Origin of the sequence: Providencia sp. PROV109 (assembly GCF_033681625.1) — a bacterium.
Classification (GTDB): domain Bacteria; phylum Pseudomonadota; class Gammaproteobacteria; order Enterobacterales; family Enterobacteriaceae; genus Providencia; species Providencia hangzhouensis.
Genome location: NZ_CP096320.1, coordinates 2018503 through 2075354, shown reverse-complemented (window position 1 = coordinate 2075354; position 56852 = coordinate 2018503). Strand labels below are relative to the sequence as shown.

Below are 56852 nucleotides of genomic sequence, written 5' to 3'. Positions count from 1 at the left end.
ACTCATAACTTGGGTAGTGTGCCTGAGTTTTGCGACCACGTTATCTTAATCAATCGCACTGTTTTAGCGAGTGGACCTACAGAAACAACATTTACGCAACGAAACCTGCAGCAAGCTTTCGGCGGCGTATTGCGTCATATTAACCTGTCAGGTCAAGAGCTTCATGACGATGATGACCCTCGCTCTGTCACCGTCATTACCGATGATGAAAGAGCGGCTGTATTCTATGGTCATGACCATGATGCCCCCGTTCGAAAAAACCAAGCTAAGGGTTCCGAATGATTGAGATGTTATTACAGCCCTTTGAATATGATTTTATGATAAAAGCTATTTGGGTCAGCGCCATTGTTGGTGCTGTCTGTGCGTTTTTATCGGCGTATTTGATGTTGAAAGGCTGGTCATTAATGGGAGATGCGCTCTCCCACTCTGTTGTTCCTGGGGTGGCTGGTGCTTATGCTTTAGGTTTACCCTATGCGGCTGGCGCCTTTTTTACTGGGATCCTCGCGGCACTGGCCATGACATTAATAAAGCATCTAACTCGTTTACGTGAAGATGCTGTCATTGGCTTTATTTTCTCTACTTTTTTCGCAGCAGGTTTGTTGATTGTTTCATTGAACCCAACATCTGTGAATGTACAAAGTATTATTTTTGGTAATATTTTAGGTATTGCGGATTCTGACGTATTACAAGTAGAAATTATTATTGGCATTTCATTCATTGTACTGCTGTGCTTATGGAAAGATTTATTAGCCGTTTTTTTCGATGAAAGCCACGCTCGTTCAATTGGCTTGAACCCATTACGCCTAAAAATTATTTTCTTTACATTATTAAGTGCTTGTACTGTTGCAGCCCTACAAACAGTTGGTGCAATCCTTGTTATCGCAATGGTCGTCACTCCGGGGGCAACCGCCTATTTATTGACAGACCAGTTTAAACGTTTACTCATTATTTCAGTCACAATTGGTACCGTAACCAGTGCTGTTGGTGCTTATATCAGTTATTTCCTCAACGGTGCTACAGGTGGGTTAATTGTTACACTACAAACTATTATTTTCCTGTTGGCATTTTTCTTTGCACCTAAGCACGGTATTTTTGCCTCAAAACGTAATGCAAAAAAGGAAGTAGCTCGGCTGCATCAGTCACACCGACAAGGAGCATCTCATGAGTGATTTCATTGACTTACTGATGGCTCCGTTTGCTTTTCCTTTTATGCAAAAAGCATTGATTACCGCCATTGTTAGTGGGACCGTATGCGCTATCCTTTCTTGCTTTTTAGTATTGAAAGGTTGGTCATTGATGGGTGATGCAATTTCCCATGCCGTTCTGCCGGGGATCATTATTGCTTCTTTACTCGGTATCCCATTAGCGATAGGGGCTTTCGCATCTGGCTTATTCTGCGCTGTCGCAACAGGGTATTTAAAAGAAAATAGTCGGATAAAAGAAGATACCGTCATGGGAATTGTATTTTCTGGGATGTTTGCTATCGGTTTAGTGATGTTCGCTAAAATCGATACAGAGCAACACCTAACACATATTCTTTTCGGTGATATATTAGGGATAACCGATAGCGAATTTAAACAGATTTTACTGTTTGCTGGCATCACTATCGCAATTATTTTACTGAAACGTAAAGATTTTATGCTCTATTGTTTTGACCCAAACCAAGCCCGTGTGATTGGCCTCCCCGTCAAGCTGATACATTATGGTTTACTGTCTTTACTTGCATTAACCATTGTCGCTTCACTGCAAGCGGTTGGGATCATTTTAGTTATTGCCATGCTGATCTCCCCGGGAATTATTGCATTTGTCCTATGCCGGAGCTTCGGCAAAATGCTCGTCGTCGCTATCATCGCTTCTGTAACATCAAGTGTTATTGGAACCATCTTGAGTTTTCACATTAATGCGACGACTGGGCCAACCATTGTTGTTACGCAAGCGGTTTACTTTGTAATAGCCCTGCTCTATAGCAAGCTAGTACTGGCACGTAAAAGAAATCAGACTAACCCACAAAGTATGCATACCGCATAATAAATGGCAGATATAACAAAAAAGCTGAATTCACGCATAACGAATTCAGCTTTTTTATTTTCAATAACACCCTAGCTATGCAACAAGATCTTTTTTAGTAACTTAAGCATCTGCATTAATTAGCTATCTGCTGCGTGTTTTTAACTGGTTCACCGCAATATTACGACGTTGCTCTTCAGATTGAGTTTCATACACCTTCATTTCCCCTCTTCCCGCTGGTAACGCCTGCTCAACAACAAGCTCCGCATCTGTCTGAGCAATAATATCTTGTAATTGTTGATGTTGATTACACCAAATTGCATCAACATCCTGGTCTCGTGAATTATCCCGCCTTGCAGAAAAAGCCACTGTACGCGCTTGAAAACGAGCTTGTTTTCCACCTAATTCTAGTCCATACCCCGGCGTTGCAGGGTGTGTGACGACTACTTTGCCATCATCCAGCCATGCTTTAACATCAGTATCTTGAACTTGATAACCGAGTTTTCCTAACCCTTCTAATACCGTTTTCCTTTGTGCAGTGGCAACAACCTGTTGTTCTGCAGTACTTACGGCATTATTCAGCTTATCTATCCATGCAGTTAACACTTCTATCGAGCTTGATTGTATACTCGCTAGCGCATTCGAAATCATGGCTTCATTTTCATTACTCGCAAAAATAGCCAATTCATCACAAAGTTGTTCAATTTTATCGATAAGTTCAATTCGTTGCTGACTTAATTTCAATTGCCCAGCTAATGTCATGATCAATGAATCGGCACGTAAATGGCGCTGTGTGCCTTCTTTAAACTCTTCAAGCTCAAGCAGTTGTTGTTCCGCACGCTGAGCTTCATCAAGCGAAGTCATCAGTTTTAGCTTTTCAATCATCAATAGAATCTGCTCACATTGCTTGGCAAACGGCGTTTGAGGTAAGCCTGATTGCCAAAATTGCTTCACGCCTTCAGATTGTGCTTTTAGCTGGCTCAATAATGCCGCTGCCGATGGTGTTAGTGAAGTTGATTGTGAACTCAATAAAGCTAATACTTTAAAAATTAATTTATTAGATTGGTTTTCATCCAGTTCACTAGCCGAAATTAATTGCGTAAGAAGTTCGGTCTCATTTGGCAGTTTTTCATGTACCAGTGCGATTAATTCAGCCAAATTATGTTCTCTGTACTTTTTTGTTCGGGCTAATAACGCTTGTTTTTCAAGTTGTTGCTCACGAACTTCCTGTACTTCGTTATTCAGTGTCCCAGTAAACTCAACCAATTGGTTATTTAATAAACTTAAATTGCGTGCTGACAATGTGGCAACCTGTGCCTCATTTTCCATTAACTGCTGGTATGCTTGTTTGATTTGTGCAATACGCGGCTGATGATATTGGCTGCGGTTTGCCAATGCATTCCACTGTTTAAATCGACGTTTAACTACCGCAAGCTGACGCCGACACTGAATTTCATTCATTTCCCTAACAGTTATACGATGAACCGATGAACTCATAACGCACCTTCTTGCGGATTTTGACTCTCTATTTGAGAGAGGGATGAGGTTAATAAAGCCTGAGAAATGGCATCATGTAGTTGTTGCTGTGCCAAATCGCGATTTTGATACCATTCGATAATAGAAACCCGGTAACGCGCTGGTATCACTCGTGCCAGAACAGCACTGCGCCATAGCTCCCTAGAACGCGCTGTTTTTAATAGTGGGTGTGATGGTATGTCGCATTCAATACCGATGAGCAAACGGCCACTGGTTCGGTCCTCAACAATGCCATCAAAATGGAATACCCCATTTTGGCTTGCGGTGGTCACCTGCCAGCCACTTTGTCGAATAAAACTCATTACCGAATCGACAAACGCATTTTGCGGGAGCGTTTCGTTATCAACCGCTGACTGTGTATGACACATGCGACTAAGTAATTTTTTATTTTCTTTTTGCATTAATGGGTTACACGCATTTAACGCATAAGCCAGATAACCTTGTAAATAATCTCTTGGAATTTCCGGTTTGCGGTAAGTGGCTAGTAAATCAGAAATTTCATCTATTGGCATTGATGACATTATTACGACTTGCTGACGAGCACGAGTGATGGCGACATTTAAACGCCGTTCACCACCAGTTTGCCCTAATACCCCGAAGTTACGCCTGAATGTCCCCTGCGCATTGCGACCAAATGTGGTAGAAAATAAAATCACATCGCGTTCATCGCCTTGCACATTTTCCACATTTTTCACAAAAAATGACATATCTTCGTCATCGTGAGTGCGTTGGTTTTCCTGCGTATACGCCTGAAGAAAATCTTCATCCTGTGCTGCACGTAATTGAATTATTTGATTAATTAATGTTGCTTGTTTTTGGTTAAACGTGACTACCCCCACAGAGGGTCGTTGTTCGAAAGGCCGTTGCCACATTGAAGCTAAATGATCCACGATAGCGACTGCTTCAGCTTCATTGCTTTGGTTAACATACATGCCATTAACTTGAATAAGCTGTAATGGCTTAATTTTACTGACCATTTTAGAAGAAAACTGCGCTGGAATATTAAGCCTATTTTCATAGAAAGCAAAATTGGAGAAATTAATCAGCTCTCGATAAGCAGAACGGTAATGAATATCCAATGTATGAATAGGCAATACTGTACGTGCTAAATGTAATAAATCAGGGCAATCACTAATTTGCCGGTAATCCCATTGCTCTCCTGCCAATTCTTGTTGGTCATCGTCTTCTTCATCAATATCGTCTTCAATTTGCTTGCCTGTGAAAAATTTTGAAGGTGGCATTTGCTTTTCATCGCCACTAACAATGGCCTGTTTGGCTCTAAATAAAGTCGATAAGGCAAATTCAATCGGCATCTGTGAAGCTTCATCATAAATCACACTGTCAAACATGGCACCTTCAAGAGGGAGCACCTGGCTCGCTACATCGGGTGTCATCAACCAAACCGGCCGTAGTTGCATTAACCCAATATCTCGACCTTCTTGTATAAATTCCCTTAAACGTCGCGCTCTTGGCCCTGCTAAACGAGTAATTTCTTCCCATTCTCGGCGGTTCCCTAACGTTTTGATATCTATATTGGCCGTCAATGCCAATTTATTGAATTGTTGTAATTGTTTTTGAGCATTTTCTAGTTCAGCTAGGCCTGACATCAGCTGGCCGTGATTAGTACTTAATGCAGGCAATGTTGCCAGCAATTGAGCTTTAGTAAACAGACAGAAATAATAGTTAATTGTTTGAATTAATTGATCTCTCCATTGCGTTGTGCCCCCTTCAGTTGCGATAAGTTGTCCAATAGCCGGTTTTAATAGCGTTAAGATCCCCCAATGCTGCTCGGTAAAATGTTGTGTTTCTTCCCGAAACGATTGGTAACGCTGTAAATTTTCTTTCTGTTGCGCTATCAGCACCAGTTCAGTCGTATTTGACTCACCGTTTACGATGGCCATCTTAAACCGTTCAACGGTTTCTGATGAAAATACGCTATCTAGCCGACTTAATTGGTTTAAGCTTTCCGTTTTTGCACGTAACTTAGCTATTGCCGCCCTGACTTCATGACATTGATGGATAAACCCGGCTTTTTGTTGCTGAGTAATCGCGTCTATAAAATGCAAAGGTTCAGGGTACTGAGCGAGAAGCTCAGCCATATCTGCCACTCGTTTTAATTGCATGACCAACGGTTGCAATGTGCTACGCCACAGGTGGTTTGGCTGAAGCTCAAGACCAAGCTGTTGATATAATGGTTGTAATTCCCTTTCAAGTAAACGCCATTGTTGTTCAACGGCGATGGTATTAAGCACTGACGTCTGTTTTTCAGTCGTAGGCGCTAAGCCACTAGCCGCCATAAATGACTGCAATTGGTTTTGCCGACGGTAGTAATACGGGTTCAAGAAACGTAACCATGACCCTTGCATTGTTTCCATCAATGCTCGCGATAATTGGGAAAGATGGTCATTATCAATCCCCCTAAACACAGGGAATAATAACGGGTCGATATTTTCTTCATTAATCGATAATAAACGCTGATACAACAGCTCAAGTTGGTTAATAACTAAATTTCCCGTTTCACTGCTAAATAGCGTTAACCAACGGGAGAAATCCTGCCATTGTTCAGCCGTTAATTGGCTAAATTGTGCTTCATGCTGTGATAACCATTGCTCATGAGTCGATAATTGAGTCAACGTAATTTGCTGATATGGCGTTTTATAAGCTTCATCACGTTGCTTTTCAGTATCGATCAATCCCATAATAGATTGATTAAACAATAAATATTGAGGGTCATTCACCGTAAACTGCGATAAGGCTTTTAGTGCATTATTTTCATAATCCAATTGCCACCAAGTATACGCATGTGACTTCAAATCATCCGTTAGTTGCTCAATCGTATGGCTATCAAATTGCGCTAATAAAGGCTTAATGTGCTGTTCATCAATATCAAAATGAGGAAGCTTTTCAAGTTCAATCAATTGGCTTAATACTTGTTTATAAGAAACTTGAAACTTTTCGTCGATATTATTGAGTGAGTGAAAATACCGATCTATTTTTTGTTCAAATAGCTGAACGCGATTTACAAGATGAATTCTCTCTCCCTGCCAATCAAGCTCAACGGGCTGGCTTTTTTCTTGTCCCCAAAGTTGCTCAATTTGTTCTCTCACCGCCAAAATAATCTCACGGCCTTTTTGGCTTTGGCTGATATATAGTGCTCTATCCCCTAATCCATTAGCAATCAAACGCTTATAGACTACTTCTAGTGCAGCAGGTTTTTGACACACCACTAAAACGGTTTGCTGACGCCCTATCGCATCTGCAATCAAACTCACGATGGTTTGGCTTTTCCCTGTCCCTGGCGGCCCCTCAATCAGCAGCCCCGTGTTAGCTTGTGCAGCTTGAACAACTTGTTCTTGTGATGGGTCTGCCAATGACAATGCATACTGATTAAGTAAATTATCTGGCTGTGTTTCACTCGTGCTATTGAGCGGTGAGACTTTTAGCATTGTCGCTAAGGCTGTTTGGGAAATAGGTAGCCCAGCAATTTGCTGTAAATCGCTACTCATCGCCTGTCCAATAAACGAGGTATGGAAGAGTACCGCTGAACAACAGATTTGTGCACTATTCTCTGCAATTGGAGTAGTGATCGACGGAAGTGGCGCGAGTTCTGTACCTTGTATCGGTAATAAAGACGTAAGTGTCTCCATCATATCTTCAATGGTTAAACCTGCTTTAGATAATAAATTATCTAATATTGTTTGCCACTCACTCACCGGAGGTATACCCGCAAAGCTTGCCAGTGCTGGATTTAAGCGTATTGCCGCCCTCTCATGATCAAAACTAAGCTGTATAGGGCTGTTTTGAGCTAAAGAAGTCCGTAATGAAACGGGCCATAAAAATAAAGGTGCTATTCGCGGTTTAATTTGATTCGGCTGTGTGTGCAATAATAAGAATGGGAAACCAAGGTACATGCCATCAATACCTGTATCCCGTTGATATAACTGCGTATCTGATTGTAGGATCCGTAATCGGCCATTGACGCCTTTATGCTGTAATAGCAAATCACTATCAATGGTAACCGTGCTTTTTTTGCGGTTCAATAAATGTTCAAGTAATGCACTTGCAGGGCGAACGGGGCTATCGCATTCCATTAAATCGACTCGCCCAGTATTTTGCGTTAAACGCATACGCACTAAGTTTCCACGCTGTGTTACTGACGTGAGCTTTTGTGTAAAAAACCTTAGAACTTCAAGAACATATTTTTGTGATTCGGGTACTTGCCAGTGTTCGAATGGAATAGCCAGCAATACGAGAATTTTGACTAACGGCAAGCGACGCATTAATAAAAAGTCATCAACCCAACCATCTAATTCAGGGATCCCTATACGTTTGAAATCACTGACTCGGTGGTTAATGAGCTGGTATAGTTCCCCTCTTGGTAACAAAAGTTGGTTTTTGGCTATTTCGCTATCAAAATTGTGGATATCATTGTGTTTTGCTAATTCAAAAGATTGCTCGACTAATGCAGTCAGTGAAACAAATTGCCCAATATCGGCACTTAGCAATAAAATATAATCAATTTCTTGCAGATTTTGTCTATCTAATAAGGCTTGTAGGCTTTCATTATGTGAGTCAGGAAATTGGCTATGCAGTAATTCCCAACGCGCAGCGAGCTGGCTTATTGACGTGATTAACAAATACAGTTTCAAGCTTTCTTCATTGAGTAATATATTCAACTGTTCAGCGCGTTGGCGTACTAAACATTGGCGGTGGTAGAGCTGCACTAACCAATGTTGTGGGTCGATATTCTGAATATGTTGAGTTAATGGCTCACTAATTAGTGCGTAAGCAAGAATAGGCTGTTCTAATAACCAAGCTGGTGTGATGATTTCACCACGGTAAATAAATGGCATATTCGGGTTTAGGATTTTTAAAGCTAAAGTGAGTTTAATATCTTGATTAATTTCACTTTGTAAGGCTCCATCTAGCGTTTTTGGACTATCTAAAAAAGCCTGAAGTTGTTTGAGTTGTTCCTGACTATTATCAAACTTTGCTAACCACGACGTTAATTCCCCGCGTAACAAAAATTGAACTGCACCATCCCAATGAGCTTGTTCACCAGCAACCATGGCAAAAGTATCTGGCTGAGAAAATTGCTGACCTGCAAACTGGACTTGATGGTATTGAGTTGGCGAGCCTGCTATCGCACCTTTCGGTGCTTGGACCGCTTTCCCCTCTAGCCATGCTAACACCTGCGGCCATTGCCAACGTAAAAAACGATCCCGGCACAATAACCCGCGCAATAATAGTTGTAAGTTGGGGTCTAAATCATCAGGAAAATCAACGCCATTAGTCATGACTTGGATTAAGAACGCATTATCATGAACTTGAGCAAAACACTGCCCTTGGGTCAGTTGTTCTAATAAAATAACCCCAAGACTCCACCAGTCTGATGCGGCGCTCACACCGCCTGCTAAGGTTTCTGGTGCGCTATAACGGGAAATATCTAAGGGTGTTACAATATCAAGGTCAAATTCAGACAAACTCGCAGAGCCATATTCAATTACCACAATATCTAAAGGCTCACGGCTGCGGATCAACAAATTAGCGGGACATAGATTACGATGACGTAAGCCATGCTCAGTAAATGCCGCTATCGCTTGCCCCATTTCTTCAACCAATTTGGGAATTTCATGTAACTGCCAAAATTCCCCTTGCTGAATAAATTGGCTCAATGAGCCACCTTCCAATAATTCAGTCACATGCCAAGCGCGGTTTTCCCAGCGTCCCGTTTCATAAAACTCAGGCACATGGTCTGTTGGGATCAATTGAAGTACTTGATAAATCGTAGGATCAGGTTCTTCACCTTTTTGATATAAGGTAAGCACACCATTTTTGTCGTTTTCAATATGTGTAACTAAATAACGTTCCCGTGGGCTATCGTTTTGGTTAATACGTCGTTCAAGTCGCCAATTACCAATCAGTCGTTGAGATTGCTCCTCAATATTGCTTAGTTCAAGAGCTGCATCCGCCCCACACTCAAGGCAGATAAAATCCCCCTCATCCATGGAATGCCCATTCACACAAACTCTTTGTTCAATAATTTGGTTATTTTGATTATTCTCATCAATACTGAGTTTTGGGCTCTCAATCGAGGTATTGTGCTCATCAATGGGGCACCAACCCGTTTCATGAATAGCTTCAAGGGTTAAATCCCAACCACAAAACTGATTATCTCCTTGTGGTGTTTTAATTTGCCCAGCACAAAAAATTTCAGTTAACGGTCGCTCTGTTTGGCAATGTGGGCAAAAACGTATCATGGTCATCCATTCATCCAATTAATTATTTTTTTAGTTGTCGCAAGGATTGATCTTGCTGTTCAATCAAGGTCCGCAAACGCAACATATCGTTACGTTCAGGAACCCCCGCCAAAAATAGCCGCCCTGTTTCATCAAACGCTAAATCCAGTACTTTATCTTCTGGTGTTATCGAGCGCTGATATGCCATAAATCGCGCTTTTCCTAATGGCGTTAACATATGCAATTGCTGATTATCACTGCCTTTGAGCATCTGGGTTTGCGGAAGATCCACAATAAATGGCTCACTAATTAAGGCATCAATATTGGGAGCCATTTGTAAAACACGCTCTTCAATGTGTTCCCATTGATAACCGCTATAGACTAAAATATCCGCATCTTTTAGCTGTTTAATCCCTTTCATTAATGCGGATAAGGCTTCAGGCTGTTCAAACGGTTCTCCCCCTGAAATCGTGATGCCATCTGCGAATGGTAACCACTCCGTTATCTGGTCCAGTAATTGTTTCACCGTGATGCTATTGTCTTTCACTTGCCATGTATCAGGAGAAAGACAGCCTTTACAACGTAATGAGCATCCCTGAAACCAGATACCAATACGTTTTCCGGGGCCTAGAGCCGTAATTGGAAAATGAATTCGTGAAATATTAACATTCAGCACATCAATTACTCATCGCTGCTAACGTGATTTGCGTTGTTTCACCTGTGGCAATTTCGACAATTTGATAAGCCGAATTAGGCTGTAAATCTTGGTCGAAAACAGCGCGAGATAATGGGTTAATTAAATAGCTTTCTAATTGGTTACGTATACCTCGACCGCCATTAGATAAATCAGCTAAGCAATGTTGTTTTAACGTTTCTTTGGCTTGTGGTGAAATTGAAATAGTCAGTGATTGCTTTTCCAAACCAGAAAGAATATTTCCCACCATTTGTTCGAATATTTGTTGTGCCACATCAGGGCGAATAAAATCAAAAACAATAATGTTTTCCCCAATTCGGTTGAGCAGCTCTGGTCTATTTAACACTAATTTAAAGTGACGTTCGATTTCACTTTTCACATTACGCGTCACCGTTTCGAAAGGCTCACTCGGCTGGACATTCGCTACCCGCTCACCATTTGCATCCAAACGATAAATGCCAAGATTTGACGTAAAAATAATCAACGACTCTGAAAAATAAACGCGATCACCACGTCCTGAGGTCAATACACCATCATCAATAATTTGTAGAAATTTATCCATTAAATGAGGGTGTGCTTTTTCTATCTCATCAAACAACACCACACTAAACGGCTTTTCACGAATGGCATTCGTCAATTCACCACCAGAATCATAACCGACATAGCCAGGAGGAGCGCCAATTAAACGTTGGTCTGCATGTTCTGCACTAAATTCAGACATATCAAAGCGGATATACGCACTTTCATCACCAAATAGCAATTGAGTGACCGTTTTCGCCAGTTCCGTTTTCCCGACACCCGTTGGCCCCGCTAGAAACAAAACGCCTCGAGGTCGCCCACCTTTATGCCCCCCCACTCCTGTCATTGCACGTTTAATAATGTCCAATAAATGAGTGACGGCATGTTGTTGTCCTTTAACTCGGCGAGAAATAATCTCTGGTGCGTTATGTATTTTCTGCTTATCAATTTTTTTCCAGGGGTCTTCCGTTATGCCTACTTTATAACGTCGTACCGCATCACTAATACGTGTCACAGGGACATTTTCAATCCGTGCGAGCTGCACTATCGCCGTTAAGTCCAGTAACAAGAGCCCTTCTGTTTCATCAATAAAGTCATTAAATAAGCTGTCTTTATCCGCTTGTTCTATGCTATTAACATCAGATAATGAAGCTAACAACATTGGCGTAAGAACCCGACGAACTTGGCTGTCAGGCTTCGCAACAGGAATGGCTCTCACTCGTGGGTTATTAACTAAAAACCAATCAGGTAAATCGGTTTCTTTCTCCACAATCCAAAAAATAGAATTGTAGAACGGCTGGTTATTTTCCCCTGCTGGTCGCGTTTTTGCTTGGTGAGAAACCACCAGAGCCCGAGTAAATAAGCTGTGCTCAGCGGGAGTCAGGTTATCGCGATGGGAAATCAAGCAAGAGGCGAAATCAATACATAATGCAATTGGCTGCTGCTTATAGTTAATAAATTTTTCCAGCAAATGATTCAACATATCAATACCACCAGCGGCTTTATCATCAGCCATATGCAAACCTAAGTTTTGCATCAATGTAGCACTCGCTTGCGAGTTTTCTGTGGGGCTCGCCACGCATTGAAAACCAATCAGTGGTGTATAGGTAATAACATAGGCATACCCTGCCTGAAACAAGTTATTAAAGAGTGCTTGATTAAATGGCAGCGGTGTCACTACCCTAGGCGCAATTTCGCTGGCTTGTAGGTCTCGAACATTGCCAAATAGAACAAACTGACTTTTCAGTGGAATAAATCGCAGTAAGTCTCTTAACCAGCGCGGTTTTTGAAAATCCATGTTCATAGCACCCCTTGAGTATGAAAGTATTCTTTGCAGTTTACCTGAAATCACTAGCAAATGGCGTCAAGATCTTGAACTCATACCGTATTATCTGAACATTCTCATTTAGATAGAAATAGGCTAAATTTAAAGCAAAACAGATTTGTGTTTATTGTCTGATAATTGTTCAATAATTTCGTGATAGCTTCTTCTTTTTAAACAATTATCACTGTTAATTCCTAAACTGTCGCTATAGTATTGTATTAATGAAGACCAAAGCAGAGCGAGGTGAGTCATGTGGCAAGCAATGTGTCGTTTATTAAGTGAACACTTAGGTGAGGCGGAGCTACGTAACAAAGTCATTCTGTCTGGTGGTGATATTCACCATACGTTAAGAATTGACTATGGCGAACACACCGTGTTCATTAAACAAAATCGGCGTGAGTTTTTGCCTTTATTTAAACAAGAGGCAGAGCAACTTGAAATGCTCGCTAAAAGTCAAACGATAACCGTTCCTAAGGTTTACGGTGTTGGTAGTAATAAGCACCACAGTTTCCTTCTGCTCGAATACTTCCCTCTTAAGCCTTTCGACAACACCAATGCATGGCATTTTGGCCAACAATTAGCACGTTTACATCAATGGGAAGAGCAGCCTAGCTACGGGTTTGATTTTGATACTATGCTAAGCACAATTGTGCAACCTAATGGCTGGGAAAAGCGTTGGAATTCATTTTTTGCAGAAAAGCGTATTGGCTTGCAATTACAACTCGCTTCCGAAAAAGGAATGGTATTTGCTGATATTCAGCAAATTGTCGATATTGTTAAGGAGAAACTTGCTGGGCATCAGCCACAACCCTCTTTATTACATGGTGACTTATGGCCAGCTAACTGTGCTATCACTCAAAATCTTGAAGGTGTGTTATATGACCCCGCATGTTATTGGGGAGATAGGGAGTGTGATATAGCAATGTTGCCATTATATCAAGATCTTCCGATCCAAATTATTGATGGCTACCAAAGTGTTTGGCCGCTCCCCAATGGCTTTTTAGATAGACAACCAATATACCAACTTTACTATTTACTTAATCAAGCCCATATCTTTGGTAACGAACAAAGCTACCAGCAAGCACGCACGATTATTGATAATCTACTCAACGAAAAATAAGCTCCTGTTTTTTAGCATTTAGCACGACAAATAATTAATTTTCTAAATAATTCGAACTGTGGCAAGGCGGCGATTGAGGATAGTTTGGGGAGCATACACAAGTATGTGACCCAAATAGCCGAAAGAAGACAACACAGCTACAGTTCGAAGTATGACGAAAATTTGGGGAGCATACACAAGTATGTGACCCGAGTAGCTAAACGCAGCCAACACTCTCATAGCATGGAGTACGACGAATAATTAATTTTCTAAATAATTCGAGCTGTAGCAAGGCGGCGATTGAGGATAGTTTGGGGAGCATACACAAGTATGTGACCCAAATAGCCGAAAGAAGCCAACACCGCTACAGCTCGAAGTATGACGAAAATTCGAAAATTACCAATTAAGGAAACGCAGAAGAAAATACAACGCTAGCCCCAATACAATTGGCCAAAAATAAAGAAGAAAAAATTGAGTGAATATCGTATGACGAGGAATAGTCACCTTAGCTTCAAGCTCTTCTTTTGAGATGTCTATCCCTTTTGCTTTTTCTATGATTACGTGATCTTCTAGACTTTCACGAATAAACTTAATTTGCCGGTACATGCGCAAACCTGATGCACTTAACGCGAGCCCAACAAAAATAAAAATAAAGATGATGATAAAGCTGATATTACTGCCGGAAAACCCATTAGCGACTTGAGGTACTGGTGAGTTATTCCAAAAGAAATTTAGGAATGGTGTACTTTGACGGGTCATTTCCGCCATTAATTTAATAAAATCATTAGCGACTGCATTAATCCCTTCTCCTGCGAGCCCCTTCATGCCTGCCAGTTTAATTAAAGACGCCAATGTCGAAATTAATGCTAACAGAAAAACAACCCAACCCAGAATACGTTTGCCGATTGCGACATAATTGGCATTATGGTAATTCATTACTGCTTTTCCTCAGCGTTATGATTTTTGATAAATTTTTACAATGATTATTCAACGCTAATCATAGCTGAAAATATTCATTGCCTCCAAATTTCAATTCACGATTAATAATAATATATAGACTTTCAGACTAATCAAAATAGTGAGGCTATTCATTACCATTATACTTTTACTTCATACTGTCCGAATATTCCTCAATATTAGACTAATACTGATTTCAAGTAATACGCTTAAAGTCAGTTTACTGATATCATGACTTCTTCGTTAATAAATACGACATGAATGGAGTTTTGACATGTACCATAATCTTCCCATCCAATCGGTCATTTTTGATATGGATGGTTTACTGATCGACTCGGAACCTTTTTGGGCACAGGCTGAACTTGAGATTTTTTCACAATTGGGTGTTGACGTTTCAATTGCGGATACCCTGCCTGATACCTTGGGTTTACGTATTGACCATGTGGTGGAGCTTTGGTACCACGCCTCTCCTTGGCAAGGATGCAGCCAAGAAGAAGCCACACAACGCATTATTGACCGTGTTGTTGGCTTAGTTGAAGAAACTCGCCCTATTCTACCGGGTGTGCAACATGCGATGTAACTTTGCCGTTCAATGGATTTAAAAATTGCGCTGGCTTCAGCCTCTCCTTTGTACATGTTGGAAAAAGTATTAAACCTTCTCGATATTCGTGATTATTTCTCCGCGGTTATTTCCGCATCTGATTTACCCTTGAGTAAACCTCATCCTGAAGTTTATCTTAAAGCAGCAGCTGAGTTATCGACTAAACCCGTCAATTGCGTTTCATTAGAAGATTCATTTAACGGTATGATTTCTGCAAAAGCCGCCAGAATGCGTTCAATTGTGGTGCCTGACAGCAAGCATTTTAATGACCCGCGCTTTGGTTTAGCGGATATCAAATTAGCCTCACTGAATGACTTAAAGGCTGAACATTTACGTTAAGAATACCTTGAGTGTCTAATAAGCGTTCTCCCCTATCTAATTTAGGTAGGGGTATTGTGTTAAATTATAAAATACTTCCCTTATTTGCTAATAAATAAGAGTTTTTTTATCTTTCTACCACTATCATATTCTTTTCAAACACTTTATACTGCCAATCAACTGTATAGATAAACAGATGGTATTTTATCCACCATGACAGCTGAAGGGCATCTGCTTTTTTCCGTCGCCTCTTTAATAATGGCTCATAAACTTCAAATCACCCCAGAGATTGCTCATGGTGATTGGCTGCACATGGTTCCAGGGGCCTTATTAGGCGCATTATTGCCCGATATTGACCACCCCTCTTCAATTCCTGGTCGACTACTACGGATTTTTTCATTACCCATTTCCAAATTGTGTGGGCACCGGGGGTTTACTCATAGCTTAGTTGCATGGTTACTTTTGATGATTTCTTGTTATCAATGGATACCAACCGAATGGGCAATTCCAAATGATATTATCCAAGCTTTTTTATTAGGTTATATCAGTCATCTAGTCGCTGACATGCTCACCCCTTCAGGAGTACCATTCCTATGGCCACTCCCTCAACGTTTTTGTTTTCCCATGATCCGCGGTAAAAATAGCCAACGTGGAGAACGCTTTGTTGCCATTGTTTTGACTGTTTGTGCCTGCTTGTTACCTGCAGGTTATCAATTTGATTTTTATAGCCATGTTGATGTGATCTTAAAATACATTCATAATCAAATAGATACATATCTCCCCACATAAATTATAGTTTTGTAATATAATGTAAGTATGAATAATACTATATTATTACTTTTTGATATAAGAAATGTGTTTTATCAACTGATAACATATAACCAGTTGTTTGAAGCAACTAAATCCTTATAACCAATAAGGACTAAAGGGCAAGTAACATACCTTATAAAAATATGATTTGGAGTTCGGAATGAATATTCCTCTAATTATTAATGTGCTCGGCTTTGTAGCACTACTAATACTGTTGGCAAAACTAGGGGCTAAAGGCTGGAGCCTATCTAAAAAAGTGTTAGTCGGTCTGGTTTTCGGTGTTGCCTATGGGGTAGTACTGCACCTCGTGTATGGTAGTGGCCACCAAACGGTAAAAGACTCCATTCTGTGGTTTAATATTGTCGGAAATGGTTATGTGCAGCTATTACAAATGGTGATTATGCCATTGGTATTTGCTTCAATACTAAGTGCAGTGGCAAGGCTACATAAAGCTTCTTCGCTAGGTAAAATTAGCTTTTTAACAATTGGCACCTTGTTATTTACCACAGCTATTGCGGCGTTAGTTGGTATTTTAATTGCCAATTTATTCGGCCTGACTGCCGAAGGTTTAGTGCAAGGTCAATCCGAAACAGCACGTTTATCAGCAATAGAAAGCAACTATATTGGGAAAGTTTCTGACTTAACCGTGCCTCAGCTAATCTTATCGTTTATTCCAAAAAATCCATTTGCAGATTTAACGGGTGCAAACCCAACGTCAATTATTAGTGTCGTTATTTTTGCTGCTTTCTTAGGTGTTGCCGCACTGCAACTGTTTAAAGATGATAAAGAGCGTGGTGAAAAAGCCTTAGCAGCGATTGATGTTATGCAAGCTTGGGCAATGAAATTAGTTCGCTTGGTCATGCGTTTAACGCCATATGGTGTGATGGCGCTGATGATTAAAGTCGTAGCAAGTTCAAACTTGCATGACATCATCAACCTAGGCACTTTTGTTATTGCGTCCTATGTTGCGTTAGGCATTATGTTTGTTGTACATGGTATTTTAGTGGCGACGACTGGCTTAAACCCTATTAAATTCTTTAAGAAAGCGGGCCCAGTTCTGACATTTGCATTCACTAGCCGTTCAAGTGCTGCAAGTATTCCACTAAATATTGAAACACAAACACGTCGTTTCGGTATTCCCGAATCGATTGCTAGCTTCTCTGCATCGTTCGGAGCAACAATTGGGCAAAATGGTTGTGCGGGTATTTACCCTGCAATGTTAGCCGTGATGGTCGCACCGACAATGGGTATTAATCCATTCGACCCGCTGTGGATTGCGACATTAGTCGGTATCGTGACTATCAGTTCCGCAGGTGTCGCGGGTGTTGGTGGCGGTGCAACTTTCGCCGCGTTAATTGTACTACCAGCGATGGGCTTACCAGTTACATTAGTTGCTCTGTTAATTTCAGTTGAGCCATTAATTGATATGGGTCGTACTGCATTGAATGTCAGTGGTTCAATGACAGCAGGCACAGTGACTAGCCAGTTGATGGGTGAAACAGATAAAGCGATATTCAATCAAAATGATGACGCAGATTTAAAACACGTTTAACTTATCATTATGATTCAAACGAAACCTGCCTTCTGGCAGGTTTTTTTATGATTATGATAAGTATGTGAAATTTATTTACCTTGGGGAATATCAAAAAAATCAGTTTTTTGTGCTGAATAATATTGCAATAAACTGGAATAACGTAAGATAATAAAGCCTGAGCAACGTTTTCTTGAGCTTCCTGCTTGTGTTGCGTCAACCCATTTTCTATGGGTATTTTATCAACATCATTTATGGTTTTTTAATATGACTAATAATGTCCATATCCTAAAAACTGATCCTTCAGATAACCCTTGTGTAAGCTGCGGTGCATGTTGTGCCTATTTTCGTGTCTCTTTTTATTGGGCTGAGGCTGAAAGTGGGGGTGGTGTTGTACCACAACATTTAACTGAGCAAATAACCCCATTTATGAGTTGTATGCAGGGAACAAACCAAAAACATAATACGCGTTGTAGCGCTTTAGAGGGCACCATTGGAGAATGCGTGTCTTGTTCGATATACGCACAGAGGCCTACACCTTGCCGCGAGTTTGAACAATCTTGGCAAGATGGTATTTACAATGAGGCGTGCGATAGAGCACGTGCTGCTCATGGTTTACCCCCTTTAGAGCCTCATCAACCACAAATAGCGTGCTAGCCGTCAATGACCCAGATTTTTCTGGGTTATCTCTTTTTTGAGCCAAGTCTGAAAAATGCGTCCTTGCACACGTGTTAATCATCCAGCTATTTAAATTACATAATTTCGTTCATTACCTGCATCGCCAACTCAAAAGAGTATAAACGAGCTTGATGATCAAAAATTTGGCCATTTACCATAATTTCATCCGCTTGAGTTTGCCGTAATATCGTATCCAACCCATGACGTACCTTGGTTTTATCCCCTACCAATGACATGCCTAATGCTTGTTGGACACCAAATTTTTCAGCGGGTGACCAAATATTTTCCATACTCTCAACAGGTGCAGGCAATTGAGAAGGTTGACCACGACGTAACATAACAAAGGCTTGCTGCATCGACGTAAATAAAAACTCTGCTTCACGTTGAGTATCCGCGGCAATGATATTGATACAAACCATCGCATACGGCTTAGAGAGTCTCTGAGATGGCTGGAAATTAGCACGATAAACTTCCAACGCCTGTAATAATAAATCAGGGGCAAAATGAGAAGCAAAAGCAAAAGGAAGCCCCATTTGCGCGGCTAACCTTGCACTGTATAAACTCGATCCTAACAACCAAACCGGAATTTTTTCACCAAAGCCTGGCACTGGACGCACTGCTGGATCTGGGTTTATAGCATCAAACCAATTAATGATTTGCGCAACATCTTGCGGGAAATTATCGATATCCGTATTCATATGGCGGCGTAAAGCTTGCATCGTTCGCTGATCACTTCCAGGAGCACGCCCTATGCCTAAATCAATGCGTTCAGGGTAAAGTGTGTTTAGTGTGCCAAATTGCTCTGCGATCACCAACGGTGAATGATTCGGCAACATGACGCCACCAGAACCTAAACGTAAATTGTGAGTATTTGCGGCAAGATAGCCTATTAACACCGAGGTCGCCGCGCTGGCAATCCCAGTCATATTATGGTGTTCCGCAAGCCAATAGCGGTGGTAACCGAGTTTTTCTGCTAACTGAGCAATATCAAGGGAATGAGCAAAGGCCTCTTTCGCCGTCGAACCCTGAATGATTGGCGCAAGGTCGAGTAAAGAAAGGGGTATTTTTTTATCTGACATACACACTCACTTTGTTAGAATTTTGTTTAACCTAGCTTACCATCCTAGACTATCCCCTTTGATGTCTCCAGCACTGAAATTTGCATTAGCACAAGTGGTCTAAAAATGTAAATTACCGTCTAATAAGCCACTGTTTTATATAAATTATGGTTCAAGCTTGAATAAAAAGTGCAGTAATTATGGAGCTTCCGTCAGGGGAGGTAAAAGCGATTGCGAGACAATATGAATTGGTGAATGATTTGCCCATCACCAATACAGAGGATACTGAAATGAAAAAATTAAATACCAGTTTATTAGCTTTAGCATTATTAACCGTCGGCTTTACCGCAGCAGCAAATGGCGTTAACCACAAAATGCCTCGTCAGCACATGGGTAACCATCACAATATGGTGTATAGCGTTGCGGAACAAACGATGACACCAAATGAAACTGCAAAAAAGCTGGCCAATAATGCGCCCAAAATTGAAGATGGCAAACGCTATATTGTCAAAGTTACAGTGATGGAAGTCCCTGAATTTAAACCAATGAATGCCATGCCAACACCAGAGCCAATTCGTGTCCCAGCTACACAGTAATAATGGTATCAATAAAAATTAATTAAGTTATCGGCAAAACCTTTTATATTGATAAGTACAACCAGATAGCACCTATCAATAAAAGCCGATATCTTATCCAGACAATAAAGAGTTCTACACTCTAAATAACTCATGGTGCAGTTAGGCGACGAATGAATTCCGTCAACAACGCTGTAACTTGAATTATGACGAGTATATATATCCTACGATTGCCTCTGTATACCAGAGGCTTTTTTTTAAAAAAAGTTTCTCTGAATTGGACCTTCCTCTCTAGTAATAACACCTAATAGCGACTACTCTTAATTCAAGCAGATTGTTAATAACTGTAATTTATTAACACTTTGTTTGACATCCCTTAAATAGAAAATCAGGAGCTTATCATGGGGTATTTTGAATTATAACATAACATAAAATGTTAAAATTCATAATATTCATATAGATAAAGCCATTAGTATGATTAAAATTAATTATTATGCACACACGTATGTACACATTTATTATGACAACACATGATTATTTCTGACTGTACTCCTTGCCAAAAATAAAAACACTGGCTATAAATACACTGTACATAAATCCAGTCAATTAGCCTGCGAAGGAGTGTTTTATGGTTACTATCAAGATCCGCTTTAACCGAAATAAAAAAGGTCAGTTACCTACAGGTACTTTTGAAGCATTAAGAAATGAAATCACCAAAAGACTAAGCCCCAAATACCCCGACCTAAATGTCGATATAAACTGGAGTACTCAAGATAATGTGTCTATTGACGGTCTTGGGAAGAATGATAAGAAAACTTATATTGAAGAAACACTGGAAGAGATATTTATCGATGGTGATTGGCTTCCTGAAGCCCAAGAAGCCGAAGTGGAATATTTTGATAAGTGATCTAAGTGCGCCAACTACTCGAGCTGGCGCATTAGTTTTTATTGTTGCTCTGTTTATAAAATACTTGCATAGCCTTGTTTCGTTTGAAGCCTGTATTATTTTTTGTAAAATACCCTCTCACCCTAACTAACTTACTTTGCAACTGGACTGATTGAGAGGGATATGGGAAATAAAGCAATCGGCAGCCTTATAAAAAATAAGCGGTTAGCTAAAAATATTTCAACCAAAGAAATAGCAAAAGGCTTAACAGCCTCTGAAAAAAAATATATACAATATGAAAGTGGTGAGTTATCAATATACATCGATGACTTATTCGCGATAGCTAACATTCTTGATGTTAGTATTCAAGAACTACTGAATGCGTATAGTAAGTGAAGCCGCAATAATGCGGCTTTTTTGCACCTAATTACAGCAATACGCTATTATCATCAAGGCCATACTGTTTACGTTCCACAGCTTCCTGCTCTGCCCTTTCCGCTTCCTCTACTGCACGTTTAGCTTCTTCTTGCGCTAATCGCTCTGCTTCTATCTTAGCGAGTCTCTCAGCTTCAGCTTGCTTTTGATTGTAGATAGAACTTGATGGCATGTTTACGCGCACGTCAATCCAGTGGCCATTAGGAATATCACAAGGCTCTCCTGGTGTTAATTCAACTTTTCCATCAAAGCCCGGTATTGATTCCTCGCCCTCTGTAGCATCACGCAAAAACTCAGGGTAAAGCTTGAAGCGTTCATACTGTATGTTCTGTGGTAAATCATGCTGACGATAAGATGTGTATAGAACAATATCCCCATCCTCATCAGGCTCAACAGTACGGCCGTCAAATGGGTGTGGCTTGCCTTTCTCCAGTACATCATAAAGCGCGTACACAAGTGGAAGTTGGTTAATACCACAGGGGATTGTGATACCTCCGTTAATACCGCCCCAGCTAGCATCAGAGTGTAGACCAAGAACACCATGTAATTGATAAATTCCCGTGTGTAACTTTTTGAGTGTTACACCTTCGGCCTCTTCATTCGGGTCGACATCGTTAGCAAAAACCCTAACAATCGGTGATGCGGCTTTTAAGTTGCCGTTGGAGTCTTTTGTTGTGTTTTTTGTTGTGTAAAAAAGGTACTCTTGAGAACTAGTATTTGCCTCTTTTGAGATAAAAAATACATTCCCATTTCTAGAATAAAAATTAAAGCCGTAGTTTGAATTAGAGTGATTACATGAAATACCGAAGACAACGCTATTATCTGATTCTTTCCTCCCCATGTAAAAACCATTTTTATTCCAGTCTTTTGTCGGACCTCCGTCAGTAGATGATGCGATGCCAACGCCGTAATCACCTACCAGCATTAGATCCCCAGAGTCCGCGCGATGAGGTATTCTTATACGACCACTCCAAGAAGGTCCGTCATTATACTGAAAGTATGCTTCATTTGAGTCGGGCTGTGGTGGAAACAAATTAACTCTTTTTGTTTGTCCATCTGTAATAAGATGAAATGATTTTACTGTTACCGCTCCATCAATAGCCCCTCCTTTTTTATCAAACTTCCCCTCTAGCTGCTTATCCATTTCAGCAAATGTTTTTGTTTTTAATGTCGTCCCATCGGGTAATACAACTGTGATAATTCCCGTTTCTGTAAACATTCGATTCAAGACTTCACTAAATGATGCATTTGCATTGTTCATTGCAACTAACTTGTTTGCAGCATCAGAAATAGAGTTCACCATTGTTGTTAATATTCGGTAACTCCCATTTTTTACGGCCGCTGGAGCCGCAAAAGATAATGTTAACTCAGTGTCACTTTGAATTGATGCGATACTGTTAATGTAAACTGTCGTTCCGTTTTGAATTAAAATAACTTGCTCTGCTGATACAAGTGAGTTGTTGTCTTTCCACTTTGTGTTTGTGCCGGTTACTTTAGTGCTGTTTGCTGTTGTTGTGACTGTACCTGTGTTGTACATATTATTCTCCGAAATTTAGATACAAAAAAACCGCAATTAAGCGGCTTGTTTGGCAATCTGATTGAATTAAGTATCTAGCATAGAGATATCAATGATAATCCCTTGAAGAAACCGACCTGTCCCTTCTCTCGTCGGTGGTGGGTCAATATAACTATCAATATGGGCAACAAATTCATAGTAATATTTAATCGTTAAACCATCCTTGTCGTTAACGTATGAATACCCTTCGGAATACACATCCGCTTCATAGTAATATTCATAATCAAAGTGATCTAAATATTGCCTGATATTTTTGTAGTGAAGATATCTATCCCCACTTTGTTGTATCCAGCCGTATCGATGGCCCGCAATACCGTTGAACCTAAACTCCCCAGTCCCCGTATTTTCCCACGTTACATTGTACTCCCCCGCAAAAGAAATAAACTTCGCTAATGATGAGAATTTGATTTTTCCATCAGCGCCAAATATCTCAAGGCCTATACCAGACTTTGGGTAATCGACTTGGGAGACAGGAGCAACATGATAAGAGCCATTTAGTGTGTCAACAATGGGAAATAGTATCCGTTCTTCTAACCCCCATTCAGAGCCTTCAATTTTTTTATGCAGACACATTGTTTCAAGGTCATCCCTTAGCTGCAGGTCGCCTTTGCCGTTAAATATCTCAAGTCCAATCATATCGCCCACACCGTCACATGATGCGTAAAGCTGTCATAAAACCGTGTGCCTCCTGTGCCTGCTCCATCATTCTCCCATTTGTATATGGGGTAATCGACGTTGTAATTAATAGTCGAGCCATTCAACGTATATTTCTGGTAATTTGGCATACTGACACCAAAAGTATCATTCGGAATAAAGCGCCATCGGATTGAAAAATGGCACAATACCTTCCCACCAAGGGTAATCGTAGGAACATTTAAGCTGCCATTTTTCCCCAGTGATAATTTAAAGTTCCCCAAATAGCGGGGAATAATGGTATTTTCGCTGATAATTAATCGACCTTTTGAGTCGTATATTTCGAGCCCTATTCCCATTACCACATCCCCATTCGTATTCTTAACTTGCCATCACGACTGAACAGTTGTTTGAGTACATTGGTTTCTATCCAATAACCTTGTGTGCCGTTTCCGTATTTCTTTTCCTCCCCTGTGCGCATATTCAGTTGATACCCTATTTTGTTCGCATCACTGAAATTAGTAGATTGGAGCACATCCGCAATTTTTGCACTTGTGATAGTGGCATTCCCGATGAATGCTGATTTGATAAATACCTGTCCGTTCTCAACAGCAAACGCAGTCTCTAATTTACCGCTAACGGGGTTAAAAATGGCAAACGTATCCGCACTGAAACCAATTTGCGTGGTCACCTTTCCATTTTTGACGCCAGCACCTATTATCATTTCAGCATCATAATACTCACCGTTGTACATAACCGCAGCTTTAAATGAAATGATAGAAGACGCATTCCCTTGGTGGTCGACTTCTACTTTTGACATTTTCTCAATCGCTGCATGGGTTTCATCAAATTGAGCATCGAGACGTTCAATTGATTGTGCAAATGCATGATTGTTATCAGCAACAACTTTATCAATGCGCGTAATTGAAGCTTTAGCACGTAAAATCTCAGTGCCTTGCACGTTTTGCTGGGCTGTTAATTGCCCTATAGCTTCCACTTGCGCCAGTTCTTCATTACTCATCGTCTGTTCGATATGATTAATTGATGCTTCATTATCTTCAAAGCGTGCTTTTGACTGTTCTTTTGCCTCCGTTAATGCTTTATCAGTATTTGCCGTTGTTTCAGTTAACTTACCAATGCTCGCTTGGGTCTCTTCGTGCTGACTCTGTTGCGTCTGTTCAACCCGAGTTGTCGTTTCCTCAAGTGTCGCAATAGACTCGGTGTGCTGAGTCACTACCGCATTGATGTTAGATAACTCTTCTTTGTTAGCATTGATATCTTTGCCGAGTTCTGCACGAAGTTGTTCTGTGCGCTCAGATTGGGCTTTATCTTTCTCCGCGATTGATTTACGCACATCAACAAATTCAGCTTCAGATTGTTCATGCTGCGCTTTTACATTCTCAGCTAATTCAGATGTGGCCTTTTCATTGGTTGCTGTTGCCGTTGCTAATCGAGTCACTTCTGCTTTTGTTTTCAATAGCTCTGAATTAGTTTCATTCACTTGTGCATTGGTTTGCATTAGTGCTTCAGAGAAAGAAAATTCAAGGTTAGTGATAGTTTGATTGATGTTGGTGATATAGCCGGTCATTTCACCGAACTGGGCGGTTGTTGATTGCTCAAACTTAGCCTGGGCCTTTTCCAAATCAGTGGTAGCGGTAGCGATATCCGTTACACGGCCTTTAATAGTGCCGACTTCCTCGTTGGTCTCACCTAAATCAGCACGAACTTGCCTAATATCCTCTGCAAAAGCTTCATTTGATTTTGCTAGCGCATTTTGAACATTCAGAACATCAGCCGCCGTATGCTCAAATTGAGCCGCAACCTCTTGCTGGTACTTTGCTTGAGAGGCAGTGAAGTCAGCTTGAACTTGTTGTAACTGCTTAATTGACGCCTTACCTTTAGCGGATTCTTCCTTGAGTTCATAGTAATTTTCAGTCGAAAAGTGAACAACTTCCATGACCGCTTCATTAACCGCCTCTAATTCGCGATCAATACTGATAACCTTCTGCCTAAAATCGTCACTATCGATTTTTAAATCAGTGAGGTTATCTTTATTGAAGTCGATTTGCTCCTGCATTTGTTGGCCAGCTTCGGCGCTAAGGAACTTGTCGCCGATAACTTCCAATATTTCATCAGCCCGATCCTCTGGCTTGCCGTTGGCCTCAACAAACTGCGATTTGCCTACGGGGTTCACGGTTCTGACATAAACATAATATGTCTGTCCAGCTTTAAGCTTTCTTCCTTGGATAACCCACATCGTGCCGTTGCCAAGATATTCAGCTAATAGCTCAACTTCATTGATATTGGCGATCTGCTTTTCAGAAAACCAGAATTCATACTGCAGGCGTAGGGCATTTTGCCCACCCACATGAGGGATAATCCCTAAACTGAAAAAGCCCGGCTCAACATCGATATAAGACGGCGGCGGCGGTGGGTTAATATCAAATGAGACCGAGGCTTGTTCGCCCTTTTGCCCATCTTTATTTTGTGGTGCGACAGAGAGTAGGTAATTACCTTGCGGCAAATTACCAATGCGATAACGGTTTTCTTGGGTTTTAGCGGTACCAACAATACGCCCTGCTTGGGTTAATTTGAGGATAAAATCAACACCACGGATCGCGGTTGTTGTTGTCCAGTTGGTTTCTACTTGCCAATTATCACTATCCGCACTGACTTCAACGGAAAGGTTTTCAACTGGAGGGATATAACCGCCCAATGGCGTATCGGGTAACGGCTCAAATTTTACGCCCTGATCAACAATGGCCTCTTTTTCGGGAACATGCTGAACTGCAATAATACTGTAGGTACCATCACCTTTATCAGAAATGGTGATGGCTCTAAATAAACGACGAGCCAAATCAGACGGATTAATTCCCCAAATGGTTTTTGCTTTTAGCCCTTTAGGTACAGCCTCAACTTTGATTTGGTTATTGGATAAGTATCCCGTAATTTTCACACGTTCATATTTGCCAGTACCATTCATCAAGGTAATAAATATTGAGCCTGATTTGGGCGGGGTGATCTCCCTGTCTAAAGTTAAAACTTTTTGAGTGGCATTAATGTCAATGAGACGGCCACTAATGGGATCCTCACCACCGACCCAGTCATTATCCATGATTTCAATAATGTCACCGGGAGTATGGCGCAAACCCTCTGGCCCCACATCAAATTCTACTGTTTGTGTTTCTAACTTTTCAGTCATTAACACCCACAAACCATAGCGCCTTGCTTGACCTCGGCTCGTACACCCAAAAGCATCAAGGCGTAAGACGTTAGGACCGAATTGAGCTACCAGTGCATCATCCGTTACCTGTTCGATGCTGGTTTTCCAACCATTTTCAGGATCAATGAAACGCACTTCAATGATATTATGGCGGGCTTTTGCCGGGCTAAAGCTGTAATTAAATCGACCTGCAACCACATTGGCGTTTGTGTAAGGCCAAACAACATCACTCGGGCGATCTTGAATGAAAGTGAGCATTTGCCCATTCCATGCAAACATCACTCGCATTTGTGAGCAGAGATCTTGAAAAAAGTCATAAGCTTTACGAATATCAGTAATGTAAGCATTGCAGGTAACGCGGGGCTCTGTCCCCCCAAAACCATCAGGCACCCTCTGATCGCAATACTGGCCAATAACATAAAGTGCAAATTTATCAATTTCTGACAGCTTTAACCGCTTACCTAGCCCGGCACGGGGATTTGTCAATAAGTCATACAAAACCCATGCAGGATTATTTGTGTAAGCAGGTTTAAATGTTCTACTCCAGATACCACTATATTCTCGTGTTTCGGGGTTATAGTTATCAGGCACCTGAACAATACGCCCCCTAATGAGGTAACTGCGAGAGGGGTATTGATTACCAAACTGCTCACTTTCAAACGTCAACCCCGCAACCGCTGAACCCGGATAGGTTTGATTAATATCGGTGATCTCGGTATAGCTTGACCATATCGTATTATTTTGTAGTTTATCGCTATTACTATCCGGTGTAATGCGAACCATACGAATGCTAAATGGTGGAGATGGTAAATTATCAATAATAACTGCAGTTAAATAAGGTGAATTACTACGCTTTCCTCGAATTGTAAGATTTTTCTCTGTCACCCATGCGCCATTACGCTGCACTTGGATTTGTAATTCTACTGCAGTGGGGACTCTATCTCCGTTATCCTTAACCTCGACCAATGTTTGGGTTCCAAACGTTAAGCGGAGGCGATCAATGTTCCTCGAGGTAATTGTTCGTGTAACTGGGGTGCTTTTTTTTATTTCAATCCCCACAGGAGTTTCACTTGAGGATGAAGAAAACCCCTCTAATGCTGGCTGCTCCAATGTTCCAGAGACCCACTGAGCCGTCATGCCATTAACGTTACTATTACCAGACGAGTCAATCACAGGGGTATTATTAAGATACACGCCCTTTAAATCACCCACAGGTCCCTCAATGGGTCCTTCGCTTACAAGGTCAACGATAGACAGCTTTTGCCTTGATGTTAAATCGTTAGGTGCTTCGTACGGTGTACGTTGCTTGCCTCCACCTTTACCCATGATTAAGTCTCCCCACTACCACCGTGTTTGCCTACGTCAATATCTTTGCCTTCACTGTCATCCATAATTTCGACAGACTGAGAAATTACCCGCGATCCACACATGATTTCACCGTACGCGATAGGTACCGCCATCCCTTGAGCCACTGAGTTGTCTAGATTGCTGAAATAGGTGTTCCCTTTTTCTTCTTCAGAACGAGATAAGCTGGCTCGCTTAGGAAGTGGAGTCAGCATCTGAGCAACGCCGCCCAGCATCATTGCGGCACCTGCTGACATCATCATGGTTGCAGCTGTCGCTGATATCCAAGCTGGCCCCCACCAACCCAGCCCCAAAATAGCGGCACCTGCCACAAACTGAAAAACACCACCAGATTTAGCGCCTTCAATACGTGGCACAATATGGATAACCGCATTGGATGTTAGCGGCTCATAAATACGTTGATGAAGCTCATTAGGCTTAACATCAGAGCCACTTATACGGATCTGATACCAACCTTCGCGGAATTGTTGTTTAAGATTGGGTATCTGAAGGAATAAGGCATGAAGCCCTTCCGCTGCGGTTTTTATATTTAAATCGAATCGACGGCCAAATCGTTGTAAATCCCCATAAAGTCGGATGGTTGCCAACTGCGGTAACGCCAAATCGAGTGAGTCATTTTTTGCCATCTTTCGTTATAAACCTCACGTTTGCTTAATTGATTAGGGACGTGGTGCAGGATTGTCTGATCACCGAGGTAGATTGCGGCATGATTTGCGCGAGAACTGGCGTAACAACACAAAATAATGTCACCGGGTTGGATATCTCTTTTGACTTGCTTAAAGCCATTTTCAGTCAAATTATCTAAATAGAGCTCTTTACCTTGCCGCCACCAATTGTCTTCGCGATCAAAATCCGGCAATGAATGACCGGATAGGTGATAAGCATCACGAAACAAGCCATAGCAGTCCGTAGAACCATGAGCAAACTCACGACCTAATAACTTAGGCACACATTCAAATTTGATAATTTTTTCATCACACGCTAACCACCAAGGGAGATGTGTTTTGAGCTGATGAGCTCTATCTGCTGAACTTAAGTAAGGCTTTCCATTTGGATGACTGTGAACAATAGCAGCCACATCACCTAAGCGTTCGGCTTGGATGTAGCTTTCAACTGCAATCGAGAAATGGTTTTCAGGATCGGCATGCTGATTTTCACAGGGAATATAAACCTCGGTACCCTCTTGAATAATCACAAGGCCGCACGACTCCTGTGGCGCCATGCTTTTAGCATGTTCCAGAATAGTTTGTTCTAACATAGGGGTCCTTATTGACTAAGGCGAGATGAGGAGAGGAAGCAGCCTATTCGATGTGTATTGTTTCTTAATTTACAATCAGATAACCGCTTTCCGCACTTGTCTTTTGTTGGATCTTGGGTTGGGTTACCAAGTTCATCAGCTACTGGCTCACCTTTATAGCCACACTCCTCACCTCGATAAGCAAAATTACACACATCAGAAAGAATGACTCGAGCTGGCAATGTCGCCCCATCGGTTTCAGTTGGAGCGGCTAACTCGAAAGTCGCTGTTTCTGCGTTTATCGAGGTCAGTTGCTCAATTACCCATCGACTCACCTGCTCTTGAGTTGGATCGGCATTTTCATTACCACCAGCAAAATTATCCGCATCGAGAAACTTAGCGTCCGTTTTCCTACGGATCACTGTACCCCCGATGCCTGAATTTAACCGACTAGCAATGCCATAAACCAAACCAAATAAATTTGATAATGAAATAGTTGGACGGGTTGATGGCCCTTTACCGTTAAACTCGAACCCCTCACCAACAATAGGATAAGGCTCATATTGTTGTCCTTGCCAAATAATCGGTTTTAATAATTCATTCGCGCCGTCGTGAAACCGATAACGAATACCACCGATATTGGTTAGATCTATTTCATATAATATGATTTCGGAGTCACCTTCAATTTCAGTAACTGCAATAAGTAACTCAGGTGGGATGTTTTGCATTTTATTTACCTACAAAAAAACCACCCGAAGGTGGCCTTTAATTAATACGTAATTTATTTCTTTCGGCAATTATCTTTCCAGAAATTATCAAATAGCTCAGGTGATGATGGACTAGTTGGATCTTCAATTAGTGGTGGCGACATAGTTGCACTACGACCGTTATTACTAACACTTATATTCATGTGAAACCTATTGAATCCAGTGTAAGCCCCAAAACTATTTTTGGCGTTAACAAAGCCACACACAAAACCATAAATTTCCTCTTTCTGATTCTGCGTGCTAGGAAAAAACTCTACTGACTTAAACTCCGTTGAAGATGGATCCTTCATTAGCTCACTTACTCTTTTTTTTGCGAAAGATATGGCATCACCACCCGTTGGGTTCTGTAAGTTTGCTGCTACCATAATAAGTATAAATATAGCTACCACCGCGCCAATTACATATCCAAATATTTTCATAATGACCTCTAATTAAAATAATTATCATTATATTAGCGTACTGAAACAAAAGAGGAAGCAATCAAACCTTAGAAAATAACCTGCTCAAATTCAGCACTGATAGTTTTGCGAATATTACCGTCATCTGAAGACCATTTTCTGCAAACAACTACAACTGCTGGCTGACTTTTTATAGGTTGAAACAAAAACGATTTTACACCGCCGTGACGAGCCAAAAACTCTAGTGCCTGATCTGCTTTTTCTAAAGGTAGCGATAAATTGACATTAAATTTTTTAAGCTGTGAATTCAGCCCATCTGATTTACGCTGTTCGTATCCATCACCAAAACGTACAGATCTTACTCGGGGTGAAAAATCCGTTTTCATCCCCGGTTTAATTGGCCAATTGAATTTTTCCATTAAACCTCCATTATCTAGCCTTCACTCTGGAGGCTTTAAATTTACTTTATTAAGAGAATGAACCACCATCACGACGCTGCTTTCTCATGTAATCTTCAGCTCCTTTTTTACCCACTTCATAAACCGCCTTAAGTGCTTGAGGTCCAATCTCACCATTTGAACCATCATTTTGAATAGTGACATGGTTGGTTTGATAGAAATCACCAGAATTTTGCTTCGTATTCGCAGCAATAACACCTAGTTTTCCATCAATACCACGGCGCAAAGGTAGTATCGCCTCTGGCCCCGCCTCACCCATAAGTCCGGCACCGCGAGCAAAAGGGAATAAAGTTGGTTTAGAAACAATCTGACCACTATAAGCACTTAGACCAGGAGTGTTGTACACGCCACCATTAGCATTCGGTGTCACGCTACCAAAACCAAAGGCTTCAAACCCTTTAACAATGGTCATTTTAATCGCAATTTCAGCTAGCATTTTTAGGATAGAGCGAGTGAAATCTTTAAAGTTAGCCTCACCCCCTGTGAGCGTTTCTGCCAGCTGAGAACTAAAACCATTGAGCGTAGCTGAGGTTACATTTTGGATTTGTGCATTAGCATCCAACGCTGCATCACGATAATTCCCCCAAGCCGTACTAGCACCTGATGCCCAATCCGTTTTTGCAGCATCCTCCTTATCAAAAGTAGCTTGCTTAGCTGATTTAACTTTGTTCCATTGTGGTGTATCACCATAAACAGTGCGAAGCTGTTCCATTTCCAAGGCACGCTGAAGTTCTATGGTGGACTTACCCAGTGAATCAGCAATTGCTTTTTGCCTCGCCTCCTGTTGTTTGACATACTTATCAGCCTGATCCTGCAATTTATTTAAGTGCTCTTGCTTGGCAATTTTGTCACCCAAATCCGCTAACTGCTTTTTATTCGCAAGAATACTTTCTTTATTTTTCAATAAGGATTGTTCATCAAGAGATAAGTTACGAGTCTTTCGAGCTTCTTCTAAAACTTCAAATTTAGCCAACTCCAATTGCAGGTTTTTACGTTGCTGACTAAGGAAATCAGTTGCTGAAGAATGTTGCTCAAGAAGTCTTAATTGTGCCTGAAGAGATGTAACCTCTGCTTGTGTGGACTCGTCATGCCGAGTGCCCATATCAGGTTTATAGGCTTTCCCTTTTGGTGTTTTACGGTCTATCTCCTTTTGGTACCGCTCCTTTTCTCGCTTGATAGCTTCATCTTTTGCGGCTTGAGAGGCATATTCATCATTCCTGATTCGCCTCAATTCACTCTGATGTTTTTCTTCTGCGGTTTCATATTTCTTTTTTAATGCTAAGTCTGCTTCAAGCTGCTTCTTCATTCTCTCATTAAACGCAGTAATAGCATTTGTTCCCGCTTTAAATGATTTCTCATTGGCTACTTGATTTTGCAGGATTTTAATCTCTGACGTGAGATTTTTAACTAAAGTTTTGTTTGCCTCTAAATTTCTTGTGGCATTTTGATTTAAAAAAGACTCAGAATTTCTTCCAACCCCATAACCTGTTGTATCTGGCGCCCCCCCTTTTTCTGCTAGCTCGAGTTCTTTTTTAATCGCAGCCAATTGCTTAACTTTTGCGTCTAACTTTTCTTGTACAGAAACTGAACGACCTACATTAAGCATCTGGTTCCATGCGTTTTGAGCTGCTTCCCCAACCCATTTCCATGCAGTTTCAAGCGTCCCTAAATTTTCACTTATTTGCTTGGTCCGTTCATTCATTGAGGTAGAAAAAAGCTCCCATGCTAATTTAGTTGCTTCAGTCTTCCTCCCCTGCTCCTCTAGCGTAGTTATTTGCTCAAGTTGTGTCGCTGTCAAAAAATGAAGGGATTTGTCCAGTTCCATGACTGCTTGAACAGGCTGATCTTTAAGGCGCTGAAACTGTTTAATGGTTTCATCAATAGATTGCCCTGTTGCCTTTTCCATTTTTGCCGCAACGCCAGCAACCATATCAACTTGCGAGCCAGTGAATGAGCCAGAACCCACCACTTGAGCTAACGTATCCGCCATTTTGTACTGTGTGATGCCATCACCCGAAAGGGATTTGGCTAAGGCGTTAAGTTCGCCTTGAGTTTTAGCGGCATAGTTTCCTGTTAAGATAAGCTGTTTATTGTACTCGGTGAGCTCCTTAGATCCTTGGTATGCAGCAACACCAAAAGCCGTTAGTGCACCAGCGCCGGCAAACATAGCCACTTTCCATGGTGTAATTAAGGAGGTGATCGCTTTTAGTGAATTACCAAAACCACCAAAAGAATCTTTAATTTGCCCGCCTTGCTGAACAGCCACTAACCATGGTGGCATGCCAGAAGCCAAAGAAGTAACAATATCGGTCATTTGCATAGGTAATTGACGCATAGCTTGACGATACTGGCCAGAGGTTAAAGTTACCCCTTTCATAACACTATTTTGCTTTTCCAGCTTACGAATATAAATATCCGCTGAACTCGACACCCCAAGCTGTGCGGCTTGCAATCGCAGCATTTCAGTACGTGACAAGTTTTGCTGTGTGACCTGTTCTTTTAACTTATTAATAAAACGCTGCTTGGCTTGTGCTGCGCTATTTTCTGACTGTGTAATGGATTTTGATGTACCAATTGCTTGCGAGGTAAGCGCTTGATAATCTTTGACATGCAATAATCCCTGCTGCATGTCCTTGTTCATTTTGCGCTTAATGGCGCTCAGATCTTCTAATCCCTTACCATTCGCTTTAATTGCATCCAATTGGGCATAATATTGCTCAGCCAGTACTTCTTGGCTTCTGGCGTTTTGTGCTCGCCGCGCTTCAGCTTGAATGAGCCCCTGTATATTTTTGTGTGCTGCATCCAATTCAGCATTAGCCCGCTTCCGTTCGCTGGCTAATTTTTGCTCCGCTGAAATAGACTCATTTTCAAACTGCTTGAGTTGTGACCGTGAGCGTGCAAGTGCCGCTTCCGCCCTCGCCGCTTGCTTGGCTAAAGCGTCTTGACGCATTTTTTCAAATCGCTGCTCATCGCGCTCTTGCTTTTCTAGTTCGCGCTGAACTCGACCGGCTTTTTCAAGAAATTCGGTTGTATTCGCGCCAATCTTAATCTCAAGATCCGCTATTTGGTTGCTCATACCGCACCCCTCCTGATATCCCCTCACTGGCTAACTGAATGGCTTCGTCTGACATTTCTCCCTCATCTACCTCAACATCAGTTAGCAACATAAAATCGGTCAACTCGGTTTTTGTGCCACTCATTGCCATATAAAGAGAGGTGTGCAAGGCAGCAAATTCAATATCAACAAGTTGAGGCATAAAAGGCGTCTTGCTGAAGTGTGTCACCCAATCACTAAACTCGGAGGCGCTCATTTCACTTAGCATTCGACGCCAATCTGGACGCCCAAATTCACGCGCAAGTCGCAAAGCAAAAATACGCTCACGGCTGGCTACTTTTCCAACGTGATAAGCTCACCGTCTTCCGCTTCATCGTCATCACTCTCAGAACTCGACATGCCGCTGATTTCCGAGATAGCGCGAACCGCTTCGCTTAATGCATTCATGCTCCATGTTTGCGCAATTTCGTCGTAGAGATCATCAATGTCACGATCGCGGTCTTCATGCCAACGTGAGCGAGAAACCAGCCATGCTTGGCTTTCTACCATTGAGCGCATTGATTTAGCATCTTTTTCAGCACCTTCAAGCCCTTCAGTTTCTTTCTCTTTTTTAGCTAGAAAATCAAAGTAATCTGCGCGCTGCAGGGCGGATAGCTCATAGAGAACAACATTTTCATCGCTAATAGTGATTTCTTTTTTCTTTAAAAACATATCGATACCTTTTCATTAAAAATAAAAAAGGCCGCTGAGCGACCTATTCAGGCGATGCAACTTTTAGTGCATCGGTCATCTATTGATTTACAAGCAAAGCAATTTTTATGCGGCCAATCTGTGCATTTCTTCTAGCAGCGGTTGTTTATGGTTTTTGTTAAATAACTTGGTTAATTCATCTTTTCGTTGCTGAAAGCTCCACCCCATTGAGATAAATACAGTATTTGCTCTTTGCAGCTCAGTTACACAATGTATTTGCTCTGGGGTTAAATAATCACGAATAGGCTCTTCCTTCCCTATATCGTTATGGACACGAAACTTAGCAGAAGTCATACCAAGTACAATACGATTAATTAAGTCGGCTTCATTGCTGAAATGATGAGGTGAAATAACCTTCCCTTGCTCCTCTCTCGACTTTTTAACAGCATCAGTCATTGGCTTATATTCCAATCTTGATGTGTTTCTATCTAATTTCTTAGCAGCTAAAGCCGAGCGCATTTTGAAAAATTCAGAAACAAGCCTTTTCTTGAACGCCCTAACAACATCATTGTTACGCATGTATGTAATTAACAATGTTGCCTGCTGCTCATTAAGTAATGCTACTTGTTGCTTTTGTCGTCCACCTTCTGTATCAAAGGATCGCATTTCAAATGCCACCCTTCCAAATTCATTGAGGTCATCGACATAGTGACGAACAAGCTGAATTACTGTTTTGTGTTTCTTTTTAACGCCATCAGCAATTGCAGAAGAGCTAGCTAATAAATCAAACTTTTTAATTTCTACTAAAGACATAGTTAGTTCCTTTTAGAGATAAACCTTGCGCTCAGGAGTAACCAGCCCAAAGAGGGTTAACCAAACCACTACTGGTTATCCTCAAGGCTTATCCTGAAAGGTTCTTTGGTGTGTATGTGCCGAGCGTGGCACAGGGTGAAATGCATATAAAAAAAGCCACATTTCTGTGGCTATTTCATTGATTAGACGAACTTAATTACTCTTTAGGCTGATTAGCCGTTTTACCCGTTGGCTTTGGTGTAATTTCTTCTGCCATCGTTGGGCGACCGGTATTTTTAATTTTTACCGTACGCGTCATGGTTTCTTTGATCGGAATGGATTTACCTAGGGCGCTAATCCAGCCTTTAAATAAATCCAACGTGCCGTTCGGGTACGAAATTTTGTAAAAGCGCGGCAAGCCTTCATCAAACCACTCAATCAGGTCTTTTTGCCCTTCCTCGCCCGGTAACCAAGCAAGAGTAATACTGGTTTCACCTGAGGATTTCTCACCTTGAGTGGTGTTTTCCCAGTCCCCATCAGGATCATCAAGATAGCTATCATCTTCACTTGCCGCCGTGATTTCTCCCGGCTCCAGTGACTTAATTTTAGCTAACCGAATAAAGCCCGTTTCGCTAAAGGGATCTTGGGTTGGGTCACCCGTGCCGGTATAGACCCAAAGTGTGGTACCTGCCCCCTTGGTGGGAGCTAATGGATTTGGTACTTTTGCCATCGTAAAATTCCTTACATGTCATATTCAATTTGGTAGGTGATATCAACCGAAGCCCATAACGCCATTTCATCATCGCGATCATAATCAAACCCTTTCGGGGTCATATCGGTTAATACATCACCTAAACTGCTCATGCTTTCGATAGCTGGATATAGCTTTTCTTCCACCCATTTATCTAAATCAGAGTCAGTTTTGGCGGCTTTTAAAAAAAGCTCGATATGAAGGATGGCGGTCCATTGGTTGCTATCAAGGTAGCGTGGATCAGGGTGGGGCTCTGTTAAATAAACAGCGACAACAGGCAGCTCACTTTCATCAAAGTTAACAGGTCGCCCGTCATAAGTTTGTAGTGGTTTAATAAATTTGGCCACCTGAACAGAGGTGATATGCTCACCTCAGAACAACACAGGTGCCTTAATGAAAAAACGAAATTTCAGTGCAGAATTCAGACGTGAATCAGCCCAGCTGGTTGTGGATCAGAACTATACAGTTGCAGATGCCGCGAAAGCCATGAATATCGGGCTTTCCACCTTGACGCGGTGGGTAAAGCAATTACGGGACGAACGGGCAGGCAAAACACCGAAAGCATCCCCTATCACGCCGGAACAAATTGAGATACGTGAGCTGAAGAAAAAAATTCAACGTATTGAAATGGAAAACGAAATATTAAAAAAGGCTACCGCGCTCTTGATGTCAGACTCCCTGAACAGGTCTCGGTGATCGGGAAACTCAGAGCGCATTATCCTGTGGCCACTCTTTGCTGCGTGTTCGGAGTTCACCGCAGCAGCTATAGATACCGGGAAAACCGGCCTGACAATCCGGACGGCAGGAGAGCCGTATTACGTAGTCAGGTTCAGGAGCTGCACGGCCTCAGTCATGGCTCAGCAGGTGCAAGAAGTATCGCTGTAATGGCAACACACAGGGGCTTCCGGATGGGACGATGGCTTGCCGGACGGCTAATGAAGGAGATGGGGCTGGTGAGCTGTCAGCAGCCTGTTCACCGGTATAAACGTGGCGGTCATGAACACATTGCTATCCCGAACCACCTTGAGCGACAGTTCGCAGTGACAGAGCCCAATCAGGTATGGTGCGGCGACGTAACGTATATCTGGACCGGTAAACGCTGGGCATACCTGGCCGTTGTACTCGACCTGTTCGCAAGGAAACCCGTGGGCTGGGCAATGTCATTTTCTCCGGACAGCAAACTGACAACCAAAGCGCTGAAAATGGCATGGGAAATACGAAATAAGCCATCCGGGCTCATGTTCCACAGTGATCAGGGTAGCCACTATACAAGCAGGCAGTTCCGACAGTTACTGTGGCGATACCGGATAAAACAAAGTATGAGTAGGCGTGGTAACTGCTGGGATAACAGCCCGATGGAGCGCTTCTTCAGAAGTCTGAAAAATGAGTGGGTGCCGGTGACCGGCTACATCAGCTTCAGTGAAGCAGCCCATGCAATAACGGATTATATCGTCGGGTATTACAGCGAAGTCAGGCCGCATGAATATAACGGTGGATTACCACCAAACGAATCAGAAAACCAATACCGGAAAAACTCTAAAACCGTGGCCAATTTTAGTTGACCACTACACTGTATTGAAGAATATTTGCAGGCTTTAAGTCTCTATGAACGTATTCATGGTCATGTATGGTCTTAATGCCCAGAATTATTTGTATCACTGACTTAATTTTATCTTCAGCTGACATGCCAGCCTTAATAGCCTCGACCAAGTTACAATCAGCTTTCTCCATAACAAAATAAGGTTTGTCTCCAGCTGTACTGAACAGCACTATTGGCGCTATGGAATCATAATTAATTCGATTAAGAGTACACTGTGTTTTGATCTCAACTAAAAACCTTTCCCTCAAATCAGCAATTTCTTTTAACTTTGTATTGTTATTTTCTGGTGATGGGGAGAAATACTTTCTTGCGTATCTTTTTGAGTGTGTTTTTTGCAAGTTGTATACATTAACCTCATAAACCTCCCCAAAGCCTCCGCGCCCTAACCTTTGCAAATCCTCTAAAAAATAATTGCCACATTGATCCACATTAAGTCCTCAAATAAGAAGCTACGGGATTATGAGAGTCAATCTCGTCCTGAGCTAGTACAAATCACCATAATTTAACTTTATGATACTAGGCTTGGAGGGTATAGAGAATAGTTAATTTATTTAATATTGACTCGGTTCTAATTATATTTTGAATAGGAATTGAGGCTAGATTACTCCTCCCTACTCCGTTCAATCCCTCGAATAGCTTTTAATTGCTCATTGGCCTTATCTAACGCTGATAATAAAGGGTCAATCCATAGCACCGCTTGGCAATAAGTTAAGGTGCTGGTGGTAGTGGTACTAGTACTGGCTCGGTTAACGTTTTGGGGATCGGCGTACATTGACCGTAATTCGTAGGTGTACTTGAGCAACCCATCAGCAATAGGCTGAGGCACAAGCAAATCACAAGTAAGCTCTTTTTTGAGTATTTCTCGATATTCAATGACTTTCTCCTGTGATTTGGCTTCACTCTGAATGCCATGGCGATAAGCTGTAGTAGCTATTTGATTAAACCGATTGAATTGAAGCGACTGGGTAGCAATAATTTTACTTTTGTTACTGTTATCTATCTTCAGCAACGAATTGCTTTCATATTCACTTACAGCCCACCAGCCTAGACCGATAACCATAAGAAATAACCACGTAGAACTATCTATTTTCATAAGTTCACCTGCTTACCTCTGTAGTGATCTAGGGCTTTTTGGCAACGCATTTCTAAGCTTACCTTGTCAACACCACAGGTATCGTCTCTGAGTACATATACGCCAGTTGCCAAGTAGACGGGGAATCCGATAAAGAATAAGAGTAAGCCGAGTCGAACTTTCCAAGGCATACTGCATTTTCTATCTCTCTGCGTGTTATCAGGCCTTTCCACTCTTTACCCCCTGCATAAGTCCAGCGTTTTAATTCATTGCAAGCACCAGCGATATCACCTGCATTCAGTTTCTTCAGCATCGTAGAACGTGCAAAAGCACCCGTGCCCACGTTGTAAGCAAAGGAATAAATAGCGGCTCGGGTGTTATCGTCGATATCAACTTTGATTAGAGGGTCCACACCCTTTCTGACTTTGCTGAGGTCTTTTTCAAGCAAAGCTAAACATTCAGATTCTGTATAGGTTTTGGTGGGGATAATATCGGCTCCCGTATGCCCAAAACAAACCGTGGTGACATTCACGACATCTTTATACGGTTTAGTTTCCATGCCTTCAAAATAAGCAATCATGCTTACAGTCAAAGCAATTAAGCCACCAGCGGCAGCCTTTTTGATTTTATTTGGTATCTTTGGCATGAGCCGCCTCTTTGCGTTTATCTTCTTTTCGTTTGAAATATAAATTTGTCAGAAATGTCGCTACACCTAAAAGCAGGCTTCCTAATACCCCAATTGCTGCCCACTGCTCAGATGAGAAACCATCTAACAATTGTTTTAGCCAATAGAATGTTGAACCCGTAGAGGCAGCATAGGAGGCGCCAGTTGTTAATTTGTCCATACGCATATACCACCCCCTACGGAGTGCCCGAAATTAGTTAATAGAAAGCCACCAGCAATAGCAGCTAGATTTAGATTAATGAATTTAATCAGTATTTGAGATAAGTTAGAGATTCAGCCCTATGTGACTTACCGAAGGGATGGCTGATTAACTTCGGTGTGAAGAAATTTATGCAATATAGTAATAATTTAGATACTAGCGCGAGATTGTATGCTATTGAATCTGCCCTTGCTTATACAATTACGGCTATATCCCACAAGACCCCATCAGTTAAAAACAATATAATTAATGCGTTGAGATTTGATTCAGATAATAATAATTCAGCTACTAAAGAAGCTCTTTTAGCCCTTGCCGCACTCATTGAGTCATTTGAAGTTACACAGAGTTAGCTTCAATAGTACCCCTGACGTTCATGTCACAGCTCGCTTTCGCTTGCATGTCAGTGAGCTGTTTTTCTAATGCTATTACTCGATCCTGTAGTGTATTTTGGTTCGGATCACTTAATACAGCATCTTCTGCAATATCAATGATGACTGCTTTTGCTCTCTTGATTGCTTCAGCACGGTAATAATCAATATCTTCACCGTCTTTCTTTTTAACCCGTACTGTTAGTGTAAAAATCGGCAGTAAATTAAAATTACTTGGTGCAACACATACCTGAACATTGATAGCCGAATCAGTGTGGGTGAAGTCATTTGCACTGTATTCATACCTCTTACTCATAACTACCTCTCTTAAATAGAAAAGGCCACGCAATACGCAGCCCTTGGAATAATTTTTGGAATATTTTGTTGTTCGAAATGGTGTTGGCTGATTTAGTTCAACCAGACTGTTCCGCGCTATCAGAACTTTATAGCAGATTATAAGTATTGTGGAGGCATACGCTGAGAGTGTATGCGTTCAGGTTCCCCATGGCGTGTGTGCTTCTATCCTGATAAGTACAGATAACCCATGCGAGTTAGCCAATCAGCCTTGGCATTCTCCACAATGAAAACCCTACTCGCTTTAATGCCGCTATGTGCAAGATAGAAGCTGACAAATAGAGTTTTCATTGCCTAGAAAGCAAAAAACCCGCCATTGCTGACGGGTTTGGCTAGGGTTGATGTTCTTACAACTGATGTAGTTCGCAAATTAAATATAGTTCACAGTTTAAATTGTGCAAGTTCAATTATGTCACTACTAATTACTTTACCCAATGTGGAATAGCGACAAATAGAAGAACTAATACCAGTGCAGCTACCGCTACCTGTAATACATGAAAGATCCCCATAAATACAATCCCTTTATAATCAGCAATTAATCAATCACTTGTTATATAAAAGTAGCTATATTTTGTGGATTGTAAAGAAACTATGCGCTAAAAAGCAAAAACCCCGCACAAATGGCGAGGTTTCATTCTATAAGTTAGGTGACAACGTATTCACTCTTATCACAATATATTGAGTTTTGTAATTACGCAAGCCCATATATACACTCTTTTCTAACTTCTCTGTCCATTTCCAGTGTTATTTCGGCAATTGCTAGGCACCCTTCCACAAAACCCTCTGCATACTGTAGCCTCTTTGCAACTTCGTTATGGGATATCCCTAATTTTTTTTCTAGCGTTCTTAATGTGCAGTTTTTTACGTAATAAAGAATAATCAATTGAAATAAATACGAATTATTCTTTTTCAATCTATTAACAGCGGCATCAACCGCAATACCGTCATCATCACAGCAGCTTTCTCTCGTTTTTTTTGTACTTGGAAGTAAACCTTTAAAGCCAGCAGCTATAGAAGAATAATCAACATCACTATTCCCCTCATGAGCCCATGTGCCCCATTTCTGTAAAACCAACTGAATATCTCTCATGCAAAAAGTCTCCTGCGTTCCGCACAACGCATTAACCGAAAACACCCAGTGCCGCTGAACGGTCTAGGAATCGAAATAGAAAATATAATTGGCTTCCGTGTTCCCTTTCCCATTCCCTCGGATCTTTATGCAACTCGCTGTGGTGAATACGACACAATGGAATAGTGAACAAATCATGGGCTTTTGTACCCATTCCACCTTGACCATGGCCGATTAGGTGGTGTGTATCGTCTGATGTGGCGCCACAAACACAACACGGCTGTGATTTAACCCACTGCAGGTATTTATCATTTGTCCAGCGCTGAGGTTTTGGCTTTAGCATAAAACTAGCTGGTGGCTCGGGATCGATGGTTAAATTTAATACAGGTTTTGATGCCCGTTCATCACAAACTACGTCGCTGAGGTATTGGTCAGAAAGAGAGATAAGGCCTGATGGTTTATGCTTTAGCTCCTCAGGTAAGGTCATGAGCAACATTCTTCCACTGAATGTATTTAAATGTGCTCCTGGTCTAAATATCACCGCACTAAGCTCAGGTATTAATATTGGGGTTAATATCCATTGATAACTCATGACATTTTCTCCACTACTGCATTGAGGGGTCTTATCTCAATTTCAAATCGACCACCTTTGACCACTTCACACCAAGTGATATCAACATGCTTAACTTGCTCATCGTCTTTCCAAATATTGGCATGGGTGATGGCGTCAAATGGTGCTTTTAGATAGTTATCAATATCCCTTCTGTGATAAGTGGGTGGGTACATCTTCACAATGACGGATACATTTTCAGTAATTACCCTAGGCCTTGGTCTTAATTGGGTATAAATAGCAGCTATTGCACTAGCCCGGAATGCACGCCCTTTTGCACTGATTAACGTTTTACCGTTGATATTCCTCCAGCAAGCATTAACACTTGGAGGAAAAGGTAAAATTAGAGATATTGAATTACTCATTAATTATCCCCTTATTCCATACAGTCACTGCCGTAGGCTTATCATTGACATCAGGGCCTTTCGCGCCGCATCTGTGACAGCGAACATAAAACCATGTTCTGTAACTGTGACTTTCGACTGTCGTGTCGGAGCTATTGCAATAACGACAAGTCTGGATTTCTGGCATTTTGTTTTTCACTATCTCACCCCCGCCAGCAACCGATCTAACTGTTTAAGTGATTGATTTCCCATATCGCCTATGTAAGCTTTTTCAACAACTTTAATCCCACACTCGAATTGAGACTCAGGCTCACACGTCTTGATTTCGTCCACTTTTTTAGGCTCGGATGGTGGCTGTGCTTTAAGCTTTTCTGCCCTCTTTGGTTTTTCCTTCTCCTCTAACTTTGTCACCCACACCGCCTTTAGCTTTGTGATTGCGTATGGTTCAATGCTGTATTGCTTTGACCTCTGCTTAGTTTTCCCTGCAGGGAAATTGCCGACATATTTTATGCAGCCAATTTTTTCCAGCATTTCAAAAGTTCGGTGAGCAGCGGATGGTGAATAACTAGCAACATTTTTTAGGATTGCTGCATTTATTGTCTCAAACTCGCGTCCAATCCTAATGACTTCAATTCCTTGCGTGTATTGGTATTCAGTTATCATTTTATGCAGCCACCCTCTTCGCTAGCCATTGCGCTTGCTCTATAAATGCTTTCCCGCGCTGCTCCAGTTCTTCTCTGCTGATGTAATCAAATGCTTTTCCATTCCATGTTTTATCGAAAACAACGATTGCACCGGCAAAAAATGCACCCGTTGGTTTTTGTTTTTCATCAGCAGGGATAAACCACTTCGGAACGTCAAAACCAATACGCCCACGGATAAAACAGATGTGATCTGCATTTTCTGGCCACCACACTTCGCTCGTTGTCGCTTTCAATAAAAAGACATAACGGCCACCGAGCTCCCGCATTGCTGAAGCGTGAGACATAATGTGACGAACACCTGTGATTGCCTGTTTTTCGTGATATGAGCTACGGGAGTACGGAGGGTTACCAAAGGCAACACCGCCAATTACTTTTAACTTCGCTGACCAATCTTGAGTGAGAGCGTTATCTTCAGCAGTGTAGAAATAAGGTGCTTTGCTGTTTTCACCATCAGTGAATAGGTCTAAGGTGAATGGACCATAGATTGAATTAATGCCACATACGAGATTATCGGGAGATTGCCATTGATCCCCAATCTCATTAAGTTTATGGGTTGGCTTTGACTTCAATAAATTGAGTTTTTTAACATACTCGCTTTGTTCTTCTTCTAATTCGCATAGCAATGGTTCGCATGATTCGCTGCATGAACCAGCATCATAACCACCAGCACCACGAATAGTTGCAGCTATATCATCACGAGAATGATCCGCAAACATTGCAATAATGCCTTCGAGTGAATTATTACCTCGATACATGATTTTATTTTCTTGTTGTCTGCGTTCTACTACACGGACTGATTTGTCAGTAATGACATCGAGAAATTGTTGTGCTAGATCTGGCTCATCACGAGTTGCTAAAGCAATTTTATTAATGCCTTTTTTTACGCAGAAAACGCAGTTACCTAAGTGTTCGGGCAGGTCTAGATCGAAAGGTTGTTCAGCCCACCAGTCAAGTATGTCTTGTTTTTCTGCTTCGCTAATATCAGCAAGATAAGAAATGCCCTCACGATCTTTTAATCGCTTTGGTTCATCAGCTCTAATACCTAGCCATGTATGGTAATCACCGTAAGTTTCTTTACAGTAACGAGTGAAAACCTCTGTTTTCATCGTTCTAGTACAAAAAGCACCATGTACATACGGAGTACCGTATTTACTACAGGCATCTATCCACGGTTGTAAATCATGCCCAATTTCATCGACTGAAATAACTTTATATGTATTTGCTTTACCCAGTTCTGGATCAATGACAAGTCGCAGGCAAACAAGGTCAATATTCCAGTGCTTAGCAACATTACGAATAAACTCATAGGTTTTTGGGTGTTCCGCGCCAGTATCCATAAAGACATGTTTAATTGTTAAATTTTCTTTTGCGGCTTTGCGCTCAAGCAAATGAACCATGAATGCTGAAGTACGACCACCAGAGAAGCTTGATACGTTAATCATCAAATGGCACCTCGCTGCTGGTGGGATTTAACATACTCGCGCATATGCTTATAACGCTGCTGAACTTGAAAATCGTTAGCATGATGATTTAAGTGGCGAAACTTCCTGCAGGTTACTAAATCACGACGGGATTGATTCCATCTGTTACGAAGCTTGCGGATCGTGCGCCATTTACGTAGCTGTTTGAACATGGCGATCATGCCTAGCACGTCAACGCCATAGATTGTTTTAGTTTCACTACGCATCATGCTGTCACCTCTCTCGCTGCTAGCTCTGCTGCTTGTTGCCAAATGCCTGCCCATGCCTTGCGGCCTACAAAGTCCGACATGTTACGAACACCCTGCTTGCCCGCTAATTCAGATGCAATTTCTTCCGTACGATTTTTAGGTGTTAGCCTTGAACCAATAATCCGCGTGTAAGCATTGTCACGTTCTACGGGGTCAACACTCACTTTTTGTCCACTGGCAAATTTAACAATGACCTTTTCCCATTGCTCGCGGAGCTTGGAGGGGCACAGAATGACTGAATGCCAGAAATCATCGAGGGTAATGCGCTTGTAGAGTTGGCAAATTTCCTTGTGGCTGCGCCCGTCAATTTCACGCATCAGTCGAACTGTATTCGCCCATTCAGTGAAGTTAGGCTTGTCAGGCTCACCAATACCACGCTCTTGAAATAACCACTGTTTTCGCTCAAATAACCATTGGGCGCACTCTAGGTCTTTTTCCGTTCCCCATTTTTTGAAGTTAGCGCTGTAAATCACCGCCTCTGGGTAACGATTTATAAAATCAATTTTTGACTGGTCGCTGGATTCGTTAGAATTCTGCGACGAAGAGTTTGTTACTGATGGATCTTGTTTTGAAGTTACTGACGGATCGCCCCCAGATTCTGACGGGTCAAAACGGTTATTTTTGCTTGATTCTGACGGGACAGATTTTGATGCGTCAGAATTTGACGTGTCAGAAACTGGCGGTTGAGAAAGTGCAGCCATTGCCGCTGAAGCTAATTTATCAACGTTCAATTGATAGATATTGCTCGCATTGCGGTTACCTTTACGACGCTTTTCGCTTGATAACCAACCGGCTTTTTCTAAGTTTTTAATAGCGGTACGTACCGTGCTTTCACCCGCACCTATTTGCCGGGCAATTGTCGGTACCGATGGCCAACAAACACCATCATCATTTGAAAAGTCAGCGAGACGGGCCATTATCGCAACAGAGGTTATTTTTAAACCTGCACTTGCGCAGCCATCCCATACATAACTTGATAGTTTTACGCTCATGCTGTTACCTACTTAACTTCTGTGTAATCACGTTGAAATAACCAGAGCGGAACAAAGCATCGGTGTGGATAATCGCCCCACATGAAGATGACCCGTTTTTGGTACGGATCCCACTCAATGACTTTAACGACGATGCCGCGCCTATCCCGGAAGTAACGGTTAAGGTTTTTATGCTTTTCATTGCTCATTAACCTCTCTCCCACTGCGGAAATAGTACTGAGCCCAGATACCTTCTAGATCTTTGTTGTCTACCAATTGTTGTTTAGTCTGGTAGTTGCCCGACTCATCAGCTGAGGTTATGATCTCTGCATATTGAAACGGGCCACATTTCGATACAGGCAAGCAGCGGAATTGCTTTTTAGGTTGAAATTGGTTTAAACTACTCATGCTAATTACTCCACACTAAAGTTGTTAGCGTTCTCGACGCCTCGGACCGCATATCTGGGGCGTCATCCTTTCTTATGTAATTTAATAAATGCATATACAGCTGCCACCCCACTTGCCATAGCCTTGTTTAATAATTTGATAATGTGGTTTTCTTCACTATTATCCACTCGCCCATCTTCTAACGACTTATCCATGAATAACGCCAGCTCACCGCGCTTACCTGCGGCTCGAGACAGCAATCTGTATAATTCAGGTTCGTCCAAATCCTCTGGTTTCACTTTTTCTACAACCAGTAAGCTTTTCCTTGCTGCACAAAATTCAGTAAAATGATGAGTGCCCGATAAATCTTCCATTGCAAATAACTCATCCAATTCAAAGAAGCGACAGCCGTTTTTCTCATACAACTTGTTATTGAATGTGGTTTCAGAAATACCCAATGCACCAGCCATGGCTGAACGACCACCAGGGAATGCCTTACACATTTCTTTTACGACTTCTTTTAATGTTTGTTTGCACATATCTACAATTCCGTTGTTTTGTTGGTAGTTAACTCAGTTAGTTGGTTTTGGTATCGTTTGGTAGAGCTCGGGGTTGAATTTCAGCTTACCTTTTGTGATTTTTTCAATTTGATAAGCACGCCCCTGCGGAATAATTTCCCCCCAGCCACTAACGGATGGATGCTTTATCCCTAACGCTTTGGCTGTATTGCATGAGCCGCCAAAGTAAGAAATAACATCACTCTTTTTCATCTTAAAACCTCATGTCGTATTGTTTAATATATAATGTAGGATATCCAACATAACAATGTCAAGAAACTTACATCAAAGAATGGTAGGCTATCCTACATGAGCATGGGAGATAGAATTCGCGAAAGGCGAAAAGAACTAAAGTTGACACAGGAAGCACTAGCTAAAATCGCTGGTGTGAATCGTGTCACCGTTACTGGTTGGGAAAAAGATGACTATCAGCCGAACGGAGCTAACCTTCAATCTCTAGCTGAAGCCCTAAAGTGCAACCCAGTTTGGCTTGTTGAGGGCACTGGAAGTTATGATACCCCATTCCTTAAAAGCAGCTCCATCCGTGTTCGCGAGTTACCCGTTCTATCATGGGTTCAAGCGGGCTCATGGACCGATACTGAATCAGGCGTATGTTCTGATGACATTAATGAATACATTACGACAACTTTAAGCCTATCTAGTGATGCATTTGCTTTAAGGGTAAATGGAACGTCAATGACAACAATAGTTAAAGACGCCTCAATCCCTGATGGGTCGATTGTTATAGTAGAACCCGATATTAGTCGCTTCTCGTCAATAAATGGAAAAATTGTTGTTGCTTATATTCATGGTGGTACAGAAGCAACACTAAAAAGATTTGTTGAAGATTGGCCTAATAGGTATCTCGTTCCACTTAATCCTCTATACAAAACAATTGATTTTGATGATAACTGCCGAATTGTTGGTGTTGTTAAGCAGGTGCTGATTGATTTTTAGTAATTATTTAAGGTGTTTTCATGAATACCGAGCAACCTGAAAGGGACCTTGTCGCTACAGGCAGTAGCGGTAATGAGTATGAAATAACTACCTCAATCACTAAAGGTAAATTACTAATGCTTTGCTCCTGCCCAGCAGGAAAAAAAGGCTGGATGTGTCGCCACAAAAAGGCCCTAATAATAGGTGATTACCAATCTATTTTTTCATTAGAAAACAATAAAGAAGAAGACATTTATTATGTTCTCGCCCTAGTAAGGGTTTCTGGTATAAAAAAACGATTTATTGATCTGGAGTCCAGATTAAGCAAGCTGGAAGAAGCATATAAAGATAGTAAATCAATGATAAAGCAAGAACTAGGTTACCTCGCCCTCCCCCCTCAGCTTCTCAATATCGATATGGATTTCACCCCACCTCAGCTAGACAGAATCTATGATTATCTTATGGATATCGTAGAAAACCCCGATACAGACTCCACCTATTAAAAATAATGTAAGTTTCCCTACATTTTTACTTGACATTTTAATGTCGGATATCCTACATTAAATGCATCAAAGCAATGGAGAGAAGCTTATGCAAACCAATTCAAATGAACCAATCGTTACTTTTAGTGTGCCAATGTCGCAGGATGATGTGCGCGAGTGGATACTAGAAAAAGCCAAACAAATTAACAACCTGCAAAAACTACGCAATGAACGTGATGAGCTGCAATCTAAACTCGAAAAGCTCGACGAAGAAATTGCAGAGTGCATGGATATGTGTGCAGTTACTGTTAGTGCTTAATTGAATTTTAAATGTGTGGGGTGAAAAGTGGCTAGCGAAGACAAAAACAACTCATCTATAGAATTTTGGCGAACTCTCAGAGATTTATCCGATGCACGCATGAAGGCAATCAGTGCAGTGCGAGCAATTGGCCTTACTGGCGAAGAGGTACAACAAAATGGAATCGATGAAGTTAAAGCGCTAATCGAGAGAGAGTTGAACGTAAGTGCCGAAAATAAAACAACTGAAAAGCATTATGCTATTAGTACTGAAAAACTTGAAAGAGCGAAGATTTGCATTCATGGCAATTTAATACACAGCCTGACTAGAAACTTTAATTTTATTGGTTATAAGTCTGAGCTTTCAACAGGTGATATCGCTTGGTTATATGACCGCATCAGTAAATTGATTGAAATTAACAATTTACTAGTAATAAGGCGTGAATTTGAAGATTTATTATTAAAGGTTGACGCTGCGGATATTCACTTAACAGATAAGGAAATGGTTGCTGCAAATAACATTTCACAGCAACTAAATCACTTTTTAGATAAAGATTTATCTTTTGATCTTAAGCTGAATAAAGGATGTTAATTTTGCTTTCTAGCTCGTCAATTAGATGACGCTGAACATCTTCAGTTGTCTCTAGGTATGAAGATTCTTCCTCTACCTGACTTTTTAGATGTTTAATTAATAGCTTTTTTTGTTCTTCAGTGAGTAAACCTGATAAAGCTCTATATGTTTCAGCGTAAATAAAGCTACGGGCATTTTGCCTTGCATTGTCAGTCATAGTATTACCTTCTTGGCCTGTTGTGGTGACACCAAGAATACCACAGCCGCCTGATGTGGATAAATAATCAGGCAACCTTTTAACTGTGTGGAGTGTTTAGTATGGGAATGCTTATTTTAACTCGTCGAGTCGGTGAAACTTTAATGATTGGTGATGATATTAAAGTTACTGTTTTGGGGCTTAATGGAAACCAAGTGCGGATTGGTATTGAAGCCCCAAAAGATGTTGCTGTACATCGTGAAGAAATTTATCAGCGTATCTTAGCTGAAAATAGTATTGCCACTGCTAGTGATTGACCCTTGTAGTTTTTGGCGGTGTTGTGCCGCCCTTTTTCATAATACATAAGGCCACTGATATTCAGTGTTCATACTAGGTAAATATATTCATTATTTGTCAGTGGTCTTATTTATTATGTGTGGAGTTAATTATATTTGAGGAAAAAACAAATGAAACGTTTTCCAATAACTAGCTGTGTTATTTTTAAAGCTGAATTACCCAGCGCTGACGTTTTAGAAAATCATTTAAAAGAATTACCTTTTGTTGATATTTTAGAGTCACATTCTATTAGCTATGGTTTTATTCCGAATAAAATCACAGGTGAATTAGTTACGCCAATTGAAGGTGGCTATATTATTACTTTTCGTATTGATGAAAAGATACTTCCGAAAGCAGCTATCGCATTTGAAGTAAATAGACGCATTGAGAAATTGAAAGAACAAGGTATCGATGATTTTCTTGAAGCCGAACTAAAGCATATTGCAATAGAAGAAATGTTAAAGGTTGCTTTAACTAAAACAAAAATCATCACTGCCCTGTACCATGTTAAAAAGGGTTTCCTGTTTGTGTCCACAACGCGAAAGCCAGACCACCAAGCACTATTAGGTAGTTTAGTGAAAGCTTGCGGTACTGTAAAAACTGAAACTTTTCACATTGATGATGCAAAGAATGGGATTACAACACGGTTATCTAACCACATTGATAACCAACCACCAGCAGAGTGCTTTGGTCATGACCTTTATCCCGGAAATTTCCTTTTTGCTACAACGTAAGCTTGATAAAAAACTAGAAACCCTAAAATATGATGCTGAACTTAATTTAATTCGTGAGCAAGTTAAAGATTCAATTGATAGTCATTTTAAAGTTTGTTTAATTGAATTAAGTACCTTTGATATTAGCTTTAAGCTCACAGATGATTTTGACTTTAAAAATATCAAACCATTAGTAGAAATTGGCTGTGACGGAGATAGAGTTTTTCGCTATCGACACACAAACGCAGTATTTATGTTTCACATGGTTAATACAATTGAGCTATTGATTGAATTATTAAAATATAAAGAAGAATCAGAGTAACTATTTAACCAACACCAAGGAATTTAATTCTCTTTATTAAGAGACGGACTCTTATTATCTAAATTTTGTGTGGAGTATTAATTATGTCGAAAGAACTAACATTAAGTGAATTATTAACTCAACGTTGCGTTGAGTTTGCAAATAGCGAACAGGCCATAGAAATTATTGATAAAGGTATCACTAAATTATTTACCAGTGTTGTTGATGATGCCTTTCGTTCCTATGGTGATTTCGGTAAGGCTTTTAATAAGGCAATGGAAAGTGCCTTACCAGCGAATATAGAGGATGTAGTTGATTTGAAAAAATACAACACGCTGGTTGCTGAAAAAATGCGTAACTCTTGGGAGGATTCAGGTATTGAGGCTGATTTACAAGAAAAAGTTATCGCTTTAGTAAAAGATTTCACAAGTGACGATGAGTGCCCTAAATACATAAAAGCATCTGATTTGTGGGAGGCATTTATAGAGGATAAAAGCGAGTCAGCAATGGAAAACCAATGGGAGTCACCGCAAGTCTTTATTAATGATGAGCATGATGGGTTTATTCAAGTCGGCATACATCCAGAAGAAAGGTCAACATCAAGATACTCATCTAATTCAGTTAGCGCATATAGCTGTGATTATAGCTTCCATTTAAGTATTCAACGCACAGGGGGTTACCGCAGCGAACCTCTACTGCAGGATGGTAATAATGTTTATGAGTTAATTGGGGGTAAGGTAAATGACAGGATTTTAGGTAAGAAAATAGTTAAAGCATATTCCCGTTTCGACAAATTAGTCTTAGCGCTTTATTACGGTGGGAGTCTCTTGGTGTGGGATGAGTCACCAGAAGGTATTTGTTATAGCAATGGCTGGGATTAATGAGAGGCTGATTATGTCCAATGAAATTAAATTTGATGCAGATATATTGCTCGAATCAGTTAACGCCCATGGTGCTGATGGCCATGTTTACAATGATACAAAAAAACGCTTCTTTAATGGCGCTCAAATACATACATCACCAGTAGTTAATATCGATACTTATCTTGCTGATGGTTATATACAAACAGTTAATTCAGTTTACAGAATTATTGTGTAGGGGGTGCATATGTCTATTAAACCTGAATTAGTAGAACGCGACGAAAATGGCTACTGGGCTCATTCTCAAATTCCTGTAAGTGAAGATATTGAATTTTTAAAACAGTGGTTTGATAACAACTGTCTTGAAATTTGCGGTGTCTGTATGGATGGAGATATTGATGAAAGTCACCCAACATTCAAACGCTATTTTATAGATGGTGCTTGCGATATCTCAGGGTGGGTACCGAGCAAACCGCAAGGTGATGGTTGGTTTATCGGTGGTATTTTTGAATCAGAAGATGGCCCTGTTTGTTCATGGCTAAGACCAGATGTAGCAAAACTAAAGGCGAAATTCATCAAAGCGCATAAGGAAGCTGAAAAAGCTGCATTTGAATATTTCTGCGCCTGTGATGTTGGTGATGAACGGGTCCAAGCTAGTGAGGTTTATGAGCGCATTAGAACTGCTACACGCATAGGTGGCTGACATGAAGAAAAAAATACAAGTTGCTTGTGATTATCAAGGTTATGACTTCGGCGCTCACTATATTGATAGTCAATGTATTGATGGTTATCTGTGGGATTTGGATGCTTGTGATGGTAGTGGAAATTTATACGAACCAATGGAAACTATTCCATGCCCTAAATGTAACTCAGATGCATGGTTAAAAAATTATCGCTGGTTGTTTATCAATGATGGCGCTAACCATGGCTGTACAGGTTTGCCATTCAACAAAATTGGACGCCTATATATTAACGAGGAAATTAGAGCCAAGCCCGGCGCAGTTAAGAAAATATACCGCTGGTTAAAGCGTGGTTATTACTATGGATTAAAGAATCGCCACTAGCTCGCAGGGATGCAATGAAAAAAACCGCCGACTTAGACGGTATAATTACTACAAGGGAATTAATCATTAAATGAAGCTTACACGTGGCTTCGATAACCAAATTACACTAATACAAACAAATAGATACTTTTATTTGGATAATTCGCAAAAAAAATGCCGCCACGGAGCGGACGGCAAGGGATTGTCTAGATATGTTTATAGTTTCTCTGTGTAAGCAATTTAAGAATAGTTAAGCCATGGAATTTAGCAAGGAAGTAGATAAAAAAAAGCCGACACAGGGAGAATCGGCGAAAGTTGCACAGCTTGTTATTAATCTTTCGGGCTTAAGTGTAGGTGATGATTAAATATTTGCCATGAAAAGTTTTAATCCTAGCGATTAAATGGATGCAATGAAGAGGAATGAATATGAGTAAGCAGATGGTTTTAGTTGCAAGGACAAATAAGGTTGGCTCTGATTCTGAAACTGGTTTAGGAATGACCGAGGCTGAATGGAACCAATTAACTGAATCTGAGCAAGGTGTAATTATTAGCGATGCAATAGAGTCGCTTATTGATTACTGGGTACAACCTGAAGATTAAAGGTGGAGTGATGGATAAATCAAGACAGCAATTTGAAGCGGAAATAAAGTCACTTAGCGACCCGTCAGAATTTGAATTAAAACTTAAACGTGCAAATAACGGATCAAATTACGCTGACCAATATGTAGATTTAATGTGGATTAGTTGGCAAGCATCACGAGAGAGTTTAATTAATAGCTTACCAGAAAGCATTAATTGCCCTACCGCACCAGAATTAATATGGCTACAGGTTGATCCCGAACCAGAGGAGGAAAATAAACCTGTATATCCAGTTAATTTATATAGCGGCGATGTAACTTGGAGTTCGAGCAGGGAGTTCCCAACTGACACCTTATATGTTCGGGCTGATTTTTTACTTCAATCCGTAAAACAGTGCTAAGAGCACCAAAACAGAAAGCATGATTATAGCCACGGCACCAATGAGACAGCTAATGCCCCTAAATAGACAAGATGCCACATCAACCCAGGTTGTGTTCTCTCTATTACGTCTCATTTAGGCCCCCTTGGCACAAGTTACTAAATCAAATAACCGAGATTTTTAATATATACCCCGTAGATAAGGATTAACAATGAAATATAAACACTTAATGGTAGATCTAGGAACTATGAGCAATAAAGGTAATGCGGCTATTGTTTCTATTGGCGCGGTAGCTTTTGAACCTTCAACTGGTGAGATTGGGCCTACATTTTACCAAGTTGTCGATTTAAGAAGTTGCGAACGTGCGGGGCTTCATATTGATGCCGATACCGTTCTTTGGTGGATGAAGCAAAGCAGTGAAGCTAGAGCTGCTATTGTTGATGAACGCGCAGAGCCTATTGCGTATACGCTTACTTGTTTGTCTATGTTTGCTAGAGATCATTTAACAAATAAAGTTTGTGTCTGGGGCAATGGTAGTGATTTTGACAATGTTGTTTTAGCTAATGCCTATAATGTATGTGATTTAGAGCCATTCTGGAAATTTTATAATAACCGTGATGTTCGCACCATTGTAGAACTTGGCCGCAGTGCTGGTATTGATCCTAAGCGTACACTCGAATTTGAAGGAGAACAACACAACGCATTAGCTGATGCAATCCATCAGGCTAAATATGTGTCTATTATCCACCAGCATTTAATTAAACCAGTTAACGATGATATTTAGAGTTATGGTCAAATCTGGTGTACGAGCATCAGGCGGTTTTCCTGTCTGACTGCTCCATTACTTGTTCGCCGTCTTGGAATTTAACGTTATTGACCACGAGGGTTAGCAGTTGAAATCCTTTCAGGCGGTTCCAGCGCTTCTGCGCTGATTGCAGCAATTTATAAACCATTGCTAGGGTTGTGTTTCTTGAACCGCAGTTGCGGGTTTTGCTGGTTCTTAAACGTACTGTAGCGAAGGCAGATTCAATTGGGTTGGTGGTGCGTATACTCACCCAATGTTCTGCTGGAAAATCGTAGAAAGCCAACATGCTCTCACGGTCTTTAGCTAAGCATTCCATTGCGCGTGGGTACTTAGCAGTAAACCTTTCCAGCGCTATATCAAAGGCTTTATGAGCCTTCTCACGCGTCTCTGCCATCCAGATATCATGCAGTGCTTCTTTTACTTTGGGTTGCACTGCCTTGGGCAGTTTGTTGAGCACATTGGCCGTCTTATGCACCCAGCAACGTTGCTGTTTGGTCTGCGGGTATACTTTGCTCAGAGCCTTCCAGAAGCCCAGAGCGCCGTCAGCTGTTGCCAGCTTTGGGCAGGTCGTAAGCCCACGCGCAACCAGGCCATTCAGCAGCTCAAGCCAGCTGGCTTCGGACTCGCGATAGCCTTCTTCAACAGCAATCAGTTCCTTGCGGCCATGCTCTGTCACGCCCATCACCACCAGCAAGCACAAACGGTCATCGAGGCGGACGTTGCTGTAAATACCGTCAACCCAAAGGTACGCGTAGCGCTTGTCACTCAAATCGCGCTGTCGCCACTCTCGGTGCTCATCAATCCAGCGTTCCTTGAGCCTGGAAATGGTGTTAGCTGACAGACCTTTGGCATTCTCACCCAGCAAGGCTGCAAGGGCTTCTTGGTAGTCTCCAGTGGAAATACCTTTGAGATACAGCCACGGTAATAACTCTTCAACGCTGCGGGCACGCTTGAGGTATGGCGGTAGCAGTGCGCTGGTAAAACGAATACCAGAGCCGCTACGATCACGCACTTTTGGCACCTTGATATCAACATCGCCAATGCCCGTTTGGATGCTGCGCTCAGGCAAATAGCCGTTACGCACCACAGCTTTGCGGCCATCGGGTAAACGCAGTTCTTCATGAGCTTGCAGCAGTTGCTGCAGCTCTACTTCAACTGCTTGCGCAATGAGCTGACGAGCACCATTACGCAATAAAGCAGTTAGCACATCAGTGCCAGTTTCATCTGGTTGTGAAAGAACATTCAGGGTAATATTTGTCATGGCGTATCGCTCTACTGTTAATTATTTCTTGGAGGAAACAATCAACAGGATACGCCACCCTCTTTTCCCCTCATACACCACAAATGACTATAGCTCTGATATTTAATTTTTAAATCTGTATGCGGCAGATGTGGAGGTAATTATGATAAGTGAAAACGAGAGCACCAAAAAAAAACATGTTTATATAAAGACAGATGAGCTAGCTAGTAGATACGGATTAACCCCTCATGCTATCCGTTTATGGGCGGGTAACGGGAAGCAAAGGCGTGAAGGCTTCCCAAAACCAAGATTTAGGGCTGACCAGCTTAGCTGGTTAATGCAGGATATTATTGATTGGGAGAATGGTAAACAATTTTAAGTACCTTATCCCACCACTTTTCATATGCCTCATGTTGCTGATTTAAATATGTGAATTTATCATAGGTTTGCCAAACACCCGGTAATTTATGGCCAACCATTATCTCAGCAACATGAGGGTCTGTAAGTTCTGATATCCCAGTTCTCATTGTTCTACGTAGGTCATGGATTGACCATGTTTTATAATTTTCAATACATTTTGACATTCTTACATTCATAACCTCAACGATTCGCCCATGCCCCCCATCCTTCATTTTTCTTCCAGTGGATATAGTAAACAAATACTCTCCTCTACTTATATCCATAGCTCTTTCAATTAATTCTTTAGCTGCCGGTATAATAGCTCTAATTAAAGGTCGACCTGAGCGTCTGCCGCGCTTGTGGTTTTCTGGTGGGACGGTCCATATATTGTTTTCCAAGTCAAAGTCGGTTTTTTTAGCCTTTAATAGTTCACCTACACGGTTTCCAAATAGTAAACATAGTTTTAATAAAATTTCATTTCTTGGATTATAGTTTTTTTGATCGATAAATTTAAACAATAGGATTAATTCTTCATCTGTTAAAGTGCGTTCACCTATACTTTGCTTTACCCCTAAAGATGAAGAAGTCATACCCTCAAGAGGCCTATTTTTGATTATTCCTCGGCTATACCCCCAAAAATGAGCCTTTTTGGCATTATTCAAAATAACTACAGCAATTGAGGGAGTTTTTTCCGTTATATCCTCAAGCAAGCTAAGCCATGTTTGTAAATTAACTTCGTCATGTGGTAAGTCACCAATTTTAGGGTATACATGTAATTCAAATGAACGGTGAATTTCATCTGCTTTTATCTGTGCCGATTTAAGAAATTTTTCGTACCAAAGTGAGATAATTGA

General features: G+C 41.2%; 66 protein-coding genes and 2 pseudogenes (2 of these 68 only partly in view). 28 read left to right on the top strand and 40 right to left on the bottom strand.

The window, feature by feature from the left end; translation table 11 throughout:
- The 3 genes in view from M1F25_RS09570 to M1F25_RS09560 are tightly spaced (each overlapping or abutting the next) and all read left to right on the top strand, a layout consistent with a single transcriptional unit that may run on beyond the window.
- On the top strand, positions 1-282 hold the final stretch of the coding sequence (locus tag M1F25_RS09570) for a manganese/iron ABC transporter ATP-binding protein (protein WP_109911242.1). 609 nt of this gene lie to the left of the window's left edge; 282 of the gene's 891 nt are visible here — the last part of the coding sequence; its start codon lies beyond the left edge, outside the window; its stop codon occupies positions 280-282.
- Positions 279-1169, top strand: coding sequence for a metal ABC transporter permease (locus M1F25_RS09565; protein WP_004263652.1), 891 nt, complete (start codon positions 279-281; stop codon positions 1167-1169). The genes M1F25_RS09570 and M1F25_RS09565 overlap by 4 nt, the downstream gene beginning before the upstream one ends.
- Positions 1162-2028: a metal ABC transporter permease gene (locus tag M1F25_RS09560; RefSeq protein WP_110591602.1), complete on the top strand. Its 867-nt coding sequence runs from the start codon at positions 1162-1164 to the stop codon at positions 2026-2028. Before M1F25_RS09565 ends, M1F25_RS09560 begins: the two co-directional genes overlap by 8 nt.
- Positions 2029-2151: 123 nt before the next feature.
- Here M1F25_RS09560 and M1F25_RS09555 read toward each other — a convergent pair whose 3' ends face one another.
- Genes M1F25_RS09555 through M1F25_RS09540 form a run of 4 tightly spaced genes read right to left on the bottom strand, consistent with a single transcriptional unit; the run spans position 2152 to position 12292 of the window.
- The gene (locus M1F25_RS09555; protein ID WP_110591601.1) at positions 2152-3504 is read right to left on the bottom strand and encodes a hypothetical protein; all 1353 of its coding nucleotides are present in this window, start codon (positions 3502-3504) and stop codon (positions 2152-2154) included.
- Positions 3501-9809 carry a protein kinase domain-containing protein gene (locus tag M1F25_RS09550; RefSeq protein WP_181489619.1) on the bottom strand — a complete coding sequence of 2103 codons (6309 nt, stop codon included), beginning with the start codon at positions 9807-9809 and terminating at the stop codon, positions 3501-3503. The genes M1F25_RS09555 and M1F25_RS09550 overlap by 4 nt, the downstream gene beginning before the upstream one ends.
- Positions 9810-9825: 16 nt before the next feature.
- Positions 9826-10458, bottom strand: a complete 633-nt coding sequence (locus M1F25_RS09545) for a 4Fe-4S single cluster domain-containing protein (RefSeq protein WP_004263648.1) — start codon at positions 10456-10458, stop codon at positions 9826-9828.
- Between the two features lies 1 nt (position 10459).
- Positions 10460-12292 carry an AAA family ATPase gene (locus M1F25_RS09540; RefSeq protein ID WP_036958655.1) on the bottom strand — a complete coding sequence of 611 codons (1833 nt, stop codon included), beginning with the start codon at positions 12290-12292 and terminating at the stop codon, positions 10460-10462.
- 277 nt (positions 12293-12569) lie between these two features.
- Between M1F25_RS09540 and M1F25_RS09535 the strand changes: the two genes are divergently transcribed.
- The gene (locus M1F25_RS09535) at positions 12570-13439 is read left to right on the top strand and encodes a fructosamine kinase family protein (RefSeq protein WP_004263637.1); all 870 of its coding nucleotides are present in this window, start codon (positions 12570-12572) and stop codon (positions 13437-13439) included.
- A gap of 375 nt (positions 13440-13814) precedes the next feature.
- On the opposite strand, the gene M1F25_RS09530 is transcribed toward M1F25_RS09535, so the two are convergent.
- Complete coding sequence (locus M1F25_RS09530) at positions 13815-14354, bottom strand: YniB family protein (protein ID WP_004263634.1); 540 nt, start codon at positions 14352-14354, stop codon at positions 13815-13817.
- A 295-nt stretch (positions 14355-14649) separates the two neighbouring features.
- Between M1F25_RS09530 and hxpB the strand changes: the two are divergent.
- The 4 genes and pseudogenes from hxpB (at position 14650) to M1F25_RS09510 (ending at position 18292) form a co-directional block, all read left to right on the top strand.
- Positions 14650-15315 (top strand): annotated as a pseudogene (hxpB, locus tag M1F25_RS09525) (hexitol phosphatase HxpB).
- Between the two features lie 192 nt (positions 15316-15507).
- The gene (locus M1F25_RS09520; protein WP_004263626.1) at positions 15508-16083 is read left to right on the top strand and encodes a metal-dependent hydrolase; all 576 of its coding nucleotides are present in this window, start codon (positions 15508-15510) and stop codon (positions 16081-16083) included.
- Positions 16084-16264: 181 nt separating this feature from the next.
- Positions 16265-17656: an L-cystine transporter gene (locus M1F25_RS09515; protein ID WP_004263624.1), complete on the top strand. Its 1392-nt coding sequence runs from the start codon at positions 16265-16267 to the stop codon at positions 17654-17656.
- A 246-nt stretch (positions 17657-17902) separates the two neighbouring features.
- A complete protein-coding gene (locus M1F25_RS09510) occupies positions 17903-18292 on the top strand; it encodes a YkgJ family cysteine cluster protein (RefSeq protein WP_004263619.1) in 390 nt (129 codons plus the stop codon).
- A 95-nt stretch (positions 18293-18387) separates the two neighbouring features.
- Here M1F25_RS09510 and M1F25_RS09505 read toward each other — a convergent pair whose 3' ends face one another.
- Positions 18388-19392: a luciferase-like monooxygenase gene (locus M1F25_RS09505; RefSeq protein WP_110591596.1), complete on the bottom strand. Its 1005-nt coding sequence runs from the start codon at positions 19390-19392 to the stop codon at positions 18388-18390.
- A gap of 179 nt (positions 19393-19571) precedes the next feature.
- On the opposite strand from M1F25_RS09505, the gene M1F25_RS09500 reads away from it, so the two are divergent.
- The 3 genes from M1F25_RS09500 to M1F25_RS09490 all read left to right on the top strand — a co-directional run bounded on the left by M1F25_RS09500 (position 19572) and on the right by M1F25_RS09490 (position 21228).
- Positions 19572-19967 carry a hypothetical protein gene (locus M1F25_RS09500; protein ID WP_004263615.1) on the top strand — a complete coding sequence of 132 codons (396 nt, stop codon included), beginning with the start codon at positions 19572-19574 and terminating at the stop codon, positions 19965-19967.
- Positions 19968-20574: 607 nt separating this feature from the next.
- Positions 20575-20853: a DinI-like family protein gene (locus M1F25_RS09495; protein ID WP_181489618.1), complete on the top strand. Its 279-nt coding sequence runs from the start codon at positions 20575-20577 to the stop codon at positions 20851-20853.
- Positions 20854-21015: 162 nt separating this feature from the next.
- The gene (locus M1F25_RS09490; protein WP_094961282.1) at positions 21016-21228 is read left to right on the top strand and encodes a helix-turn-helix domain-containing protein; all 213 of its coding nucleotides are present in this window, start codon (positions 21016-21018) and stop codon (positions 21226-21228) included.
- Positions 21229-21259: 31 nt separating this feature from the next.
- Here the strand turns inward: M1F25_RS09490 and M1F25_RS09485 are convergent, their stop codons facing one another.
- The 15 genes and pseudogenes from M1F25_RS09485 to gpU all read right to left on the bottom strand — a co-directional run bounded on the left by M1F25_RS09485 (position 21260) and on the right by gpU (position 36559).
- Positions 21260-22804: a hypothetical protein gene (locus tag M1F25_RS09485; RefSeq protein ID WP_181489617.1), complete on the bottom strand. Its 1545-nt coding sequence runs from the start codon at positions 22802-22804 to the stop codon at positions 21260-21262.
- A 66-nt stretch (positions 22805-22870) separates the two neighbouring features.
- A complete protein-coding gene (locus M1F25_RS09480) occupies positions 22871-23479 on the bottom strand; it encodes a hypothetical protein (protein WP_109913099.1) in 609 nt (202 codons plus the stop codon).
- Positions 23476-23835 (bottom strand): hypothetical protein, encoded by a 360-nt coding sequence (locus tag M1F25_RS09475; RefSeq protein WP_232368739.1) that lies wholly within the window; start codon positions 23833-23835, stop codon positions 23476-23478. Before M1F25_RS09475 ends, M1F25_RS09480 begins: the two co-directional genes overlap by 4 nt.
- Positions 23835-28025, bottom strand: a complete 4191-nt coding sequence (locus M1F25_RS09470; RefSeq protein ID WP_232368738.1) for a phage tail protein — start codon at positions 28023-28025, stop codon at positions 23835-23837. Before M1F25_RS09470 ends, M1F25_RS09475 begins: the two co-directional genes overlap by 1 nt.
- A gap of 2 nt (positions 28026-28027) precedes the next feature.
- Positions 28028-28690 (bottom strand): tail assembly protein, encoded by a 663-nt coding sequence (locus tag M1F25_RS09465; RefSeq protein WP_125892296.1) that lies wholly within the window; start codon positions 28688-28690, stop codon positions 28028-28030.
- Positions 28594-29322 carry a C40 family peptidase gene (locus tag M1F25_RS09460; protein WP_181489615.1) on the bottom strand — a complete coding sequence of 243 codons (729 nt, stop codon included), beginning with the start codon at positions 29320-29322 and terminating at the stop codon, positions 28594-28596. The genes M1F25_RS09465 and M1F25_RS09460 overlap by 97 nt, the downstream gene beginning before the upstream one ends.
- Positions 29323-29330: 8 nt before the next feature.
- The gene (locus M1F25_RS09455) at positions 29331-30029 is read right to left on the bottom strand and encodes a phage minor tail protein L (RefSeq protein WP_125892300.1); all 699 of its coding nucleotides are present in this window, start codon (positions 30027-30029) and stop codon (positions 29331-29333) included.
- A gap of 53 nt (positions 30030-30082) precedes the next feature.
- Entirely contained in the window at positions 30083-30487 is a 405-nt protein-coding gene (locus M1F25_RS09450) for a hypothetical protein (RefSeq protein WP_125892302.1), read from the bottom strand.
- 68 nt (positions 30488-30555) lie between these two features.
- A complete protein-coding gene (locus M1F25_RS09445; RefSeq protein ID WP_094963150.1) occupies positions 30556-30885 on the bottom strand; it encodes a phage tail protein in 330 nt (109 codons plus the stop codon).
- Between the two features lie 49 nt (positions 30886-30934).
- Positions 30935-34000 (bottom strand): phage tail tape measure protein, encoded by a 3066-nt coding sequence (locus tag M1F25_RS09440; RefSeq protein WP_181489614.1) that lies wholly within the window; start codon positions 33998-34000, stop codon positions 30935-30937.
- Positions 33975-34289, bottom strand: a complete 315-nt coding sequence (locus tag M1F25_RS09435) for a phage tail assembly protein T (RefSeq protein ID WP_181489613.1) — start codon at positions 34287-34289, stop codon at positions 33975-33977. Before M1F25_RS09435 ends, M1F25_RS09440 begins: the two co-directional genes overlap by 26 nt.
- A 23-nt stretch (positions 34290-34312) precedes the next feature.
- Positions 34313-34690, bottom strand: a complete 378-nt coding sequence (gene gpG / locus M1F25_RS09430) for a phage tail assembly chaperone G (protein ID WP_181489612.1) — start codon at positions 34688-34690, stop codon at positions 34313-34315.
- Between the two features lie 105 nt (positions 34691-34795).
- Positions 34796-35482 (bottom strand): Rha family transcriptional regulator, encoded by a 687-nt coding sequence (locus M1F25_RS09425; protein WP_166687537.1) that lies wholly within the window; start codon positions 35480-35482, stop codon positions 34796-34798.
- A 217-nt stretch (positions 35483-35699) separates the two neighbouring features.
- Positions 35700-36191: pseudogene (locus M1F25_RS09420) on the bottom strand (phage tail tube protein); the annotation flags it as partial.
- Between the two features lie 11 nt (positions 36192-36202).
- Positions 36203-36559 (bottom strand): phage minor tail U family protein, encoded by a 357-nt coding sequence (gene gpU, locus M1F25_RS09415; protein WP_232368737.1) that lies wholly within the window; start codon positions 36557-36559, stop codon positions 36203-36205.
- Between the two features lie 46 nt (positions 36560-36605).
- Between gpU and M1F25_RS09410 the strand changes: the two genes are divergently transcribed.
- Positions 36606-37774 (top strand): IS3 family transposase gene (locus M1F25_RS09410; RefSeq protein ID WP_094963266.1). Its coding sequence is split into 2 segments (ribosomal slippage): positions 36606-36855 and positions 36855-37774, totalling 1170 coding nucleotides; the frame shifts between segments, so codons are not numbered across the junction.
- Here the strand turns inward: M1F25_RS09410 and M1F25_RS09405 are convergent.
- The 4 genes from M1F25_RS09405 to M1F25_RS09390 all read right to left on the bottom strand — a co-directional run bounded on the left by M1F25_RS09405 (position 37767) and on the right by M1F25_RS09390 (position 39735).
- A complete protein-coding gene (locus M1F25_RS09405) occupies positions 37767-38240 on the bottom strand; it encodes a protein kinase domain-containing protein (protein WP_232368736.1) in 474 nt (157 codons plus the stop codon). The genes M1F25_RS09410 and M1F25_RS09405 overlap by 8 nt on opposite strands.
- Positions 38241-38413: 173 nt before the next feature.
- A complete protein-coding gene (locus M1F25_RS09400) occupies positions 38414-38905 on the bottom strand; it encodes a hypothetical protein (protein WP_181489610.1) in 492 nt (163 codons plus the stop codon).
- A 58-nt stretch (positions 38906-38963) separates the two neighbouring features.
- A complete protein-coding gene (locus tag M1F25_RS09395) occupies positions 38964-39530 on the bottom strand; it encodes a lysozyme (protein ID WP_181489609.1) in 567 nt (188 codons plus the stop codon).
- Entirely contained in the window at positions 39511-39735 is a 225-nt protein-coding gene (locus tag M1F25_RS09390; RefSeq protein ID WP_004911666.1) for a class II holin family protein, read from the bottom strand. The genes M1F25_RS09395 and M1F25_RS09390 overlap by 20 nt, the downstream gene beginning before the upstream one ends.
- 164 nt (positions 39736-39899) lie before the next feature.
- Here M1F25_RS09390 and M1F25_RS09385 point away from each other — a divergent pair, with 164 nt between their 5' ends.
- Positions 39900-40118: a hypothetical protein gene (locus tag M1F25_RS09385; protein WP_181489608.1), complete on the top strand. Its 219-nt coding sequence runs from the start codon at positions 39900-39902 to the stop codon at positions 40116-40118.
- Here the strand turns inward: M1F25_RS09385 and M1F25_RS09380 are convergent.
- The 12 genes from M1F25_RS09380 to M1F25_RS09325 form a co-directional block, all read right to left on the bottom strand.
- A complete protein-coding gene (locus tag M1F25_RS09380) occupies positions 40105-40452 on the bottom strand; it encodes a DUF1327 domain-containing protein (protein ID WP_181489607.1) in 348 nt (115 codons plus the stop codon). The two genes, M1F25_RS09385 and M1F25_RS09380, sit on opposite strands and share 14 nt — an antisense overlap.
- A gap of 729 nt (positions 40453-41181) precedes the next feature.
- Entirely contained in the window at positions 41182-41580 is a 399-nt protein-coding gene (locus tag M1F25_RS09375; RefSeq protein ID WP_112308319.1) for an antiterminator Q family protein, read from the bottom strand.
- Positions 41581-41611: 31 nt separating this feature from the next.
- Positions 41612-42046 carry a DUF968 domain-containing protein gene (locus tag M1F25_RS09370; RefSeq protein WP_405127831.1) on the bottom strand — a complete coding sequence of 145 codons (435 nt, stop codon included), beginning with the start codon at positions 42044-42046 and terminating at the stop codon, positions 41612-41614.
- A 101-nt stretch (positions 42047-42147) separates the two neighbouring features.
- Positions 42148-42534: a RusA family crossover junction endodeoxyribonuclease gene (locus M1F25_RS09365; RefSeq protein ID WP_181489605.1), complete on the bottom strand. Its 387-nt coding sequence runs from the start codon at positions 42532-42534 to the stop codon at positions 42148-42150.
- The gene (locus M1F25_RS09360; protein WP_112308316.1) at positions 42527-42712 is read right to left on the bottom strand and encodes a Lar family restriction alleviation protein; all 186 of its coding nucleotides are present in this window, start codon (positions 42710-42712) and stop codon (positions 42527-42529) included. The genes M1F25_RS09365 and M1F25_RS09360 overlap by 8 nt, the downstream gene beginning before the upstream one ends.
- Complete coding sequence (locus M1F25_RS09355) at positions 42712-43176, bottom strand: hypothetical protein (RefSeq protein ID WP_112308315.1); 465 nt, start codon at positions 43174-43176, stop codon at positions 42712-42714. Before M1F25_RS09355 ends, M1F25_RS09360 begins: the two co-directional genes overlap by 1 nt.
- A gap of 1 nt (position 43177) precedes the next feature.
- Positions 43178-44659 (bottom strand): phage N-6-adenine-methyltransferase, encoded by a 1482-nt coding sequence (locus M1F25_RS09350; protein WP_181489604.1) that lies wholly within the window; start codon positions 44657-44659, stop codon positions 43178-43180.
- Complete coding sequence (locus M1F25_RS09345; protein ID WP_232368735.1) at positions 44659-44907, bottom strand: hypothetical protein; 249 nt, start codon at positions 44905-44907, stop codon at positions 44659-44661. The genes M1F25_RS09350 and M1F25_RS09345 overlap by 1 nt, the downstream gene beginning before the upstream one ends.
- The gene (locus M1F25_RS09340) at positions 44904-45938 is read right to left on the bottom strand and encodes a helix-turn-helix domain-containing protein (protein ID WP_181489603.1); all 1035 of its coding nucleotides are present in this window, start codon (positions 45936-45938) and stop codon (positions 44904-44906) included. The genes M1F25_RS09345 and M1F25_RS09340 overlap by 4 nt, the downstream gene beginning before the upstream one ends.
- Positions 45939-45946: 8 nt before the next feature.
- The gene (locus M1F25_RS09335) at positions 45947-46126 is read right to left on the bottom strand and encodes a DUF4222 domain-containing protein (protein WP_181489602.1); all 180 of its coding nucleotides are present in this window, start codon (positions 46124-46126) and stop codon (positions 45947-45949) included.
- Positions 46127-46387: 261 nt separating this feature from the next.
- Complete coding sequence (locus M1F25_RS09330) at positions 46388-46843, bottom strand: YmfL family putative regulatory protein (RefSeq protein WP_140170628.1); 456 nt, start codon at positions 46841-46843, stop codon at positions 46388-46390.
- 33 nt (positions 46844-46876) lie between these two features.
- On the bottom strand, positions 46877-47074 hold the full coding sequence (locus M1F25_RS09325) for a Cro/CI family transcriptional regulator (protein WP_166687159.1): 198 nt from the start codon (positions 47072-47074) through the stop codon (positions 46877-46879).
- Positions 47075-47170: 96 nt separating this feature from the next.
- Here M1F25_RS09325 and M1F25_RS09320 point away from each other — a divergent pair, with 96 nt between their 5' ends.
- The 4 genes from M1F25_RS09320 (at position 47171) to M1F25_RS09305 (ending at position 49168) form a co-directional block, all read left to right on the top strand.
- Complete coding sequence (locus M1F25_RS09320) at positions 47171-47818, top strand: LexA family protein (protein WP_166687158.1); 648 nt, start codon at positions 47171-47173, stop codon at positions 47816-47818.
- A gap of 20 nt (positions 47819-47838) precedes the next feature.
- Positions 47839-48300, top strand: coding sequence for a hypothetical protein (locus M1F25_RS09315; protein WP_166687157.1), 462 nt, complete (start codon positions 47839-47841; stop codon positions 48298-48300).
- 88 nt (positions 48301-48388) lie between these two features.
- Positions 48389-48598, top strand: a complete 210-nt coding sequence (locus M1F25_RS09310) for a hypothetical protein (RefSeq protein ID WP_094962334.1) — start codon at positions 48389-48391, stop codon at positions 48596-48598.
- 27 nt (positions 48599-48625) lie between these two features.
- Complete coding sequence (locus M1F25_RS09305) at positions 48626-49168, top strand: hypothetical protein (protein WP_164565487.1); 543 nt, start codon at positions 48626-48628, stop codon at positions 49166-49168.
- Here M1F25_RS09305 and M1F25_RS09300 read toward each other — a convergent pair.
- Complete coding sequence (locus tag M1F25_RS09300; RefSeq protein ID WP_141240664.1) at positions 49146-49364, bottom strand: hypothetical protein; 219 nt, start codon at positions 49362-49364, stop codon at positions 49146-49148. The two genes, M1F25_RS09305 and M1F25_RS09300, sit on opposite strands and share 23 nt — an antisense overlap.
- 107 nt (positions 49365-49471) lie before the next feature.
- Between M1F25_RS09300 and csrA the strand changes: the two genes are divergently transcribed.
- The 10 genes from csrA to M1F25_RS09250 all read left to right on the top strand — a co-directional run bounded on the left by csrA (position 49472) and on the right by M1F25_RS09250 (position 54338).
- The gene (csrA, locus tag M1F25_RS09295) at positions 49472-49660 is read left to right on the top strand and encodes a carbon storage regulator CsrA (protein WP_071548870.1); all 189 of its coding nucleotides are present in this window, start codon (positions 49472-49474) and stop codon (positions 49658-49660) included.
- 150 nt (positions 49661-49810) lie between these two features.
- Complete coding sequence (gene rdgC / locus M1F25_RS09290; RefSeq protein WP_094962333.1) at positions 49811-50413, top strand: recombination-associated protein RdgC; 603 nt, start codon at positions 49811-49813, stop codon at positions 50411-50413.
- Positions 50400-50714, top strand: coding sequence for a hypothetical protein (locus M1F25_RS09285; protein ID WP_094962332.1), 315 nt, complete (start codon positions 50400-50402; stop codon positions 50712-50714). The genes rdgC and M1F25_RS09285 overlap by 14 nt, the downstream gene beginning before the upstream one ends.
- Positions 50715-50797: 83 nt before the next feature.
- On the top strand, positions 50798-51574 hold the full coding sequence (locus tag M1F25_RS09280; RefSeq protein ID WP_094962331.1) for a hypothetical protein: 777 nt from the start codon (positions 50798-50800) through the stop codon (positions 51572-51574).
- 13 nt (positions 51575-51587) lie between these two features.
- On the top strand, positions 51588-51791 hold the full coding sequence (locus M1F25_RS09275; RefSeq protein WP_141240686.1) for a hypothetical protein: 204 nt from the start codon (positions 51588-51590) through the stop codon (positions 51789-51791).
- 9 nt (positions 51792-51800) lie between these two features.
- A complete protein-coding gene (locus tag M1F25_RS09270; protein ID WP_181489601.1) occupies positions 51801-52256 on the top strand; it encodes a hypothetical protein in 456 nt (151 codons plus the stop codon).
- 1 nt (position 52257) lies between these two features.
- Positions 52258-52617: a hypothetical protein gene (locus tag M1F25_RS09265; protein WP_112308307.1), complete on the top strand. Its 360-nt coding sequence runs from the start codon at positions 52258-52260 to the stop codon at positions 52615-52617.
- A 405-nt stretch (positions 52618-53022) separates the two neighbouring features.
- Complete coding sequence (locus tag M1F25_RS09260) at positions 53023-53196, top strand: hypothetical protein (protein ID WP_181489727.1); 174 nt, start codon at positions 53023-53025, stop codon at positions 53194-53196.
- Between the two features lie 10 nt (positions 53197-53206).
- Positions 53207-53575, top strand: a complete 369-nt coding sequence (locus M1F25_RS09255; protein WP_164565486.1) for a hypothetical protein — start codon at positions 53207-53209, stop codon at positions 53573-53575.
- Between the two features lie 190 nt (positions 53576-53765).
- Complete coding sequence (locus M1F25_RS09250; RefSeq protein ID WP_164565485.1) at positions 53766-54338, top strand: 3'-5' exonuclease; 573 nt, start codon at positions 53766-53768, stop codon at positions 54336-54338.
- 28 nt (positions 54339-54366) lie between these two features.
- Here M1F25_RS09250 and M1F25_RS09245 read toward each other — a convergent pair whose 3' ends face one another.
- Complete coding sequence (locus tag M1F25_RS09245) at positions 54367-55620, bottom strand: IS256 family transposase (RefSeq protein ID WP_135536280.1); 1254 nt, start codon at positions 55618-55620, stop codon at positions 54367-54369.
- 142 nt (positions 55621-55762) lie between these two features.
- Here M1F25_RS09245 and M1F25_RS09240 point away from each other — a divergent pair, with 142 nt between their 5' ends.
- Positions 55763-55978: a hypothetical protein gene (locus M1F25_RS09240; protein WP_140170640.1), complete on the top strand. Its 216-nt coding sequence runs from the start codon at positions 55763-55765 to the stop codon at positions 55976-55978.
- Here the strand turns inward: M1F25_RS09240 and M1F25_RS09235 are convergent.
- Positions 55947-56852: the 3' portion of a tyrosine-type recombinase/integrase gene (locus M1F25_RS09235; protein ID WP_140170641.1), read on the bottom strand. Its footprint extends 303 nt past the window's final position; 906 of the gene's 1209 nt are visible here — the last part of the coding sequence; its start codon lies beyond the right edge, outside the window; it ends in the stop codon at positions 55947-55949. The two genes, M1F25_RS09240 and M1F25_RS09235, sit on opposite strands and share 32 nt — an antisense overlap.

Coding starts and splice junctions, on each gene's coding strand:
- M1F25_RS09240 (WP_140170640.1), top strand. CDS start 55,763: ATGATAAGTGAAAACGAGAGCACCAAAAAAAAACATGTTTATATAAAG.
- M1F25_RS09500 (WP_004263615.1), top strand. CDS start 19,572: ATGGAGCTTCCGTCAGGGGAGGTAAAAGCGATTGCGAGACAATATGAA.
- M1F25_RS09505 (WP_110591596.1), bottom strand. CDS start 19,392: ATGTCAGATAAAAAAATACCCCTTTCTTTACTCGACCTTGCGCCAATC.
- M1F25_RS09335 (WP_181489602.1), bottom strand. CDS start 46,126: ATGAGCAATGAAAAGCATAAAAACCTTAACCGTTACTTCCGGGATAGG.
- M1F25_RS09275 (WP_141240686.1), top strand. CDS start 51,588: ATGTCCAATGAAATTAAATTTGATGCAGATATATTGCTCGAATCAGTT.
- M1F25_RS09365 (WP_181489605.1), bottom strand. CDS start 42,534: ATGAGTAATTCAATATCTCTAATTTTACCTTTTCCTCCAAGTGTTAAT.
- M1F25_RS09510 (WP_004263619.1), top strand. CDS start 17,903: ATGACTAATAATGTCCATATCCTAAAAACTGATCCTTCAGATAACCCT.
- M1F25_RS09245 (WP_135536280.1), bottom strand. CDS start 55,620: ATGACAAATATTACCCTGAATGTTCTTTCACAACCAGATGAAACTGGC.
- M1F25_RS09355 (WP_112308315.1), bottom strand. CDS start 43,176: ATGATAACTGAATACCAATACACGCAAGGAATTGAAGTCATTAGGATT.
- M1F25_RS09270 (WP_181489601.1), top strand. CDS start 51,801: ATGTCTATTAAACCTGAATTAGTAGAACGCGACGAAAATGGCTACTGG.
- M1F25_RS09535 (WP_004263637.1), top strand. CDS start 12,570: ATGTGGCAAGCAATGTGTCGTTTATTAAGTGAACACTTAGGTGAGGCG.
- M1F25_RS09485 (WP_181489617.1), bottom strand. CDS start 22,804: ATGTACAACACAGGTACAGTCACAACAACAGCAAACAGCACTAAAGTA.
- M1F25_RS09455 (WP_125892300.1), bottom strand. CDS start 30,029: ATGCAAAACATCCCACCTGAGTTACTTATTGCAGTTACTGAAATTGAA.
- M1F25_RS09300 (WP_141240664.1), bottom strand. CDS start 49,364: ATGACTGACAATGCAAGGCAAAATGCCCGTAGCTTTATTTACGCTGAA.
- M1F25_RS09490 (WP_094961282.1), top strand. CDS start 21,016: ATGGGAAATAAAGCAATCGGCAGCCTTATAAAAAATAAGCGGTTAGCT.
- M1F25_RS09390 (WP_004911666.1), bottom strand. CDS start 39,735: ATGCGTATGGACAAATTAACAACTGGCGCCTCCTATGCTGCCTCTACG.
- M1F25_RS09475 (WP_232368739.1), bottom strand. CDS start 23,835: ATGGGAATAGGGCTCGAAATATACGACTCAAAAGGTCGATTAATTATC.
- M1F25_RS09530 (WP_004263634.1), bottom strand. CDS start 14,354: ATGAATTACCATAATGCCAATTATGTCGCAATCGGCAAACGTATTCTG.
- M1F25_RS09470 (WP_232368738.1), bottom strand. CDS start 28,025: ATGGGTAAAGGTGGAGGCAAGCAACGTACACCGTACGAAGCACCTAAC.
- M1F25_RS09320 (WP_166687158.1), top strand. CDS start 47,171: ATGAGCATGGGAGATAGAATTCGCGAAAGGCGAAAAGAACTAAAGTTG.
- M1F25_RS09395 (WP_181489609.1), bottom strand. CDS start 39,530: ATGCCAAAGATACCAAATAAAATCAAAAAGGCTGCCGCTGGTGGCTTA.
- M1F25_RS09425 (WP_166687537.1), bottom strand. CDS start 35,482: ATGTCTTTAGTAGAAATTAAAAAGTTTGATTTATTAGCTAGCTCTTCT.
- M1F25_RS09375 (WP_112308319.1), bottom strand. CDS start 41,580: ATGAGAGATATTCAGTTGGTTTTACAGAAATGGGGCACATGGGCTCAT.
- gpG (WP_181489612.1), bottom strand. CDS start 34,690: ATGTTTTTAAAGAAAAAAGAAATCACTATTAGCGATGAAAATGTTGTT.
- M1F25_RS09550 (WP_181489619.1), bottom strand. CDS start 9,809: ATGACCATGATACGTTTTTGCCCACATTGCCAAACAGAGCGACCGTTA.
- M1F25_RS09350 (WP_181489604.1), bottom strand. CDS start 44,659: ATGATTAACGTATCAAGCTTCTCTGGTGGTCGTACTTCAGCATTCATG.
- M1F25_RS09540 (WP_036958655.1), bottom strand. CDS start 12,292: ATGGATTTTCAAAAACCGCGCTGGTTAAGAGACTTACTGCGATTTATT.
- M1F25_RS09445 (WP_094963150.1), bottom strand. CDS start 30,885: ATGGAAAAATTCAATTGGCCAATTAAACCGGGGATGAAAACGGATTTT.
- M1F25_RS09440 (WP_181489614.1), bottom strand. CDS start 34,000: ATGAGCAACCAAATAGCGGATCTTGAGATTAAGATTGGCGCGAATACA.
- M1F25_RS09560 (WP_110591602.1), top strand. CDS start 1,162: ATGAGTGATTTCATTGACTTACTGATGGCTCCGTTTGCTTTTCCTTTT.
- M1F25_RS09380 (WP_181489607.1), bottom strand. CDS start 40,452: ATGAGTAAGAGGTATGAATACAGTGCAAATGACTTCACCCACACTGAT.
- M1F25_RS09460 (WP_181489615.1), bottom strand. CDS start 29,322: ATGTTAGAACAAACTATTCTGGAACATGCTAAAAGCATGGCGCCACAG.
- M1F25_RS09325 (WP_166687159.1), bottom strand. CDS start 47,074: ATGAAAAAGAGTGATGTTATTTCTTACTTTGGCGGCTCATGCAATACA.
- M1F25_RS09370 (WP_405127831.1), bottom strand. CDS start 42,046: ATGACCTTACCTGAGGAGCTAAAGCATAAACCATCAGGCCTTATCTCT.
- M1F25_RS09255 (WP_164565486.1), top strand. CDS start 53,207: ATGGATAAATCAAGACAGCAATTTGAAGCGGAAATAAAGTCACTTAGC.
- rdgC (WP_094962333.1), top strand. CDS start 49,811: ATGAAACGTTTTCCAATAACTAGCTGTGTTATTTTTAAAGCTGAATTA.
- M1F25_RS09385 (WP_181489608.1), top strand. CDS start 39,900: ATGCAATATAGTAATAATTTAGATACTAGCGCGAGATTGTATGCTATT.
- M1F25_RS09495 (WP_181489618.1), top strand. CDS start 20,575: ATGGTTACTATCAAGATCCGCTTTAACCGAAATAAAAAAGGTCAGTTA.
- M1F25_RS09330 (WP_140170628.1), bottom strand. CDS start 46,843: ATGTGCAAACAAACATTAAAAGAAGTCGTAAAAGAAATGTGTAAGGCA.
- M1F25_RS09315 (WP_166687157.1), top strand. CDS start 47,839: ATGAATACCGAGCAACCTGAAAGGGACCTTGTCGCTACAGGCAGTAGC.
- M1F25_RS09250 (WP_164565485.1), top strand. CDS start 53,766: ATGAAATATAAACACTTAATGGTAGATCTAGGAACTATGAGCAATAAA.
- M1F25_RS09400 (WP_181489610.1), bottom strand. CDS start 38,905: ATGAAAATAGATAGTTCTACGTGGTTATTTCTTATGGTTATCGGTCTA.
- M1F25_RS09265 (WP_112308307.1), top strand. CDS start 52,258: ATGAAGAAAAAAATACAAGTTGCTTGTGATTATCAAGGTTATGACTTC.
- M1F25_RS09340 (WP_181489603.1), bottom strand. CDS start 45,938: ATGAGCGTAAAACTATCAAGTTATGTATGGGATGGCTGCGCAAGTGCA.
- M1F25_RS09450 (WP_125892302.1), bottom strand. CDS start 30,487: ATGAAAATATTTGGATATGTAATTGGCGCGGTGGTAGCTATATTTATA.
- M1F25_RS09465 (WP_125892296.1), bottom strand. CDS start 28,690: ATGGCAAAAAATGACTCACTCGATTTGGCGTTACCGCAGTTGGCAACC.
- M1F25_RS09480 (WP_109913099.1), bottom strand. CDS start 23,479: ATGATTGGACTTGAGATATTTAACGGCAAAGGCGACCTGCAGCTAAGG.
- M1F25_RS09310 (WP_094962334.1), top strand. CDS start 48,389: ATGCAAACCAATTCAAATGAACCAATCGTTACTTTTAGTGTGCCAATG.
- M1F25_RS09515 (WP_004263624.1), top strand. CDS start 16,265: ATGAATATTCCTCTAATTATTAATGTGCTCGGCTTTGTAGCACTACTA.
- M1F25_RS09520 (WP_004263626.1), top strand. CDS start 15,508: ATGACAGCTGAAGGGCATCTGCTTTTTTCCGTCGCCTCTTTAATAATG.
- M1F25_RS09555 (WP_110591601.1), bottom strand. CDS start 3,504: ATGAGTTCATCGGTTCATCGTATAACTGTTAGGGAAATGAATGAAATT.
- M1F25_RS09260 (WP_181489727.1), top strand. CDS start 53,023: ATGAGTAAGCAGATGGTTTTAGTTGCAAGGACAAATAAGGTTGGCTCT.
- M1F25_RS09345 (WP_232368735.1), bottom strand. CDS start 44,907: ATGATGCGTAGTGAAACTAAAACAATCTATGGCGTTGACGTGCTAGGC.
- M1F25_RS09565 (WP_004263652.1), top strand. CDS start 279: ATGATTGAGATGTTATTACAGCCCTTTGAATATGATTTTATGATAAAA.
- M1F25_RS09280 (WP_094962331.1), top strand. CDS start 50,798: ATGTCGAAAGAACTAACATTAAGTGAATTATTAACTCAACGTTGCGTT.
- csrA (WP_071548870.1), top strand. CDS start 49,472: ATGCTTATTTTAACTCGTCGAGTCGGTGAAACTTTAATGATTGGTGAT.